The sequence below is a fragment of the uncultured Anaerovibrio sp. genome, from assembly GCA_902786545.1.
Classification (GTDB): domain Bacteria; phylum Bacillota; class Negativicutes; order Selenomonadales; family Selenomonadaceae; genus Anaerovibrio.
In genome coordinates this window covers 1-57,671 of record CADACU010000010.1, presented here as the reverse complement: position 1 = coordinate 57,671, position 57,671 = coordinate 1, and the positions used below count along the sequence as shown (strand labels likewise).

The 57,671-nt window shown below is 44.4% G+C and carries 59 protein-coding genes and 4 tRNA genes (1 of these 63 running past the window's edge); 23 read left to right on the top strand and 40 right to left on the bottom strand.

What is annotated here, in order from left to right; translation table 11 throughout:
• The 3 genes in view from QZV24_RS03350 to QZV24_RS03340 are tightly spaced (at most 51 nt apart) and all read right to left on the bottom strand, a layout consistent with a single transcriptional unit that may run on beyond the window.
• Positions 1 to 627, bottom strand: the start of a protein-coding gene (locus QZV24_RS03350) for an efflux RND transporter permease subunit (protein ID WP_294520113.1). The gene continues 2,532 nt to the left of window position 1, outside the view; only the first 627 of its 3,159 coding nucleotides appear in the window; it begins with the start codon at positions 625 to 627; its stop codon lies beyond the left edge, outside the window.
• A gap of 12 nt (positions 628 to 639) precedes the next feature.
• On the bottom strand, positions 640 to 1,785 hold the full coding sequence (locus QZV24_RS03345) for an efflux RND transporter periplasmic adaptor subunit (RefSeq protein WP_294520110.1): 1,146 nt from the start codon (positions 1,783 to 1,785) through the stop codon (positions 640 to 642).
• 51 nt (positions 1,786 to 1,836) lie between these two features.
• On the bottom strand, positions 1,837 to 3,183 hold the full coding sequence (locus tag QZV24_RS03340) for a TolC family protein (protein ID WP_294520107.1): 1,347 nt from the start codon (positions 3,181 to 3,183) through the stop codon (positions 1,837 to 1,839).
• A 283-nt stretch (positions 3,184 to 3,466) separates the two neighbouring features.
• Here QZV24_RS03340 and QZV24_RS03335 point away from each other — a divergent pair, with 283 nt between their 5' ends.
• The 5 genes from QZV24_RS03335 to QZV24_RS03315 all read left to right on the top strand — a co-directional run bounded on the left by QZV24_RS03335 (position 3,467) and on the right by QZV24_RS03315 (position 7,588).
• Positions 3,467 to 3,916 (top strand): hypothetical protein, encoded by a 450-nt coding sequence (locus QZV24_RS03335; protein ID WP_294520104.1) that lies wholly within the window; start codon positions 3,467 to 3,469, stop codon positions 3,914 to 3,916.
• A gap of 121 nt (positions 3,917 to 4,037) precedes the next feature.
• Entirely contained in the window at positions 4,038 to 4,817 is a 780-nt protein-coding gene (locus QZV24_RS03330; RefSeq protein WP_294520101.1) for an enoyl-CoA hydratase/isomerase family protein, read from the top strand.
• A gap of 397 nt (positions 4,818 to 5,214) precedes the next feature.
• Positions 5,215 to 6,036 (top strand): acetolactate decarboxylase, encoded by an 822-nt coding sequence (gene budA / locus QZV24_RS03325; protein ID WP_294520098.1) that lies wholly within the window; start codon positions 5,215 to 5,217, stop codon positions 6,034 to 6,036.
• A gap of 39 nt (positions 6,037 to 6,075) precedes the next feature.
• A complete protein-coding gene (gene scpB, locus QZV24_RS03320; RefSeq protein ID WP_290656984.1) occupies positions 6,076 to 6,876 on the top strand; it encodes a methylmalonyl-CoA decarboxylase in 801 nt (266 codons plus the stop codon).
• A gap of 250 nt (positions 6,877 to 7,126) precedes the next feature.
• The gene (locus tag QZV24_RS03315; RefSeq protein WP_294520095.1) at positions 7,127 to 7,588 is read left to right on the top strand and encodes an Hsp20/alpha crystallin family protein; all 462 of its coding nucleotides are present in this window, start codon (positions 7,127 to 7,129) and stop codon (positions 7,586 to 7,588) included.
• 143 nt (positions 7,589 to 7,731) lie between these two features.
• Here QZV24_RS03315 and QZV24_RS03310 read toward each other — a convergent pair.
• Positions 7,732 to 7,807, bottom strand: a tRNA-Ala gene (locus QZV24_RS03310).
• 211 nt (positions 7,808 to 8,018) lie between these two features.
• On the opposite strand from QZV24_RS03310, the gene QZV24_RS03305 reads away from it, so the two are divergent.
• Entirely contained in the window at positions 8,019 to 8,843 is an 825-nt protein-coding gene (locus QZV24_RS03305) for a hypothetical protein (RefSeq protein WP_294520092.1), read from the top strand.
• A 46-nt stretch (positions 8,844 to 8,889) separates the two neighbouring features.
• Here the strand turns inward: QZV24_RS03305 and QZV24_RS03300 are convergent, their stop codons facing one another.
• Both QZV24_RS03300 and QZV24_RS03295 read right to left on the bottom strand, forming a co-directional pair.
• Positions 8,890 to 9,477 carry a uridine kinase gene (locus tag QZV24_RS03300; RefSeq protein WP_294520089.1) on the bottom strand — a complete coding sequence of 196 codons (588 nt, stop codon included), beginning with the start codon at positions 9,475 to 9,477 and terminating at the stop codon, positions 8,890 to 8,892.
• 77 nt (positions 9,478 to 9,554) lie between these two features.
• Positions 9,555 to 9,743, bottom strand: coding sequence for a hypothetical protein (locus tag QZV24_RS03295; RefSeq protein WP_294520086.1), 189 nt, complete (start codon positions 9,741 to 9,743; stop codon positions 9,555 to 9,557).
• A 165-nt stretch (positions 9,744 to 9,908) separates the two neighbouring features.
• On the opposite strand from QZV24_RS03295, the gene QZV24_RS03290 reads away from it, so the two are divergent.
• The 4 genes from QZV24_RS03290 (at position 9,909) to QZV24_RS03275 (ending at position 12,407) form a co-directional block, all read left to right on the top strand.
• Positions 9,909 to 10,118, top strand: coding sequence for a hypothetical protein (locus tag QZV24_RS03290; RefSeq protein WP_294520083.1), 210 nt, complete (start codon positions 9,909 to 9,911; stop codon positions 10,116 to 10,118).
• Positions 10,119 to 10,327: 209 nt separating this feature from the next.
• Positions 10,328 to 10,416 (top strand) — tRNA-Ser (locus tag QZV24_RS03285).
• Between the two features lie 237 nt (positions 10,417 to 10,653).
• Entirely contained in the window at positions 10,654 to 12,123 is a 1,470-nt protein-coding gene (gltX, locus tag QZV24_RS03280) for a glutamate--tRNA ligase (RefSeq protein WP_294520081.1), read from the top strand.
• A gap of 209 nt (positions 12,124 to 12,332) precedes the next feature.
• Positions 12,333 to 12,407 (top strand) — tRNA-Glu (locus QZV24_RS03275).
• 55 nt (positions 12,408 to 12,462) lie between these two features.
• Here the strand turns inward: QZV24_RS03275 and QZV24_RS03270 are convergent.
• From QZV24_RS03270 to QZV24_RS03200, 15 genes are all read right to left on the bottom strand, one after another.
• A complete protein-coding gene (locus tag QZV24_RS03270; protein ID WP_294520078.1) occupies positions 12,463 to 14,484 on the bottom strand; it encodes a methyl-accepting chemotaxis protein in 2,022 nt (673 codons plus the stop codon).
• A gap of 182 nt (positions 14,485 to 14,666) precedes the next feature.
• The gene (locus tag QZV24_RS03265; RefSeq protein ID WP_294520075.1) at positions 14,667 to 15,668 is read right to left on the bottom strand and encodes a GGGtGRT protein; all 1,002 of its coding nucleotides are present in this window, start codon (positions 15,666 to 15,668) and stop codon (positions 14,667 to 14,669) included.
• A gap of 33 nt (positions 15,669 to 15,701) precedes the next feature.
• On the bottom strand, positions 15,702 to 16,367 hold the full coding sequence (locus QZV24_RS03260; protein ID WP_363137831.1) for a hypothetical protein: 666 nt from the start codon (positions 16,365 to 16,367) through the stop codon (positions 15,702 to 15,704).
• Between the two features lie 124 nt (positions 16,368 to 16,491).
• Entirely contained in the window at positions 16,492 to 18,024 is a 1,533-nt protein-coding gene (gpmI, locus tag QZV24_RS03255; protein WP_294520071.1) for a 2,3-bisphosphoglycerate-independent phosphoglycerate mutase, read from the bottom strand.
• Positions 18,025 to 18,041: 17 nt separating this feature from the next.
• Entirely contained in the window at positions 18,042 to 18,794 is a 753-nt protein-coding gene (tpiA, locus tag QZV24_RS03250; RefSeq protein WP_290656973.1) for a triose-phosphate isomerase, read from the bottom strand.
• Positions 18,795 to 19,261: 467 nt separating this feature from the next.
• On the bottom strand, positions 19,262 to 20,455 hold the full coding sequence (locus tag QZV24_RS03245) for a phosphoglycerate kinase (protein ID WP_294520173.1): 1,194 nt from the start codon (positions 20,453 to 20,455) through the stop codon (positions 19,262 to 19,264).
• Between the two features lie 103 nt (positions 20,456 to 20,558).
• Entirely contained in the window at positions 20,559 to 21,572 is a 1,014-nt protein-coding gene (gene gap / locus QZV24_RS03240; protein WP_290656972.1) for a type I glyceraldehyde-3-phosphate dehydrogenase, read from the bottom strand.
• 248 nt (positions 21,573 to 21,820) lie between these two features.
• The gene (scfB, locus tag QZV24_RS03235) at positions 21,821 to 23,221 is read right to left on the bottom strand and encodes a thioether cross-link-forming SCIFF peptide maturase (RefSeq protein ID WP_294520170.1); all 1,401 of its coding nucleotides are present in this window, start codon (positions 23,219 to 23,221) and stop codon (positions 21,821 to 21,823) included.
• A gap of 81 nt (positions 23,222 to 23,302) precedes the next feature.
• Positions 23,303 to 23,446 (bottom strand): six-cysteine ranthipeptide SCIFF, encoded by a 144-nt coding sequence (scfA, locus tag QZV24_RS03230; RefSeq protein WP_173440576.1) that lies wholly within the window; start codon positions 23,444 to 23,446, stop codon positions 23,303 to 23,305.
• A 108-nt stretch (positions 23,447 to 23,554) separates the two neighbouring features.
• Positions 23,555 to 24,367, bottom strand: coding sequence for a polysaccharide deacetylase family protein (locus QZV24_RS03225; RefSeq protein WP_294520063.1), 813 nt, complete (start codon positions 24,365 to 24,367; stop codon positions 23,555 to 23,557).
• Positions 24,342 to 25,310 carry a DNA-binding protein WhiA gene (gene whiA / locus QZV24_RS03220; protein ID WP_294520060.1) on the bottom strand — a complete coding sequence of 323 codons (969 nt, stop codon included), beginning with the start codon at positions 25,308 to 25,310 and terminating at the stop codon, positions 24,342 to 24,344. Before whiA ends, QZV24_RS03225 begins: the two co-directional genes overlap by 26 nt.
• A gap of 17 nt (positions 25,311 to 25,327) precedes the next feature.
• Positions 25,328 to 26,641, bottom strand: coding sequence for a YvcK family protein (locus QZV24_RS03215; RefSeq protein ID WP_294520057.1), 1,314 nt, complete (start codon positions 26,639 to 26,641; stop codon positions 25,328 to 25,330).
• Between the two features lie 12 nt (positions 26,642 to 26,653).
• The gene (rapZ, locus tag QZV24_RS03210; protein WP_290656967.1) at positions 26,654 to 27,556 is read right to left on the bottom strand and encodes an RNase adapter RapZ; all 903 of its coding nucleotides are present in this window, start codon (positions 27,554 to 27,556) and stop codon (positions 26,654 to 26,656) included.
• 42 nt (positions 27,557 to 27,598) lie between these two features.
• Positions 27,599 to 28,393, bottom strand: a complete 795-nt coding sequence (locus tag QZV24_RS03205) for a Cof-type HAD-IIB family hydrolase (RefSeq protein ID WP_294520053.1) — start codon at positions 28,391 to 28,393, stop codon at positions 27,599 to 27,601.
• Between the two features lie 27 nt (positions 28,394 to 28,420).
• Complete coding sequence (locus tag QZV24_RS03200) at positions 28,421 to 30,394, bottom strand: penicillin-binding protein (protein ID WP_294520050.1); 1,974 nt, start codon at positions 30,392 to 30,394, stop codon at positions 28,421 to 28,423.
• 192 nt (positions 30,395 to 30,586) lie between these two features.
• Between QZV24_RS03200 and QZV24_RS03195 the strand changes: the two genes are divergently transcribed.
• Positions 30,587 to 31,033: an Lrp/AsnC family transcriptional regulator gene (locus QZV24_RS03195; RefSeq protein ID WP_290656964.1), complete on the top strand. Its 447-nt coding sequence runs from the start codon at positions 30,587 to 30,589 to the stop codon at positions 31,031 to 31,033.
• A gap of 79 nt (positions 31,034 to 31,112) precedes the next feature.
• On the opposite strand, the gene rlmH is transcribed toward QZV24_RS03195, so the two are convergent.
• From rlmH to QZV24_RS03180, 3 genes are read right to left on the bottom strand one after another with little or no spacing between them, the layout of a single operon-like run.
• Positions 31,113 to 31,592 carry a 23S rRNA (pseudouridine(1915)-N(3))-methyltransferase RlmH gene (rlmH, locus tag QZV24_RS03190; protein ID WP_294520046.1) on the bottom strand — a complete coding sequence of 160 codons (480 nt, stop codon included), beginning with the start codon at positions 31,590 to 31,592 and terminating at the stop codon, positions 31,113 to 31,115.
• A 6-nt stretch (positions 31,593 to 31,598) separates the two neighbouring features.
• Positions 31,599 to 32,684, bottom strand: coding sequence for a S1C family serine protease (locus tag QZV24_RS03185; RefSeq protein WP_294520043.1), 1,086 nt, complete (start codon positions 32,682 to 32,684; stop codon positions 31,599 to 31,601).
• 39 nt (positions 32,685 to 32,723) lie between these two features.
• Entirely contained in the window at positions 32,724 to 33,485 is a 762-nt protein-coding gene (locus tag QZV24_RS03180; RefSeq protein ID WP_294520040.1) for an MBL fold metallo-hydrolase, read from the bottom strand.
• 291 nt (positions 33,486 to 33,776) lie between these two features.
• Here QZV24_RS03180 and QZV24_RS03175 point away from each other — a divergent pair, with 291 nt between their 5' ends.
• Both QZV24_RS03175 and QZV24_RS03170 read left to right on the top strand, forming a co-directional pair.
• Complete coding sequence (locus tag QZV24_RS03175; protein WP_294520037.1) at positions 33,777 to 35,969, top strand: Tex family protein; 2,193 nt, start codon at positions 33,777 to 33,779, stop codon at positions 35,967 to 35,969.
• The gene (locus tag QZV24_RS03170; RefSeq protein WP_294520034.1) at positions 35,969 to 37,927 is read left to right on the top strand and encodes a nicotinate-nucleotide--dimethylbenzimidazole phosphoribosyltransferase; all 1,959 of its coding nucleotides are present in this window, start codon (positions 35,969 to 35,971) and stop codon (positions 37,925 to 37,927) included. The genes QZV24_RS03175 and QZV24_RS03170 overlap by 1 nt, the downstream gene beginning before the upstream one ends.
• Before the next feature lie 73 nt (positions 37,928 to 38,000).
• On the opposite strand, the gene QZV24_RS03165 is transcribed toward QZV24_RS03170, so the two are convergent.
• From QZV24_RS03165 to QZV24_RS03135, 7 genes are all read right to left on the bottom strand, one after another.
• Positions 38,001 to 39,704 (bottom strand): methyl-accepting chemotaxis protein, encoded by a 1,704-nt coding sequence (locus tag QZV24_RS03165; RefSeq protein ID WP_294520031.1) that lies wholly within the window; start codon positions 39,702 to 39,704, stop codon positions 38,001 to 38,003.
• Positions 39,705 to 39,751: 47 nt separating this feature from the next.
• Positions 39,752 to 40,714, bottom strand: coding sequence for a 6-phosphofructokinase (gene pfkA, locus QZV24_RS03160; RefSeq protein ID WP_290656957.1), 963 nt, complete (start codon positions 40,712 to 40,714; stop codon positions 39,752 to 39,754).
• A gap of 70 nt (positions 40,715 to 40,784) precedes the next feature.
• The gene (gene smpB, locus QZV24_RS03155) at positions 40,785 to 41,252 is read right to left on the bottom strand and encodes an SsrA-binding protein SmpB (protein WP_294520027.1); all 468 of its coding nucleotides are present in this window, start codon (positions 41,250 to 41,252) and stop codon (positions 40,785 to 40,787) included.
• Between the two features lie 16 nt (positions 41,253 to 41,268).
• The gene (gene rnr, locus QZV24_RS03150; RefSeq protein WP_294520024.1) at positions 41,269 to 43,542 is read right to left on the bottom strand and encodes a ribonuclease R; all 2,274 of its coding nucleotides are present in this window, start codon (positions 43,540 to 43,542) and stop codon (positions 41,269 to 41,271) included.
• A gap of 3 nt (positions 43,543 to 43,545) precedes the next feature.
• On the bottom strand, positions 43,546 to 44,295 hold the full coding sequence (locus QZV24_RS03145; protein WP_294520021.1) for a carboxylesterase: 750 nt from the start codon (positions 44,293 to 44,295) through the stop codon (positions 43,546 to 43,548).
• Between the two features lie 78 nt (positions 44,296 to 44,373).
• Positions 44,374 to 44,583, bottom strand: a complete 210-nt coding sequence (secG, locus tag QZV24_RS03140; RefSeq protein WP_290657026.1) for a preprotein translocase subunit SecG — start codon at positions 44,581 to 44,583, stop codon at positions 44,374 to 44,376.
• 194 nt (positions 44,584 to 44,777) lie between these two features.
• The gene (locus QZV24_RS03135) at positions 44,778 to 45,542 is read right to left on the bottom strand and encodes a PrsW family glutamic-type intramembrane protease (RefSeq protein WP_294520018.1); all 765 of its coding nucleotides are present in this window, start codon (positions 45,540 to 45,542) and stop codon (positions 44,778 to 44,780) included.
• A gap of 254 nt (positions 45,543 to 45,796) precedes the next feature.
• Between QZV24_RS03135 and QZV24_RS03130 the strand changes: the two genes are divergently transcribed.
• The 3 genes from QZV24_RS03130 to thiT all read left to right on the top strand — a co-directional run bounded on the left by QZV24_RS03130 (position 45,797) and on the right by thiT (position 48,057).
• Positions 45,797 to 46,237, top strand: a complete 441-nt coding sequence (locus QZV24_RS03130) for a Fur family transcriptional regulator (protein WP_294520016.1) — start codon at positions 45,797 to 45,799, stop codon at positions 46,235 to 46,237.
• Positions 46,238 to 46,360: 123 nt separating this feature from the next.
• A complete protein-coding gene (locus QZV24_RS03125) occupies positions 46,361 to 47,275 on the top strand; it encodes a metal ABC transporter substrate-binding protein (protein WP_294520014.1) in 915 nt (304 codons plus the stop codon).
• A gap of 218 nt (positions 47,276 to 47,493) precedes the next feature.
• Positions 47,494 to 48,057 carry an energy-coupled thiamine transporter ThiT gene (thiT, locus tag QZV24_RS03120; protein ID WP_290656949.1) on the top strand — a complete coding sequence of 188 codons (564 nt, stop codon included), beginning with the start codon at positions 47,494 to 47,496 and terminating at the stop codon, positions 48,055 to 48,057.
• Between the two features lie 140 nt (positions 48,058 to 48,197).
• Here thiT and QZV24_RS03115 read toward each other — a convergent pair whose 3' ends face one another.
• Positions 48,198 to 49,007, bottom strand: coding sequence for a class I SAM-dependent methyltransferase (locus QZV24_RS03115; protein ID WP_294520011.1), 810 nt, complete (start codon positions 49,005 to 49,007; stop codon positions 48,198 to 48,200).
• A gap of 223 nt (positions 49,008 to 49,230) precedes the next feature.
• Between QZV24_RS03115 and QZV24_RS03110 the strand changes: the two genes are divergently transcribed.
• The 3 genes from QZV24_RS03110 (at position 49,231) to QZV24_RS03100 (ending at position 50,504) form a co-directional block, all read left to right on the top strand.
• The gene (locus QZV24_RS03110; RefSeq protein ID WP_294520008.1) at positions 49,231 to 49,587 is read left to right on the top strand and encodes a cupin domain-containing protein; all 357 of its coding nucleotides are present in this window, start codon (positions 49,231 to 49,233) and stop codon (positions 49,585 to 49,587) included.
• A gap of 71 nt (positions 49,588 to 49,658) precedes the next feature.
• Positions 49,659 to 50,090, top strand: coding sequence for an Rrf2 family transcriptional regulator (locus QZV24_RS03105; protein ID WP_294520005.1), 432 nt, complete (start codon positions 49,659 to 49,661; stop codon positions 50,088 to 50,090).
• 30 nt (positions 50,091 to 50,120) lie between these two features.
• Positions 50,121 to 50,504, top strand: coding sequence for a VOC family protein (locus QZV24_RS03100; RefSeq protein ID WP_294520002.1), 384 nt, complete (start codon positions 50,121 to 50,123; stop codon positions 50,502 to 50,504).
• 141 nt (positions 50,505 to 50,645) lie between these two features.
• On the opposite strand, the gene QZV24_RS03095 is transcribed toward QZV24_RS03100, so the two are convergent.
• The 5 genes from QZV24_RS03095 to QZV24_RS03075 all read right to left on the bottom strand — a co-directional run bounded on the left by QZV24_RS03095 (position 50,646) and on the right by QZV24_RS03075 (position 53,368).
• Positions 50,646 to 51,368 (bottom strand): DUF169 domain-containing protein, encoded by a 723-nt coding sequence (locus QZV24_RS03095; protein ID WP_294520000.1) that lies wholly within the window; start codon positions 51,366 to 51,368, stop codon positions 50,646 to 50,648.
• A 423-nt stretch (positions 51,369 to 51,791) separates the two neighbouring features.
• Positions 51,792 to 52,082, bottom strand: a complete 291-nt coding sequence (locus QZV24_RS03090) for a helix-turn-helix transcriptional regulator (protein WP_294519998.1) — start codon at positions 52,080 to 52,082, stop codon at positions 51,792 to 51,794.
• 12 nt (positions 52,083 to 52,094) lie between these two features.
• Entirely contained in the window at positions 52,095 to 52,421 is a 327-nt protein-coding gene (locus QZV24_RS03085; RefSeq protein WP_294519995.1) for a type II toxin-antitoxin system RelE/ParE family toxin, read from the bottom strand.
• 32 nt (positions 52,422 to 52,453) lie between these two features.
• The gene (locus QZV24_RS03080) at positions 52,454 to 52,594 is read right to left on the bottom strand and encodes a hypothetical protein (RefSeq protein ID WP_294519992.1); all 141 of its coding nucleotides are present in this window, start codon (positions 52,592 to 52,594) and stop codon (positions 52,454 to 52,456) included.
• 360 nt (positions 52,595 to 52,954) lie between these two features.
• Positions 52,955 to 53,368, bottom strand: coding sequence for a hypothetical protein (locus tag QZV24_RS03075; protein WP_294519989.1), 414 nt, complete (start codon positions 53,366 to 53,368; stop codon positions 52,955 to 52,957).
• A gap of 620 nt (positions 53,369 to 53,988) precedes the next feature.
• On the opposite strand from QZV24_RS03075, the gene QZV24_RS03070 reads away from it, so the two are divergent.
• Genes QZV24_RS03070 through QZV24_RS03060 form a run of 3 tightly spaced genes read left to right on the top strand, consistent with a single transcriptional unit; the run spans position 53,989 to position 55,303 of the window.
• Positions 53,989 to 54,294 (top strand): type II toxin-antitoxin system RelB/DinJ family antitoxin, encoded by a 306-nt coding sequence (locus QZV24_RS03070; RefSeq protein WP_290656942.1) that lies wholly within the window; start codon positions 53,989 to 53,991, stop codon positions 54,292 to 54,294.
• Positions 54,291 to 54,620, top strand: a complete 330-nt coding sequence (locus QZV24_RS03065; RefSeq protein WP_294519985.1) for a type II toxin-antitoxin system RelE/ParE family toxin — start codon at positions 54,291 to 54,293, stop codon at positions 54,618 to 54,620. The genes QZV24_RS03070 and QZV24_RS03065 overlap by 4 nt, the downstream gene beginning before the upstream one ends.
• Before the next feature lie 23 nt (positions 54,621 to 54,643).
• Positions 54,644 to 55,303 (top strand): sigma-70 family RNA polymerase sigma factor, encoded by a 660-nt coding sequence (locus tag QZV24_RS03060; protein WP_294519982.1) that lies wholly within the window; start codon positions 54,644 to 54,646, stop codon positions 55,301 to 55,303.
• Between the two features lie 311 nt (positions 55,304 to 55,614).
• Here the strand turns inward: QZV24_RS03060 and QZV24_RS03055 are convergent, their stop codons facing one another.
• Together QZV24_RS03055 and QZV24_RS03050 are read right to left on the bottom strand one after the other, a co-directional pair.
• Positions 55,615 to 55,878, bottom strand: coding sequence for a Txe/YoeB family addiction module toxin (locus QZV24_RS03055; RefSeq protein ID WP_294519979.1), 264 nt, complete (start codon positions 55,876 to 55,878; stop codon positions 55,615 to 55,617).
• A complete protein-coding gene (locus QZV24_RS03050) occupies positions 55,871 to 56,128 on the bottom strand; it encodes a type II toxin-antitoxin system RelB/DinJ family antitoxin (protein WP_290656937.1) in 258 nt (85 codons plus the stop codon). The genes QZV24_RS03055 and QZV24_RS03050 overlap by 8 nt, the downstream gene beginning before the upstream one ends.
• An 81-nt stretch (positions 56,129 to 56,209) precedes the next feature.
• Between QZV24_RS03050 and QZV24_RS03045 the strand changes: the two genes are divergently transcribed.
• Complete coding sequence (locus QZV24_RS03045) at positions 56,210 to 56,911, top strand: recombinase family protein (protein ID WP_294519975.1); 702 nt, start codon at positions 56,210 to 56,212, stop codon at positions 56,909 to 56,911.
• Between the two features lie 662 nt (positions 56,912 to 57,573).
• Here QZV24_RS03045 and QZV24_RS03040 read toward each other — a convergent pair.
• Positions 57,574 to 57,650, bottom strand: a tRNA-Arg gene (locus tag QZV24_RS03040).
• Positions 57,651 to 57,671: the final 21 nt, after the last annotated feature.

Here is a 57,671-nt window from a genome sequence, read left to right as displayed (position 1 = left end):
CTCCTGAATGGCAGTTTTTACCTGTGAAATAGTAATCCCCAATTCAGCCAGTCGGTCCGGATTCAGCCAAACACGCATGGCATAAGTGGAACCAAAGGAAGATACCTCGCCTACGCCTGGAATTCGCTTGAGGCTGTCCACAATATATATATCTGCATAGTTCATCAAAAAGGTGCGCTTGAAAGTACCATTTGGTGAAACCATCGCAAACATAAAAGCCATATCACTGGATGATTTTCTCGTGGTAACACCGGTATCCTGAACATCAGATGGCAGGCTGGCAGTGGCAATAGACACATTGTTCTGTACCAATACCGAGTCCATATTACCGTCGGTGCCCAAGGTGAACCTCACATCCAGGCTATAACTACCACTATCATCCGAAGTGGAAGACATATAATCCATACCCTGAGTACCATTTACCTGTTCCTCAATAACCTGAGCCACCGTCTGATTTATAACCCTGGCATTAGCACCAATATAGGTGGTGGTTACATTGATAGTTGGCTGGCTAATCTGCGGGTATTGGGCAATTGGCAGATTGAATCCTGCCAAAACACCAACAATAACGATAATAATGGCTATAACGATGGCGAAAATCGGACGATGTATAAAAAATCGAGCCATAATCCCGCCTCCTTATGACTTGTTTACAACTTCAGTAGATTCTTTCAGGGAGAAACCCATATCTTCAGCTGTTACCATGGTGACATCAAGGTCCTTGCCTGACTGAAGATTTGTAAGGCCATCCACTATAACGGTATCATTGACTGTCAGACCACTCTTGACAATATAATAGCTGCCTACCTTTTCACCCAAAACAACATTTCTGGAGACAGATTTACCGTCCGGACCTACCACCAACACAAAGGATTCCTCCAAAAGCTGCTGTACAGCCCGTTGCGGAACCAAGATGGCATTCTTGGCTGTAACACCTACAAAGCGCACCCGGGCAAACATTCCTGGCAACAAGACGCCCCGCGGATTACGCAATATAGCATTTACGGTCAGGGAAGCCGACTTGTCCTTAAAGGACCGATCCACCGCCGTAACATCACCTTCCAATGGGTATTCATCACCATTGGACAATATAATCTTTATTTTTGGCACATAATTATCGGCTTCGTCCCAGGTTCCTTTTTTATAAGCTTCGGACAGAATATTCAGATACTCAGCTTCACTGATACTGAACTGGGCATAAATCGGATCAACAGAACCAATGGAAACCAGCTTGGTGCTGCCAGCTGTGGCGTAGGTACCAACAGCTACATCATCCACGGAAAGTCTCCCACTCATTGGTGCATAAACAATCGTATCATTCAAATTTTCCCGAGCTTTTTGTACAGCTGCCCGCTGGGATTCTACCGTAGCCTGATTTGCTACTACCTCTTCCCGTTGATTGACCAAGGACTGTTCGGAAATGGCTTTTTCCGAAAACAGCATTTCATCTCTGGCCAATTCGTCCTGAGCAGACCTGAGGGCGGCCTCTGCCTTGTGCAGATTGGCCTCTGCCTCTATAATAGCCGATTCATATTGCCGAGAATCAATTCTATACAAAGGAGTCCCAACACTAACCTCATCACCAGTTTTAAAATACTTTTCCATAATACTGCCAGAAACCCGGGAATGAACTTCAACATCATCCGTCCCCTTCAGGTGTCCCGGATAGCTATAGGTAAGCGGTGCATCCTGCTGAATAACCTTCATGGCCTTCACAGGAACCTTTTGAGCCGTCTCCTGGGGTTCACTGCCACAACCAGCCAACATAATACTAGTGGCTAACACAAGGGCGCTCACTAAAGCTCCCATTTTTTTCCCATAAAATCCTGTCACCGGTTATTCCCCCTTTTTCCCGTTGCTGTCAACAAATTGACGATAAGGAGTTATATCCAAATCCACTGGCACTCCCATAGCAGTATCCAGGCTGGCCTTGCTGGTATTATATTTATACAGTGCTGAAATATATTTACCTTTGGCCGATACCAATTTATCCTGCGCATCCATAACTTCAAGGTTTGTCCCAACGCCAGCTTCATAACGAACCATTTCAATGCGGTAATCCTCCTGAGCTTTAGTCAAAGCTTCCTGCATTGTGCCGATATTTTCCTCGGCAGCCCGCATATTTAAATAAGCAGTATGTACCTCCAGCTTTACACTGTTCACCTTATCCTTCAATTCCGCCTCAGCACGGTGCACCGCTGATTTCTTCCTATTCACCTGAGCTGTAGTCACTCCACTGTCAAAAACATTCCATTTTAGTGATAGACCGGCGCTCCAGCTATCCGATGTGATATTGTCATTCTTAAAAGGCGAACTGCCACCTATATTCCGACTAACTGCCGCATCTACCTTCGGCCGCATACCAGACTTTGCCACATCCATTTCGGCCTTTTTCTGGTGCAGGTTAAATTGCTTTTGAAACAGATCCGGCCGATGCAGTCTGGCATAGTCATCACATTCAGGCAAGGTGGCGGTGTACTGTTCATAGGCCAACTGTTCCCGTGGTACAGTTTCTGTTTCCATTGGCAAGCCCACATCCTTGTTAAAGGTTGCCACCGCCACATGCAAATCATTGACGGCGGTTACCAGCTGTTGTTTACCCTGTGCCAGAGAAACCTCCGAGCTAAGCACATCCTTTTGTGCCACTACACCAGCCCGAAATTTGGCATCTACATTGTCCAAATGCGCTTTCAAATTGTTGACGGATTCCTGATATACTTCCACTTCACTGCGACACTTCAGTATATTGTAGTAATCCGTTGATACCGTGTTACGAATATTTTGCTTGGTCCGCTCCAGCTCCAGTTCGGCCCCGGAAAGCCCCATTTCAGCTGCTTTGATATTGTTTTCTACCATCCCGCCGGAATAAACTGGCATGGACAGGGAGAACTGATTCGCGTACAAGCCATCATGTGGCCATCCTTCATAGGCTTTGCCGCCTACTTTATAAGCACTGCTGGACCAGCTTGCTTTGGGGCCGGCATTTCGCCGTGCTTCTCTTAACCCCCAATAAGCACTGTCCAAATCGCTGGCACTCGCTTCAATTGAATAATTGCGTTCCAAGGCCAGACGAATCCCCTCGTCCAGCGTTATATCCAATTTTTCAGCTGAAGCAACACTTCCGACCATGGACAACATAAGTGCCATTACGACTGCCCCGACTTTTTTGCGGCGTAATTTCATATTCTATCTCCTCCTTTGTATAAGGATAATATCCGTAGCTATGGCAACAAAATAACCACCATACCGCCCAATTAACCGACCAAAATCGTTATATATTTCGCATATTCGCCACTATAAACAAAAATTCCTTCCAAAGAGATATTTTTTTAACCACTGTTCCCAAAGACGAAATTGTACATCATCACTTTATAATTTTGTTACACTTAATCATCTTTTTTCCATATTGCTAATTTAAAATGTAAACAATGATAGGCCTATAACAACAATTACTAGGAGGTAATGTATGATGAAAAAATTTATAACTATGCTTTCCGCTTGTGCGCTTATTATTTTAAGCAGTGTAGCTTTTGCTGCGACACCACCAAAGGATGTTACCACCGAGACTAAACCAACGGCAGTAGCTGATGAAGCTACGCCACCAACCGCTTCCGGTGAGGCAAAAACATCGATGGGTACTGACTGGAGTACAGAGTACTCATCAGAAATTCCCCAACCGGTACTGGATGCCTATAAAATAGCTACCAAGGGTCTTGTCGGGGTAGGTTATAAGCCAATGGCTTTCCTTGGTCAATCGGCAGACAACACAAAATATTGCATACTTTGTCAAGCAAAAGTGGTTGTGCCAAATGCAAAACCGTACTATGCGTTGATGTTCATAACCAAGGATTCGCAGGGGAATGCATCCATTGGCAATATCATAAAAATTGATTTGGCCGAATTAGCCGGTAAATAAGAAACAGGGTTGGCATATTGCTAAAAATCAATCTGCCAACCCTATTTTTGTGCTTGATATTTTATTGTATAATTTCATCAGAAAATACATTTAATAATCATAATATTGGGAGTGTGATATTGTGGCCGAAGAAGTTATTAAGTACGAAAAGGAAGACCGGATTGCCATTTTGACACTTAATAGACCCAAGAGCTTAAATTCTATGAGTCTGGATCTTATCAATGGCTGGATAGAAAAATTACATCAGGCAGAGCACGACCCGGAGGTACGGGTTGTCATCCTGACCGGAGCTGGACGGGGCTTTTGTGCCGGCGGAGATTTAGCCTCTCTGGATAAGCTAAACACCACGGAGGAACGACGGCAATTTGTTGCCCAGGCCGGTATGATAGTCAAGCTCATTCACTGTATGTCCAAGCCGGTTATTGCCATGGTAAATGGCGTAGCCGCCGGAGCCGGCTTTAACATTGCCATTGCCTGCGACCTTTGTTACGCCGCCCAAGGAGTAAAATTCATCCAGAGCTTTGCCAACATAGGCCTGGCCCCCGACTGTGGTGGATATTATTTTCTGGCCAAAACCGTGGGGTTGGCCAAGGCCAAAGAATTGATGTTTACTGCAAGGCCGCTAGAAGCCGAGGAAGCCCATACTCTTGGACTGGTAAATGATGTATTCCCAGCAGACGCATTACGGGAAAAAACCTTGGCTGTGGCCAGAAAAATCGCGGGAGCAGCCCCATTGGCACTGGCTATGATGAAAAAGGAAATCAATAATTATGGTGCATCCCTGGAGGATACTTTGACCTATGAATCCATGGCCATGGCTATGTTGCTGGGGACAGAAGATTTTCAGGAGGGTATAAAAGCCTTTGCGGAAAAGCGCTCACCAATATTTAACGGAAAATAAAATATACTAAGCTTAATAAACGAGGCACCTTACTTTTAAGGTGCCTTTTCAGCTCTTATCCACTCTGCATTGAATACAAAAAATACAATATTGCTCCCAGCACAGCCAAAGCAGCGGCTTTTAAGTATCTGTGCTTATTTTCCCACCGAGTGATTTCTGACAATTCTTCCTGACTTTCCACTTTCCCTTATAACTACTTTATGCGTAAATTATATAATTTCCAAAATATAATGTCATCAAATAATGTTTAGGGAATATAATATTTACAACCATAATTCTGAATGATAATATACAGATAATAAAACTTAGCCATTGATATTGCCATCGAATGAAGATGGTCATTGGGCTTATCTTGCGGATTTAATATTTTCTACAGTTTATAGGAGGAGTATTAAAAATGTTAATATCCAAAAAACTAATTGCATCAATTCTGGCTGGCTTGCTGATTGGCAGCACCGGATATGCGGCAACTGCTGACAGGGAAAATCTTGCCCAGGTAGCCCTGCTGCAATCTTTGGCTCAGGGGTATTTCGGCGGTACGGTCACTGTCAAGGACCTGCGTGCTATGGGTGACACCGGTATCGGCACCTTTGAAGGGCTGAACGGGGAAATGATTGTACTGGATGGCACAGTTTATCAGGCGTTGGGTGATGGCAGAGTTGTTGTAGCCCCTGATACGGAAATCATTCCTTTTGCCAATGTCACTTATTTTGACAATGATATTTCTATCAAGCTGTCCAACATTGCAGATAAGGCCTCCTTGGAAAAAATCTTAAACCAGGCCGTGAAGGAGCAGGGTGAGAACAGCTTTTATATGGTGAAGCTGCACACTAAATTCCCTTCCATTCTGTTCCGCAGTGAATATGGCAGCAGCAAGCCTTATCCGACCCTGGTAGAAGCCCTCAAAGGCAAGCAAACCGAATTCACTCATAAGAATATAAAGGGTACACTGGTGGGATTGTACTGTCCTAATTACATGGGTGAGCTGAACTCTGTCGGGTGGCATTTCCACTTTATTTCTGATGACCGTAAACACGGTGGCCACATTCTGGAGCTTGCTATCAAGGATGGTGAAATCCAGTTGGACAAAACCGATAAATTTTCAATGACATTGCATAAAGACAAGCATTTCCATGAAATAAATCTGGCCAAGGATATGTCCGCCGACATTCGCAGTGCTGAACAAGACACCCAAAGTGCTATGAACAACGCCCAATAAACCAAATTTATTTAGAAAACTACAGGAGGCCTACAATGTATGTTAGTCAATACTGAAATAAAAGACAGAATTGCTTATATAAAAATGCAAAACGGCAAACATTTTAATTGTCTCAGCGAGGAAATGTGCCTTGATCTCATTACAGCCATAAAGGAAGCCTATGCACAGGAATGTGTAGGAATTGTTCTGCGGGCTGAGGTGAACCGTCAGGTTTGGAGTGCCGGTCATGATATTCGTGAGCTGCCGTTGGATGGCAGCGACCCATTAGCGTTTAATGTCCCTATGGAGGAGCTATTACGGGAGGTACAGGATGTGCCTATACCGGTTATTGCCTGTGTAGATGGTACGGTTTGGGGTGGTGCCTGTGACCTGTGCCTGTCCTGCGATATGATTGTCAGCTCCAAGAATGCCACCTTTGCCATTACTCCGGCCAAAATTGGCATTCCTTATAACGCTTCCGGCCTGCTCCACTTCATCAATCAGCTAGGCATCAATAAAGCAAGAGAAATGTTTTTTCTGGGCACCCCAATAGAGGCAGAAGATGCTTTGAATGTAGGGCTCATAAATCATGTAGCAGAGGATAACGAAGCTCTGGAAAAGCTGTTGGAGGAGCATTTTTTGGCACCGCTTCGCCGGAACAGTATTCTGTCAGTCAGTGCAATTAAACGCCAATTCCGCATTCTTTCCCGGGCATCCACGGTTATCAGTGCCGAGAGCTTTGAACGCATCAATGCGTATCGTCAAAAAGTATATGGCGGTGATGATTACAAGGAGGGCATCAATTCCTTCCTGGAAAAACGGGCACCAAACTATAAAGGCAAAGCTTCGGATTTAGACTGAAGTTCCTATATCGGTATTTACGGTAAATACGGTGACTTTTGGGAAAAGTACCCTCATTATTGGGCAGACCAGTAAAGAGGGTACTTTTTTAATTTTAAAAAAAATATAAAAATTGTTGTTTTGACTTATTGACTTTTTGACTATTCTGACTATAATAATAATTGAGGCAAGGGAAAGAGTTCCGGAACAGAGATGTTCAGCAACGCGCCTCACCAAACAACAAAATATACAATGAAAGGGGATCGTTATTATGTTTGGCATTATTCCATTTGATATGAGAAATGATTTAGCAGCACGGGAAGACGGTTTCGATCGCCTGTTCAACTGGATGAATCGTCCAATTTCCAGCTTCTTTAATGATGCTGGTTTTAGCGGAAAAGCCTTTAATGTTGATGTGAAGGATACCGGCAACAGCTATGAGCTGAAAGCCGAGCTTCCAGGTGTATCCAAGGACGATATAAACCTTTCCTATAAGGACAACTATCTTACCATCTCCACCCAGCAGGAAAAATCTCAGGAAGAAAAAGATGAGGATGGCTGCTACATTCGTCGGGAGCGTTACAGTGGTAGCATGAGTCGCTCCTTCTACATTGACAATGTGGATGAAAATAACTGTCAGGCGGATTTTAAGGATGGTATTCTTACTGTTACCTTACCTAAGGCTGCTGAACGGGTTGATACACCAAAGCAGATACCTATTCACTCCGCATAATAAGCAAGCGTCATAGGCGCACCGTAATTCAAAAGGTCGGCAGATTGCTCTGCCGGCCTTTTTGCATATAACGACTAAAAGAAATATGAAAAAACAAAACCCCGAAGCCTTTATCTCTAAAGGTTTCGAGGTTATTTTTCATATGGTGGAGACGAGGGGGCTTGAACCCCTGACCCCATGCCTGCCAGGCATGTGCTCTCCCAGCTGAGCTACGCCCCCATGAGTTTCAAGTCTTTTTATCAACCGTGTTAGATTATACATCAAGAAAAGAATTTACACAACCCTATTTTTAAATCTATTGTTTTTTCTGAGAAATATCCTGAAAAATAGTGCCATCATCCTATATGAACAGCAAAGGATTTTCCCCACCAATATAGTATATTACAGGTAATAAAATATAATTTGGGTTAATCGGGGGGAGGCATCCACAATGAAAAAAATTCTTCATCTGGCAATGTTGGTAATGTTTGTTTTGACCGGCACGGTATTAGTGTCTGCCAATCCCAACGGCGGAGTTCCCAAAGGTTATACCTTCCCCACTGGAATGACTCCGGTCCAAACCATAAATTACTTCCATCATAAAATTGTGGATGGTGATTATGGGTTGGCCCATGATGTGCTGACAGAGGATTATAAAAACTTCTTTCAGAGTTACGACGATTTCAAAAAGGGATATTCCACCACTTTGACCAGTAAGCCCGAAAATTATCGTATGAGTGAGCAAACAGACCACAGGGCAACATTAACATATATTGTAAAATCACGGGATATGCTGGCTAATCATCACATAGTTGAACAGACCTTTGAATGCACAACTGTGCTGAAAAAAATAGACGGCAACTGGCTGATAGACAGTGGCACCGGCGAACTGTTGGAGCGAACTGAGCTGAATTCATATCAGTCAGCAGCTGCAGTGCTAAGAAGCTATCACGAATGTATCACCAATAGGGAACTGCGGGCGGCCTGGAACATGCTGGATGACACCTATAAGCCTTCCTTTGGCGATTTTTCTACATTTTGCAGTGGCTTCACTACCACTGTAAGCAGTGATGTCAGCAATATCGTCCCTGTTGCCGACAGCTTCAACGAACTTGCCTTGGAATATACGCTAACAGCAAAGGATTCGACGAATGAAACCAATGTAGTACAGGTATTTGATGGTATGGCCCAAATGATATTAACCCCAGATAAAGGTTGGCGGATTTTGTCGGCAGAAAATCATCTAAAGGAACAATTCTTCCCGCCGAAATGGTAATTTTACACTAAAAACAGAAGCCGGTGTTCCACCGGCTTCTGTACATTTATTTTGTACTGGTATCTATCGAACAGGTACATTTTCCCTCAACATCACACTTGGCAAAATACTGTTCTTCCAGTGGTATCCAGCGTGTTTTAAACATGCGGGCCGCTGTCGGCCCATTTCGCTGAATAATCCGCTCCATTTGTTCCTTAGGAGACACTGTCATAAAAATGCGATAATCATAGTATTTCTGCAAGGCCGGATGACAACTATAGGATCCCTCAACAATGCAGACCGACTTTGGTTCAATAAGAACCGGTTCCTGCAAGGACTGAGTTTTACAGTCAAAGCGCTGATAGGAGAAGTTTTTTTCCCCTGCCCGCAACGGTATCAAGACCTCTGATTCAAGCCGCTCCCGATCCACATTACCGCCTGGTGTATTCAACCGTTCGGCGGTGCGCTGCTCCGGCCGCAAAAAGAAATCATCCATATGAAATACCGTTGCCTCTATTTTATTTTGCAAAAAACTGGCCAAGGTGGTCTTTCCAGCCCCACAACGCCCGTCAATAGCTACCAGTAACCGTCCGGCAAAATTGTTTAATTTGCCTGCCAGAACGGTAATATCCCGCAATACATCATACCGGTCCATAATCAAAAAACCTCTTATAAGTTCATCGTCTCTGTTAATGCAGCACAAAATAAAGGTTAAAATGCAACCATTACATTTTAACCTTTATCATTGATTTTTCGTCTTCGTTCCAGTTCATGCCATGTTACTTCATCCACGATTCCAATTTTTCTGCTTATATTATCCAGCATACGGTCAATCTGCCGCAGCGCACCATTCATATCCTGCACTTCCAGCAGACTTCGGTGAATTTTCATGGCCAATATTTCATAATCTTTATTTTTCAAAATACTATCCTGCCTAAAAAAAAATAACTTATAGTATTATTATACCGTAGTTAACCAGGAAGTTCTACACTTAATTGGTACTTCAATCCCATAGAATTATTTAAAATTACCCTGCCGGCTTACGATATAATGGCTAGAGGGACTTTTTATGAAAGGTGGGGTATTATGTCCAGTATGTCAGCCAGTAAACAATCAAAAATCAATGGATACTATGATACTGCCCCATATGTTACCAGTGAGAAGCTTGAAGGATTATGGGGGTGGCTTATAACCAACTTTATTGATATGGAAGCCGACCTGAGAAACATAATTGACAAAATGCAGCTTTTGGAACAGGATATCCATGACCTACAAAGTGAATTGCGAAATATTTGATAATTACCACCAGCTAAAAGAACCGTTCCCGGTTCTTTTTTATATGCAGGCAGTACCCCCCTAAAACAGGTAAATAAACTATCTCTCGTTGCGATGCGAAGCTAGCCTAAAAAATGCTGAGCAGAATATTTTTTATATTATATGGAAAAATTTTAACGATTGCGTTATAATACTACTGTTACGCGGATAGAAAATCCGTGCATATCTATGGAGAGGTGTCCGAGTGGTCGAAGGTGCTTGACTCGAAATCAAGTGTGGTTAATAGCCACCGTGGGTTCGAATCCCACCCTCTCTGCCATTAACACTTAGTGACAGCAAGCTATAAGCGCAGCTGGAGCTTAGTGATAATCACTCGAAAAAGACCGTTGGATTGGTCTTTTCCCGTGCCATTAACACTTAGTGACAGCAAGCTATAAACGCAGCTGGAGCTTAGTGATAATCACTCGACAAAGGCCGTTGGATTGGTCTTTGCCCGTGCCATTAAGTATTGCCAAGAGATTGCCCCTGCAGCAATCTCTTTTTAGGAGGAATAACTTTGATAAGTCGTGTTCGTACCCGTTTTGCACCTAGCCCTACCGGCTATATGCATATTGGTAATTTGCGCACCGCTCTTTATGGGTATCTGTTTGCCAAAGCCAATAATGGTGATTTTCTGCTCCGTATAGAGGATACTGACCAGAAGCGCTATGTGGCTGATGCAGTAGAATTTATTCAAAACACCCTGAAAGCCGCCAATATCATTCCCAATGAAGGCCCTGATATAGGTGGTAACTGTGGTCCATATATTCAGAGTCAGCGTCTGGACATTTATAAAAAATATGCAGAAGAGCTTATTGAAAAAGGACATGCCTATCGCTGCTTCTGTAACGATTGCAGTGAAGAACAGCATGCAGCCCAGGAAGCCGGTGATGCAAAAAGCTTTGGCGGTTATAATCGGGCCTGCCGGGATTTGGATCAGTCTGTTATTGACCAATATCTGGCGGAAGGCCGTCCTTATGTTATCCGCCAGAAAATGCCACTGACAGGGGAAGTTACCTTCCATGATGTGGTACACGGCAATATAACTATCGCCTGTGACACTTTGGAGGATCAGGTCATCCTGAAACGGGATGGTATGCCAACCTACAATTTTGCCAATGTTATTGACGACCATCTTATGGATATCAGTCATATTTTCCGCGGGACAGAATTCATCACTTCCACACCAAAGCATGTACTCCTATATCAGTATCTTGGCTGGGAGCCACCTGTATTCATCCATCTGCCGCCTGTAATGGGGAAAAATGAGGATGGATCCGTTTCCAAGCTCTCCAAACGCCATGGTGCTACCGGCTTTAGCCAGCTGGTTGATATGGGTTACCTGCCGGAAGCCATCACCAACTATGTGGCGCTATTAGGTTGGAGTCCAAAATCCGAACAAGAAATTTTTACCATGGAAGAGCTTATCAATAAGTTCTCTCTGGAAGGCCTCAGCAAATCCCCAGCTGTGTTCGACTATAACAAGCTGGATTGGGTAAATGGGGAATATTTCAAGGCAATGAGTGACTCAGAGTTTGCTAAACACTCCAGTGCCTTTGGCGGAATTATTGCTGAATCCCTGCATGATAAATGGGAATATCTGGCTGCACTTCTTCGTACCCGGGTAAACCGTTATAATGAAATCCCGGAACAGATTGGGTTCTTCAAGGAATTGCCGGAATATGATATCGATCTGTTCAATAACAAGCGGAACAAGGTCACTCCGGAAAAGGCAGCGGAAATCATCCCACAGGCAATTGATATTCTAAACACAGTTGCTGAATGGACCCCTGAGGGTATTGACGACAAGCTCCAACCGGCCATTGCCGACAGCGGAATCAAGATGGGTACATTTATGTGGCCTGTAAGAATTGCCCTGTCTGGACAAAAGGTAACTCCAGGCGGTGTTACCGAGCTGCTCTACCTTTTGGGAAGAGATGAATCATTGAAACGACTGAACTTCGGTCTTAGCAAGATTCAAGGATAATATAACGAGCTTTAAGATTTCCCCCACCTCTTTAGGTGGGGGAAAACACCAGCTCGTTGCGACGCGAAGCTAGTCCTTTAGGGAAACGCTAATTGGAAGATTTTTCTTCTAAAGAAGAAAAATTTGAACAATGGCGTTATAATTTTTAAAAATCTAAAAAAAATATTTGACAACCTACCTCAAAATGAGGTATCATATTTGTTGTCAACGGCGCGTTGGTCAAGTGGTTAAGACTCCGCCCTCTCACGGCGGCTTCAGGGGTTCGAATCCCCTACGCGTCACCATAAAAAATTCAGCTCAGGACTTTGTCCTGAGCTTTTTTGTATTTTCGATTCCAGATTACTTGAAAAATTCCATGTCTTTGGAAAGCTTCTCCGCTACCTGTCTTAATCCACCAGCTGATTCGGCAAGGCTCAAAACTGTAGCCGACAGTTCATGCATAGAGGCACTGGTTTCTTCCGCGCTGGCTGCATTTTCTTCTGAAATAGCGCTGAGTGATGTTATCACATTCGATACCTTATCCTTGGAAGTCTCACATTGCTTTGCCCCATCAGAAATTTCATATACGCCGTTTACGGTCTCGTTTATATCACCAATCATGCCGTTTATGGACTGTATTGTTTCGCCAAGAGATGTCTGCTGCTCAGTATTTGCCGTCTTAACTTCATTAGCAGCTGCTACTGCGCCACCAGCTCTGCTGATCAATATATCCATCTCCTGCTTAATTTCATCAGCCAAGGATTTGGACTCGCCGGCCAGTTTACCAATTTCCTCCGCAACAACAGAGAAGCCTCGTCCAGCCTCACCGGCTCTGGCTGCTTCTATGCTGGCATTAAGCGACAACAGCGTGGTCTGGCTGGCAATGCTATTGATGCCATCAACCTTTTCATGAATATTGCTGACTGCGTTTTGGGTTTCCTGTATAGCTTCGGATATATCAGTAATCTTGATGGTCATATCCTCTGCTGATTTCTGAAGGTTCTCCAAAGACTTGGTCGAGGCCGTTGATGCTTCTTTCATGGTATTTGATAATGACTCAAGCCGTTCAGCACTTGACTGTACTGACATAACCGCTTCGCTTATAGTCACCACATTCTCTGAAGCGGTCTGAATTTCATTGGCTTGCTGGGTCGCACCGGTAGCAACCTCCTGAATAGCCTTGGTAACATCATCCGTAGTCCGGGAAATCTGATCCAATGTCCCTGACAAATTATCGGAGGAGTTTGCCACACTTTTGGCTCCATTTTTAATATTTCCCACAATCTGGGTAAGCTTTTTGACCAGGGAATTGGCTGAATTGACCATTACACCAAATTCATCTTTTCTGTCACGGTCATCAACTATTTCCACAAACTTGCCTTCTGACATTTCTTTAAGGGCATTGGTTATATTCTTGACCGGCTTATAGAATCCTCTGGCTGTGAGCACGGCAAAAAAGGCCGCTATGCCCACCATTATAAGGGCAACAATTACAACTATAATCGCTGATTTTTTAGCTGCACCCAAGATTTTTGTCGAATCTGTTGCTACAACAACCCTGAAAGCAGAATATGGCTCTTTAACATAGGCAATATGGGCGGAATATCCCTTGCCTGTGTCTGTAATGTAGAATCCCTTATCCTTTCCGCTGGTCATAGGCACAGATTTTGATCTGTCTTCCTCTTCGTGATCCTTGCCAATAACATACTGGGAATGAGCGGCAACAAATCCGGTTCTGTCCAATATAAATGCATCCTCAAAGGCCCCAGCCAACAGGTCGTGGAAATCCTCCATGTCGTAATTTCGCTGAACACTGCCAATTACCTTGCCTGTTTCATCAAAAACCGGAACTATCATGCATATCTGGCGTATGCCTGTGGCCTTGGATACCATTACATCCGATACATAAATCGGGGTTCCTTTCATGGCCTGCTTGTAATACTCTCGGTCAGAAATATTTACACATTTGCCGACGGTTCTCAATAGCTGATTGCCATCTGTTCCGGTGAGGGTCGTACCATTACCGTCATCCATGTAGGCATCAATGCCTTTCATCTGAGCAAACACATCATTACCCAAGGCAGCATTTCCGCTTGGGTCTTTTAAATATACTATAGTTGAAGGTGTAGTGGCCAATACTTTCAAGGCAGACACATTTTTTTCGATGACCTTGGCGAAAAGATCTTCCATATAGCTTGCCTGCCACTGCAGACGCTCCTGGGCATCTTCCTCAGCCTTATCGGTGGAAGATACATAGCTTATAACAGTGGACAATACCATAGGAACAAACACCAGCAGCAGCATTATGCCAATCAGTCTGGTTCGAAAGGAATCCCTGGTTGATACCAGTTTCGAATAACCATCATCGTTTTCGTTGTACATCCCAAAATCACCTCTCACCTTTTTATATTTTTATTAGATTATTCTCCATACTCGTGATTTTTCCTGCTTTGTAAAACCACTATTAAATTTATTTGTTACTATGTGGGAATATCTGCAATAAAAAATGGGCTGTAAGATGAATTATCATCATACAGCCCGTTTTTACTGAACTAATTTATCTATTATTTGTTCATTGCCTCAGCAACTGCTACAGCAACTGCTACGGACATACCAACCATTGGGTTGTTGCCGGCACCGATAAGCCCCATCATATCTACATGGGCAGGTACGGAAGAAGAACCAGCAAACTGTGCATCAGAATGCATACGGCCGAGAGTATCGGTCATACCATAGGAAGCAGGACCTGCTGCCATATTATCTGGATGCAGAGTACGACCAGTACCACCACCGGAAGCAACGGAGAAGTACTTCTTGCCAAGCTCAATGCACTCCTTCTTGTAGGTACCAGCTACTGGATGCTGGAAGCGGGTAGGATTAGTTGAGTTACCAGTAATGGAGATATCAACCTTCTCCAAATGCATGATGGCAACGCCCTCTGGAACAGAGTCAGCACCATAGCACTTAACCTTGGAGCGAGGACCATCAGAGTAGGAAACCTCTTTTACAACATTAACCTTACCAGCCTTGTAATCATATTGAGTCTGAACATAGGTAAAGCCGTTGATACGGGAAATAATCTGAGCAGCGTCCTTACCAAGACCATTGAGGATTACCCGGAGAGGATTTTTACGAACCTTATTTGCAGTCTGAGCGATACCAATAGCACCCTCAGCAGCCGCAAAGGACTCATGACCAGCCAGGAATGCGAAGCACTCAGCATCCTCAGTGAGGAGCATAGCAGCCAGATTACCATGGCCAAGACCAACCTTACGGTGGTCAGCTACAGAACCAGGTACGCAGAATGCCTGAATACCTTCGCCGATAGCCCTGGCAGCATCTGCTGCAGTCTTTACACCCTTCTTGATAGCAATAGCTGCACCAAGAGTGTAGGCCCACTTTGCATTCTCGAAGCAGATTGGCTGCAAATCAGAAACGATAGCAGCTGGGTCAAAGCCCTTTTCCTTACAAATATCAGCGGCAGCTTCAATGGAAGCAATACCATATTTCTTGCAAACCTCATTTATACCGTCAATGCGGCGCTCATAGCCTTCAAATAATGCCATTTCTTTTTCAGTCCTTCCTGTCGTTATCTCAAATTATTCCTTACGAGGATCGATGTAACGGGCAGCATCTGCATAACGGCCCTTGGTGGAGGTGTTCTTCTTGATTGCTTCGTTGGCATCAACGCCAGCAGCAATAGCTTCCATAGCCTTGCCAAGATGAACAACTTCATAACCGATAACACGGTCTTCTTTGTCAACAGCCATCTTAGTAACATAACCTTCGGCTAATTCGAGGTAACGAGGACCCTTCAGCTTGGTGGAGTACAGAGTACCTACCTGGCTGCGGAGGCCCTTGCCCAGGTCATCCAGACCTGCGCCAATTGGCAGACCATCATCAGAGAATGCAGTCTGAGTACGGCCATATACAATCTGCAGGAAGAGCTCGCGCATTGCAGTGTTGATAGCATCGCAAACCAAGTCAGTGTTCAAAGCCTCCAGGATAGTCTTGCCTGGGAGGATTTCAGAAGCCATAGCAGCAGAGTGAGTCATACCGGAGCAACCGATAGTCTCTACCAAAGCCTCTTCAATAATACCGTCCTTAACATTCAGGGTAAGCTTGCAGCCGCCCTGCTGAGGTGCACACCAGCCGATACCGTGAGTAAGACCGCTAATGTCCTTAATTTCCTTGGACTGTACCCATTTGCCCTCTTCTGGAATTGGAGCTGGACCATGGTTTACTTCTTTTGCAATGCATGTCATATCTTCAACATGCTTATCATAATGAATCATTTCGTATTCCTCTCTTCACTATATAATAATACACCATGGCTGGCAGCTCTGATATATCAGAGCCACCAGTCACTAACATTAAACAATGAGAAAATTACTTGAGCTTAACCAACGGAGTGCCGGTCATTTCTGCCGGAATTTCCATACCAGCCAAAGTAAGCAGGGTTGGAGCAATATCACAGAGTGCGCCATCACTGGCAATCCAGCCTACATTGTCAGCTACCACAATAAACGGTACCGGATTCGTGGTATGGGCCGTAAATGGTGCCCCCGTCTCCGGATCTACCATCTGATCAGCATTACCGTGATCAGCTGTGATGCAAACAACACCACCAACCTCACGGATAGCATCAACAAACCGTCCTACACAGGTATCCACTGTTTCAACGGCCTTGACAGCCGCCTCAATAACACCGGTGTGACCAACCATGTCACCGTTAGCATAGTTCAGGATAATGAAATCATACTTGCCTGACTTAATAGCCTCAACCACCTTGTCGGTAACCTCAATGGCACTCATCTCAGGCTGCAAATCGTAGGTAGCAACCTTTGGTGATGGTACCAATATCCGATCCTCACCCTTGTACGGTTCCTCAACGCCACCGTTGAAGAAGAAGGTAACATGCGCATACTTCTCAGTTTCAGCAATACGAAGCTGGGTCATACCATTCTGGGAAATAACTGCTCCCAAGGTGTTATCAATGGACTCAGGCGGATAAGCCACCTGAACATTGAGGCCTTCCTCGTACCGAGTCATGGTTGCAAAGGAAAGCTTCAATTCCTTGCGCTGGAAACCATCAAACTCAGCATCAGTAAAGGCATGGGTCAATTCACGGGCCCGATCTGGACGGAAGTTGAAGAAGATAACTCCATCACCATCCTTCATACCTTTGTAATCACCAACTACTACCGGAAGCACAAATTCGTCGGTAACCTCATCTGCATAGGATGCCTTAATAGCCTCCACAGCATCAGCGCCCTCAACACCCTTGCCGCTGGCAATAGCATCATAAGCCTTCTGAACACGATCCCAGCGCTTATCACGGTCCATTGCATAATAGCGGCCAGCAACGGTTGCAACCTTGCCACAACCAATTTCAGCAATTTTTGCTTCCAGATCCGCAACATACTCGGCTGCCGAAGATGGGTCAACATCACGACCATCCAGGAATGCATGAACATATACATCCTTTATGCCCTGCTTTTTAGCAAACTCCAGCAATCCGTAGAGATGCTCGCTATGGCTGTGAACACCGCCAGGGGAAACGAGCCCCATAAGATGAAGTGCCCCACCGTTATCCTTGGCTGCCTTGGCAACGCTCAGCAGTGCTTTGTTTTCAAAAAACTCTCCGTCCTTGATTGCCTTGGTAATACGGGTAAGGGCCTGATAAACAATCCGGCCGGCGCCAATATTGGTGTGACCAACCTCAGAGTTACCCATCTGCCCATCAGGCAGGCCTACAAACTCGCCTGATGCCTGAATGTGGGTGGTGGGAAAATTCTGCTTTAAACCATCAATAACCGGAGTCTTAGCAATCTGAATTGCATTGTTCGGGTCATTGGTCTTTCCGTTACCATAACCATCCATAATAATCAATGCAACAGGTGCGTTTTTTAATTTTGCCATTATTGTATCAACCTCAATTAGAATTTTACAATAGCGGAGAAGTCAGCAGCCTTCAAGGATGCACCGCCAACCAAAGCACCATCAACATTTGGCTGAGCCATAAGATCCTTAATGGTAGCTGGCTTTACTGAGCCGCCATACTGAATACGGATTGCATCTGCTGCAGTCTGACCAAATACTTCTGCAACAGCCTCACGGATAGCCTTGCAAACTTCCTCAGCCTGCTCGAAGGTAGCAGTCTTACCAGTACCAATAGCCCAGATTGGCTCATAAGCGATAACCAGCTTGCCAACCTCGTCAGCAGTGAAGCCGTCGAGAGCAGCCTTAATCTGCTTTACAACATGTGCAATGTAGGTACCAGCCTCACGGATTTCCAGAGACTCACCACAGCAAATAATAGGAGTAAGACCTGCAGCAAAAGCAGCACGAGCGCGCTTGTTTACGCCCTCATCAGTTTCACCGAAGTAATCACGACGCTCGGAATGGCCGAGAATAACATACTCTACGCCAATCTCCTTGAGCATACCGGTGGAAATCTCACCAGTGTATGCGCCTTTTGGCTCCCAATGAACATTCTGTGCACCGATATGAATCTTGGAGCCCTTTGCAGCCTCAGTAACAGCAGCCAATGCAGTTGCAGTAGGGCAAGCTACTACATCAACATCCTCTACATCTGCTACCAATGGAGCCAAAGCCTTAATCAGCTCTACGCCCTCAGCAATAGTGTTATTCATCTTCCAGTTACCAGCAATAATCGGTCTACGAGACATAATAAAAATCCTCCTTAAATTATCTATATATCTAAAAAAATGAGTAAAACCTCATCTGCCCAACAGGCACCGACGCAAGTCTAGTACCATCGGGTGCTTCCCCATAAGGGAAGGCATACTCTCTATGCGCAGTTTTTTCACCACAACGCTAAACAGTGAAACAACGGTACATCGAGGAATATTTACAAGGCTTGGAACGCTACGCAACGATAAGGTTCTATGCGCAGGATTTTCGCTGCATAGCTAGGAAAACCGCCGTAAATATCCGCAGTTGTACTTATAATGGTACATCGAGGAATATTTACAAGGTTTAGAACGCTACGCAACGATAAGGTTCTATGCGCAGGATTTTCGCTGTATAGCTAGGAAAACCGCCGTAAATATCCGCAGTTGTACTTATAATGGTACATCGAGGAATATTTACAAGGTTTGACAACGCTAGGCAGCGAAAAGACAAGCATATAGGATTACTTGTCAGCAATAGCTGCAATACCAGGCAGTTCCTTGCCCTCAAGGAATTCGAGAGTAGCGCCGCCACCGGTAGAAATATGGGAAATCTTGTCAGAAAGACCAGTCTTCTTCAGGGCTGCGATGGAGTCACCACCACCAACGATGGAGGTTGCGCCATTTTCAGTAGCCTTGGCAACTGCCTCAGCAACAGCCAGAGTACCCTTGGCAAAAGCGTCAAATTCGAATACACCCATTGGACCATTCCAGATAACAGTCTTAGCACCCTCGAGTGCCTTGACATACTCATCACAGGTCTTAGGACCGGAATCGAGAGCTTCCCAGCCCTCAGGAACTTTGTCAACATCTACGATATTGGTCTTGGCATCAGCTGCGAACTTATCAGCAATGGTAAGGTCTACCGGTAAAACAACCTTTACGCCCTTTTCCTTGGCTTTCTTCAACTGACCGAGAGCCTCCTCGAACTTATCCTTTTCGCAGATGGAATTACCGATTGGCAAGCCCTGTGCTGCATCGAAGGTATGTGCCATACCGCCACCGATGATAATGGTATCAACCTTATCAATCATATTGGAGATGACGCCAATCTTATCAGATACCTTTGCACCACCAATGATAGCTACGAATGGACGCTTAGGAGCTTCCAGGGTCTGGCCGATAAACTTGATTTCCTTTTCCATCAGGAAGCCGGCTACGGACTCCAGATACTGAGCTATACCTACATTGGCAGCATGTGCACGGTGGGAAACACCAAATGCATCATTTACAGCAATGTCGGCCAAGGATGCCAACTGCTTTGCAAAGCCTGGATCGTTCTTTTTCTCTTCCTTGTGATAACGGAGGTTCTCTAAGAGGAGAATCTCACCTGGCTTCAAATCAGCAGCTGCCTTTTCAGCCTCAGGTCCAACGCAATCAGAAACCCACTTAACATCTACACCCATAACCTCGGATACGCGCTTAACAATGTGCTTAGTGGAGAACTTGTCCTCACGCTCTTCGGTAGGACGACCGATATGGCAAGCCAGGATAACTGCTGCGCCCTGCTCCAGCATGTACTTAACAGTTTCCTTGGTAGCCTGAATACGAGTATCATTGGTGATATTCATATTCTCATCAAATGGAACATTATAATCCACGCGGCAAAATACTTTCTTACCCTTAAGATCTACATCTTTAATGGTTTTCTTATTCATACCCATGTTAATACAAAACCTCCGCTTAATAAAATAGGTCCGGCCCAAACAAAGGCCGGACCTCAATGGATCTTTTTTTGCTATTGTGTTTTGATGACGATTATCAGCCTAACTCAGCAAAGTACTTAATGGTACGAACCATCTGGCTGGTGTAGGAGTTCTCGTTATCATACCAGGAAACAACCTGAACCTGAGTGGTACCGTTGCCTACTGGGCTAACCATAGTCTGGGTAGCATCGAAGAGGGAACCGTAGCTCATACCAACGATATCGCTGGAAACGATCTCGTCCTCGTTATAACCGAAGGACTCAGTAGCCTGCTTCTTCATAGCAGCATTTACCTGATCTACAGTAACTTCACCCTCAACTACAGCGTAGAGCAGAGTGGTGGAACCAGTAGGGGTAGGAACGCGCTGTGCAGCACCGATGAGCTTGCCGTCCAACTCAGGAATTACAAGGCCGATAGCCTTTGCAGCACCAGTGGAGTTAGGAACGATGTTAACAGCTGCAGCACGGGAACGACGGAGATCGCCCTTGCGCTGTGGGCCGTCCAAAGTCATCTGGTCACCAGTGTAAGCATGGATAGTAGCCATGATACCGGACTTGATTGGAGCCAAGTCGTTCAGAGCCTTAGCCATTGGAGCCAAGCAGTTAGTGGTGCAGGATGCAGCGGAGATAACCTTATCTTCCTTGGTGAGGATCTTGTGGTTTACATTGTAAACAACGGTAGGGAGATCCTTGCCAGCTGGAGCGGAAATAACAACCTTCTTAGCACCTGCAGTCAGATGTGCAGAAGCCTTTTCCTTGGAAGTGTAGAAACCGGTGCACTCGAGAACTACATCAACATCATGCTGAGCCCAAGGAATTTCTGCAGCGTTAGCCTTTGCATAAATCTTGATTTCCTTGCCGTTAACGGTGATGGAATCTTCACCAGCGGTTACCTTATCAGCGTACTTGTACTTACCCTGGGAAGAGTCATACTTTAAAAGATGAGCCAACATCTTAGGGCTGGTCAAATCGTTGATTGCAACAACCTCATAACCCTCAGCGTCGAACATCTGACGGAATGCCAAACGACCAATACGACCAAAACCGTTAATAGCTACTTTTACTGCCATTTGTAAAATACCCCCTAAAAAATATATAGATAATTTAATTTGAGAACACACCGGGAAATGTCAAATGCCGGAAAAAAACAGACATAAGATACATCTTTGGTCCCAGTGCACCTTATCCCTTAATCAACACTATAGTACACCAAATTCCGCCATATTGTCAACGCAAAATCCATAACCTCTAATAACTATAGCATAAATAATATATATCGTATCAAAGCAATTCTCAATTAAGAAAGAGTAATAATATTTTAACAATTCACACTAGCCGGATTAAATTCTTTCGTTTGAATTTTCTCCAACGCCAAAGTGGCCTGAACCGCCAAAGCACACTCCAGACGCTTCTTCTGGATGGCACAGCCGGTTTCATACGGTATACGGATATCTCCATTGAACAAATCCGCATTGGCATGACAGCCACCACTACAGAAAAACTTGGCCCAGCAGTCCCGACACTTTTCCTTGTTCAGCACATGAGACTCCCGGAAATAGCTGGTGATTTCTTCGGCTCCATCATCCAGGTCGTTAAACACATCACCCAGCTTGTATTTCTTCCGCCCAACAAACTGGTGGCACGGATACAAATCTCCATTGGCCGCCACAGCATAATATTCATGTCCGGAGCCACAGCCCGCCAACCGCTTGGCCACACACGGACCGTTGGACAAATCCATATTGAAATGAAAGAAGAAAAAGCCCTTACCTTCCCGATGCCGTTTCAAATAAAACTCGGTGAGCCGATCGTACTCGGCAAAAATTTCCGGCAGCATATCGTCAGTAAGCGCATATGGAGAGTCCTTCAACACCACCGGCTCCATGGACAGGATATCAAACCCGGCATCCGCCATCGCCTTGACATCCTCCGTAAAATCCAAATTTTCTGCGGTATAGGTCCCCCGCATATAGTAATTCTCCCCATTACGGGCATCCACACACTTGCGGAAATTCTTCATGATCTTGTCATAGGTCGGCTGGCCACCACAGTCTGGTCTCATATTATCATGGGTTTCCTTCCGGCCATCAGTGCTAAGTACCAGACTAATGTTATTGTCATTCAGCCACTTAATATTGTCATCGTTTAAAGCCAGACCGTTGGTGGTCAGAGTCAGTTTGAATTCCTTGCCGGTTTCCTTTTCCCGCTTTCTGACATATTCGGTTACGGCCTTGACCAGCGGCATATTGATAAGTGGTTCGCCGCCGAAGAAATCGATTTCACAATGCTTCCTCAATCCACTGTGTGAAATAATATAGTCTACCGCTGCCCGACCTACTTCCTCACTCATCATCTGCCGCTCACCGCCATACTCACCGGTGTCACCAAAGCAATACTTGCAACGCATATTACAGTCGTGGGCTGTCATCAGGCACAAGGATTTAACTAAGCCCTTGGCCTTAAAGGTTGGGGGCACATCAATATCCGGTGCAAAAAGCTGATTAAGGTCCATCAGGGCATGCAGCTCTGACAAGGCCTCCTTCATATCTTCCTCAGAATATTTATCAGCCAAGGCAGTCAGGACCTCGCTGTCATTTTCACCATCAAAATAATCCATGATGTCATAAATCATTTCATCAATCACATGGACGGCCCCGCTGTTAATATCCAACAATATATACATACCGTTTTGAACAAATTTGTGGATTTTTGTCCGCATCTCTTTATTCATCATAATCTCCTAAACAACACATCAACGCTAAAAGAGCTCCCCTAGGGGGAGCCCTTCTATCACAAAAAATTATTTCTTGCTTTCACAAACCTGATTGCCAACAGTGCAAGAAGTCTTGCATGCGGACTGGCAGGATGCCTGGCACTCACCACAGCCACCGCTGTTCTTGGTTGCCTGCAAAGTAGGTGCATTTACAGTCTGAATGTGCTTCATATTAAGTAACCTCCTCGCCACAAATAAATTCCTAAGCTATTTTACCCTTTTTTGGCGGTATATGCAAGACCCACTGTAAAGTTAGCCTCAATCAACACAGCCAATAACCTATTCCTTATGCTGGGCTATTCCCAACTGAGCAAAGATACGCCCCTTAAGAAGGCGCCACTTAAACTCCGTCAACCCAAAGGTAGGATGCGGAATATTTATCCGCTGCAACAAATACGGATTGGTTTCAAAGGTATTCAGGCCGGCATCCCCGGTCACTGCAGCCAGATACTCCTCTTCCTTTAAAACCTCCAACAACTCACTGGTATATTTTCCATTGGGATAAGACAATGTATAAATGGTATCCATACCGTTCCATTCCATCAATAGCTTGGACAACTTTACTTCATCCCGGGCCGTATTCAGGTCCATTTCGGTCAGTGGCAAGTGATTGGCCGTATGACTGCCTATTTCCACGCCCCGATGCTGGATATCCTTCAGCTGATCCCAGCTCATATAATTTTCCCGGCCTATGTCATTACCTACCATAAATATAGTAGCCTTCAGGCCACGCTGCTCCAATATGGGCAACAGCTCCGTATAGTTGGTTTCATAGCCGTCATCAAAGGTAAGGATTATCGGCTTATCCGGCAGCTGCTGCAAGCCCTTTTTCGCCCGCAGAAAATCCCGGATAGAAATCGTAGTATAGCCAGCTTCCTTTAAATAATCCAGCTGCTCCTCAAAATCCCGGGGAGGAACATTGTATTCGTAGGCCTTGTCAGGATTATGCTCCTGTACCATGTGATATTCCAATATCGGGAACCCCTCCGGCTCCGGCTGAGCCAATAAGTACTGTATCCCTGCCCAAATGATAACTAGCGCAGCTACTATCAGCCCAAAAGCAATTTTAATGATTTTTTTCAATAGGTTCACCTGTCTCCTTCTGTTTTTCCTTTAATTCCTCTGCCAATGACACCAGCTTCCTCAGCCGATGATTAACACATGATTTGCTGACCAGCAAAATTTCTGCCAATTCCGCCAATGTCGCGTCGGGGTTTTCCTGCCGGCAGATGGCAGTTTTATTCAAAGCAGCGGACAAAGCATTAAGTACACCGCTATCCTTCAATAGTTTTATACATGCATTTTGATAATGAGCTGCATCCACTGTTTTCTGCAGATTGGCTGTCTCGCAATTTACCAGGCGATTAACCTGATTGCGGACCTCCTTCAAATTTCGGCCACTTTCAAACTCATCCAATGATTTTGTGGCTCCAATGATGGAGAGAAAGTCCATTATGGCCTCTCCGTCCTTTATATATATAAGATAATGATTTTTCCGGTCAGTAAATCCAGCCGGAAACCCCATTCGTCTTAATACGCCCACTATGGTATCAGCAAAGCCATAATTGTCAGTTATCATTTCCAAATGACATTCGGCCTCCGGGCGGTTTATACTACCGCCCCCCATAAAGGCCCCCCGTAAATAAGCCCGGCGACAGCACTGTTTCTTCAAAAGTGCTTTATCCCGCCCCATAGAGCCTTCCGTATCGCCCAGCATACCCAATTGTTCCATCAGGGGTCTGACATTGGGGGATGGCACCACCCGCAGGGAGTAGCGGTTATTTTTCTTCAAACGCTGACTGCGGCTTACCGTGACCTCGGTCTGAACATCCCCGGCACTCTTCAAAAGAGTCAGGGTTTTACGGGCAACTGCCGCATTTTCAGTCACGAAGCTAAGCCCCAGCATCAAATTTGTCCCAAGGGTTATGGACGCTCCCATACGCAAAAGTGCTGCCAGCTCAGCCGTCTGGCAGCATATCTTTTTGTCCAGTTTATGGGCTAGCTCATTTTTTACATCAGCAGCAAATGATGGCATGATTCACCAAGCTCCCATCAATATTTCTTCAGGTCATCCAGCCCAGCCTTAATTCCGTATATTGCCCGCATTACATTGCTGGCCAGTTTTTTCGGATCATGATGAATCGCATCCTTGCTGGTAATCAAATCCGCTTTTATCAAGCCAACTCCCAGTGCATTCAAGGCTTCTTCATCCACCTTGACCGGATAAGAGCCTTTTTCAGCATACATTTCCCGAATATCCTTTGGGACCGGGGTGGAATTGACAATGACATAATCAATGGCGTGGCGTCCCGCATGGTCCAAAATAGCCTTGACATGCATGGAGGCAGTATAGCCATCTGTTTCTCCCGGCTGGGTCATAACATTGCAGACATAAATTTTAATGGCCTTGCTGCGGCAAATGGCATCACCAATGCCTTCCACCAACAAGTTTGGCATAATGCTTGTATACAGACTGCCCGGGCCCAGCACAATAGCATTGGCATCACGAATGGCATCCAAGGAGGATTGCACAGCCTCCACATGCTCCGGATATAATTTAACCCGATGAATGCGCTTTTTGGCCTCCGGTATAGCTGACTCTCCGCAAACAATACTGCCGTCCTCCATAATGGCATCCAATCGCACATGCTCTTTGCTGGCCGGCAAAACCCGGCCCTTCACGGCCAGAACCTTGGAAGACTCAATCAACGCCGTCTCCACATCACCGGTAACCTCTGCCATGGCCGCTATAAACAGATTGCCAAAGCTATGACCAGACAAAGTACTGTTTCCACCAAACCGATGCTGGAACAGTTTTTCCATCAAGGGCTCGGTATCAGCCAAAGCCACCAGGCAATTTCGCAAATCTCCCGGTGGAATTATCCCCAGTTCTTCCCGCAGCCGACCAGAAGAGCCACCATCATCGGCCACTGTGACTACTGCTGTAACATTGGTAGTCACCTGTTTGATGCCACGAAGCAAGACGGAAAGCCCGTGCCCGCCACCTACTACGGTAACAGCCGGCCCCTTGCCCAGCATCCGCTTTTCATAAATAAGATCTACCAGCTTCTCTGAGCTGGATGGATAAACCACTGAAACTACCGACTGAATAATAAATTTAGCCGCCAATACCATAATAGCAAAGCCTAAAATCACCACCACCGAGCCGATAATTCCGGTGGCCGTATAGGTGTATTCCCCGGACCACAGATATACCGTGCGGAATATGGCTTCCTCAATGCTATCTATGTATTTGTAGTTAAACATAATCGCTATGCCCAGGCTGGCCAACATAACGCCACTGGCAAACAGCAGCAGCCAGCGTTTAAACTTCATTCCTGGATACAGCCATTTTAGAAAGCTCATCTTTATTACTCCTTAACGCTCTTCCCGGACATGCTCCCACACATCGTTCTTCATCAAATCACGATGCTCCAGATTGACCTGATAGCCCATGTCCTTCAGCCTGTCAAAAATATGCTTGGCGATAAACACGGACCGGTGCATACCACCAGTACAGCCTATGGCAATCACCAGCTGCATTTTCCCTTCTTTGACATACTGCGGAATAAGAAAATCTATCATACCGTCCAAATGCTGCTCAAATTCCTTTGTCACCGGGTATTGCTCAATATACTGGGCCACCTCTGGCACTGCACCACTCTTGTGGCGCATGGATTCAACATAAAACGGGTTAGGCAGGAAACGCACATCAAATACCAAATCTGCATCCAACGGCATACCAAATTTGAAACCAAAGGACATTACATTGATGTTAATCTTTTCGCCTTCCTTGGTTGCAAACAGCTTCAGTATTTTTTCCTTCAACTCAATTTTCTTTAAATCAGATGTATCAATAATATATGTAGCCTTGTTGCGAATCGGAGCCAGTCGTTCCCGCTCCTTGGCCACCCCCTCGCTGATACGGGAGCTAGGCGCCATTGGATGCCGCCGTCTGGTCTCTTTGTAACGGCGTATAATAGCTGCATCTGATGCATCCATAAACAACATTACATATGGCTGATTATCCCGATCCATATTTTCCAAAACATGAATAAAGGTATCAAAAAATTCTCGGCTGCGGGTATCCACCACCAATACTACCTTGTTGACATGGCCGCCGGAATGACGGCACAGCTCTGCAAATTTAGGAATAAACACAGGGGGCAGGTTGTCGATAACGAAATATCCCACATCCTCCATATAACGGCAGGCCTGGGTTTTTCCTGCTCCGGACATACCTGTTACAATGATAAAATTCATTTTGTCGTCTCTATCCATAACAGCCTCCTTTTCTCCATTCAGGAAGTCTTCTCTATATGTTTAAAAGCAAAAACGCTCTATGGCTTCCGCAATACCATCATGGTCACAGTCTGCCACCTGATATTTCGCAATCCTTTTCACATCCGCGTTGGCATTACCCATAGCTACACCGTAATGAGCGGACTGCAGCATGGTTATATCATTGTTGGAATCCCCAATGGCCAATATGGCTTCTGACGGAACCTTATAAATCTCGGCCATTTTAGCAATGGCTGAGGCCTTATTGATTCCCGGCTTAATCAGCTCCACATAAATCGGTGTGGATTTTACCGCCACGATTTGCCCGGCAAACTTTGCCGCAATATCCCTGGCCGCCCGATCTGCCTCCTCAGGGTTTCTTCCGATAAGCAGCAGCTTGGGAACCTTGTCCATATATTCAACCAAAGCATCCCCCACCGGATGCCCCGTAACACCTGCCGCCGTCTGATAAAACTTCGACAGTTCATTTTCCTGGGAATAATACAATTTATCATCACTATACAATTGAATATGGATATTTTGTTCCTGGGCATAATCAACCAATAATTGGACCAGCTGCTTATCCAGATAGGAGGCAAAGACCTCATCTCCGGATGCGTATTTTATCAAAGCCCCATTATAGGTGATTACAGGCACATCGATGCCCAACTCCTGCACATACGGCAGAGTCGAAATATGCATACGCCCGGTAGCAACCGTAAATATCACCCCGGCTTTCACAGCTTTTTTAATAGCCAGCTTGACCTTGTCAGTAATTTTCCGTTGACTGTTCAACAAGGTACCATCCATATCAGTAACAAAAAGTTTTGCTTTCATTATACCATCCTTTCCCGGCCCATCAGCCTATGGAGTGAAATATACTGTAACGCTGGTTCCCGGCTCCACCACAGTATTGGCAGGTATGCTCTGTCCGGAGGACAATCCCGTCCCTTGAATGCTCAAGCCTATTCCCAGTTCCCCCAGCTTTTGGGAAACCTCCCGAATACTCAAGCCATGTAAATCAGGCATAACCTGTTTCCCTGGCGGTGCTTTCGTCACCTCATACTGTGGCAGATTCTTATTGTTCTTGTCCATATCGGCAAACGGGTCCGATGATGGTTCAATGTGCTTGTAGCGTAGCAGCTGGGAGAAAATCTCACTGGCCACCGGTGCCGCAATCTGACCACCATAAAATTCCCCGGAGGTCGGATCATCAATAATAACCAATACTACCAGTTCAGGATTTTCCACAGGGGCAAAACCACAGAACGAAGCAATATAGCGCCCCTCCATATATCCGGCAGTATCCTTGTTAATTTTTTGGGCCGTACCGGTTTTGCCGGCCACTCGATAGCCCTTTACCTGGGCTTTTTGTCCACCACCTGTAGCAACAACCTGCTCCAACAGCCCCATCAGGGTCTTATCCGTGGCTGAGCTCAAAACCCGGCGCACCTCTTCCCGGCCATTTTCTTTGTATACCGAGCCATCAGCATTGGTTATTTCCTTAACAATATGTGGCTTTAGCAATACACCATCATTGGCAATGGCCGACATAGCCGTTACCAGCTGCAATGGCGTCACCGCAATACTCTGGCCAATGGACATGGTAGCCACATCTGAGTCCAGCATTTCACTGGATTCAAAGAGCATCCCCGGTTCCTCTCCCGGCAGTTCTATGCCAGTAATTTCACCAAAACCGAAATTTCTGGCATACTCGTTCAGCCGCTTACCCGTAAGTATCTGCCCAATCATGGCAAAACAGGTGTTAATTGAATTTTTAACAATATCAGTAAAGGTAACAGTACCAAAGCTTTCGCCGTTCCAGTTTTGAATATGTTTTTCTGATACAGTAATCCGGCCCGGGTCATAGAAGGTCTGATCCGGCGTTACTACACCATCCTCCAGGGCCGCACCGGCTACAATAGATTTAAATGTGGAACCAGGCTCATAAATATCCGATACCGCAATATTTCGCATGGCATCCATAGAATAATCGCCAAATTTATTTGGATTATAGCTTGGACGGGAAGCCATAGCCAGGACCTCGCCAGTCTTTGGGTCCATAACAATCGCTGTAACTGATTTTGGATTGTTATCCAGCATGGCCTTATCCAATGTCTGCTCCACAATAAACTGCATGGAGGCATCAATGGTCAGCGTAACGGTTTTGCAGTTATCCCCCTGATAACGATGCTGGGACAGAGAGAAAATGGAATCAAAAATAGTCTGCCCCTTCATATCGGTGATAACATTGTCCTCCTGCACATCCCCCTTGACCACACTGTCCAAGGAATACTCCAATCCGGCCAGGCCTTTGTCCTCCATACCGATAAAGCCGATGACATTGGCTGCCAGCATATCATTTGGATAACAGCGCTTGACCTCATCATCCATCCAAATACACTCATAACCCTTGTCCTTTTTCAGCTGGTTAATAGCCGCTTCCTCGTCACTTTCCAGACCATGCTTCACTGCATAATAAGTGCCGCCTTCCCGGATATTGTTGGCAATTTCCTCCGCCTTTATCCCCACAATAGGGCTCAGCTCCGCAGCCAACACCTGTATATCTTCCTCACTGCCCACCCGGTCAGGACGAACTACCAAAAGCTTGGCTATACGGCTTATAGCCAACTCCCGACCATTACGGTCCAATATTTTCCCTCGGGGTGACTGCCTGACCACATTATCCTGAGCGGCAGCCAAAGCCCTTTCAGTCATTTCCTGGTGCTGAAAAATCTGTAAAATACCGAAGCGGACTATAAGCACCAAGAAAAGAAGGGTCATTCCCATGTACAGAAAAAAAATCCTTGCGTTTAAATTTACCTGTTTTTTCGCCATATTATTACTCCAAATTACACTTTTCTAACTTTATATTTTACACTATTATTAAACAAATGCCAAAATTTAACGCTCGCAAAATAAAATTTGATAAAATGTGGAAAAAAAATTATTTTTTTGCTATTTTAAAGATAAAAGTTTACTTTTTTATCTTTTCATTGGTATAATGTAGGCAGAATGGTGGTGTTAAAAATGGATGATATTGATAAGAAAATTCTTAAACGACTGCAAGAAAATGCCCGTGTGACGATTTCTGTCCTTAGTTCCGAGATTTCTCTGTCCATGCCAGCAATCAGCGAACGCTTACGCAAGCTGGAGGCCGCCGGAGTAATAAAGCAATATACGGCCATTTTGGACCCTGCCCTCGTGGACAAACAGCTGATGGCCATAATTTTCCTCAGCATTGACAGTCCAAGTCATGGTGAAAGCTTTACTAAATTTGTTGTTGATGAGCCGGATATCAAGGAATGTTTTTATATTACCGGCGATTTCGATTATTCATTAAAGATTATTACCCAAAATACCAGTTCCCTTGAAGCTCTGTTAAACCGCATCAAAGAGCAGCCAGGTGTGGTTAAGACACAAACTATTGTGGTGCTGTCCTCCATTGTGGACAGGCCGTCTGTTACGGTGGAATAATTTTACCTCGAAAGACTGAATATGAAATTAAAATGCTGATTTCCAGCTTTGGGAAATCAGCATTTTTTATTGGATATATCTACCAGTGATATTTTTCTCCCCGGTTTATCTTAAAGGCCCGGTAAATTTGCTCCACCAACAGAAGCCGTACCATCTGGTGGGTAAAGGTCATATTAGAAAAGCTCAACAGCAAATCGGCTGCCTGACGCACCTCCTGAGAAAGTCCAAAAGCCCCACCGATAAGGAAGGTGATATGGCTTTTGCCATTGAGAGCCAGGCTGTCAATTTTGGCCGCCAATTCCTCGGAAGAAAGATTTTTTCCATAAACATCCAGGACAATCAGATAACTGCCCTCCGGCACCTGCTTTAGCAGACGCTGGCCCTCTTGGGCCAGTACCTGCTGTTTTTCTGCCTCGGATGGATTATCCTTCATCTTTTCTTCATTTATTTCAATGATATTAACATTGGCAAAGGGAGTCAGTCGTTTTAAAAACTCCTTTATACCCTCCGTCAAATATTTTTCCTTGAGCTTCCCTGCGGCAACTATGCTTATTTTCATTGGGAATTAGTCCTCTTTTGGCATAGCATCCAGTTTAACGCTGACAGTGTAGGTTGAACCGTTGGAACTGTACTTCACATCCACGGTCTCACCAACCTTGTGGGCGATAATAGCAGCCCGTAGCTCACCTACAGTATTTACTTCAGTACCGCCTACAGCCAAAATAATATCCCCACGACGAATGCCAGCCCGTCCAGCCGGGCCATCCAAAGTTACCCGTTCTACATATACACCGGATTTAATATTCAGTATATAGCCCTGGCGTGCCGCACTTTCCTTGTCGAACACCCCAACACCCAGATATGGCCGAATAACCTGACCATGCGTCATAAGGTCTTCCACTACACTTCTAACGGTATTGATTGGAATGGCAAATCCCATGCCTTCAACTGCGTTGGTCACAATCTTCTGGGAATTGATACCGATTACCTTGCCATCTGCATTTACCAATGCTCCACCGGAGTTGCCAGGGTTAATCGCCGCATCAGTCTGGATAAGCTTCATATTGCTTTCGCCCTTATTCAGTATACGGTTTACGGCACTGATTACACCAGTGGTAACACTACCCTGGAATTCCAATCCCATTGGGTTACCAATAGCAATGGCTGGTTCTCCCACCATAACATCATCGGAATCACCGAATTCAGCAGCCGGCAAATCATCAGCGTCCACCTTTACTACGGCCAGATCGGTAATTTCGTCTGCACCAATCAGCTTGCCGGTAAGGCTACGGCCATCGGACAGGGACACGATAATTTCCTTGGCACCTTCAATAACATGATTGTTAGTAACAATGTAGCCATCCTTGCGGAATATTACGCCGGAACCATAGCCCTCTACATCCCTTGGCATATTGAAGAAATCCCTGGCAATGGCTTTATTGGTAATACCAACCACAGCTGGACCTACAGCCTTGGCAGCCTGCACTACCGGAGTATTTCTTGCAGAAGAAATGGATGTGTTTGGAGCCGGAGCCGGAATCCCCTCGGCCGCCTTGCTGTTACCACAGCCACCTAACATTATGGAGCCTGCCACCAATAAGCTCATTACTACCGGCATGCAGGATTGAACGAAACCTTTCTTCTTAATCATTTTTCTTCCCCCTATCATTATCTTTTGGGGTTAATCCCCCTAAAAGTCCACACTAACGCATCTGTCCTGATTCGTCAAAATCAATTCCAAATTCTTTACACCCTGTTGGTCCAGAATTTGCTGTACTGTATTTATGGCCAAATCCGGCAGGTTATTGGACTGACTCAGATGAGCCAAAAAAACCGTTTGGGGCCGCTGCTTTAAATTCACCAGAGCCCATGCCGTATCTGTATTGGATAAATGTCCCCGGTTGCTCAATATCCGCTGTTTAAGCGGCCAAGGATAATCACCATTTCTCAACATATCTACATCATGATTTGCCTCCAAGACCATAACCCGGGCTGCTTCCAACTCTTTCCTGAGCTTGCTGTCCACAAAACCAATATCCGTTGCCACCACACACTTGATGCTGCCTATTATGGAGTATCCCACCGGATCAGCCGCATCGTGTGGAATGGAAAACGCCCTGACAGTCAGCTTATCCAGCCGTACCTGATCAATAATCGGATTGATGCATTCCACTGGCAGCTCATTGTAGCAGCTCATAGCCCGAAAGGTATCCGGGCGGCTATACAACGGAATACGATATTTCTTGGTAAGCGTAGCCAAGCCCTTTATATGGTCAATATGCTCATGGGTAATAAAAATCCCATCCAAATCCTCAATGGAGTGACCAATATTGCCCAGCTCCTGTTTTATCCTTCTTGCACTTATACCAGCATCCACCAAAAGGCAGCTCCCCTCCATCTCAATAAAGGAACAATTCCCTTTGCTTCCACTGGCCAAAACCGAAAATTTCATCCGGAGTCCTTCACCCCTGCTTATCATCCTCCTTACACCCATAGTATAAGCAGGCCTACTGAAAAAATTCTGTAAAGATTATTAGTTTTTGGTTAAAACCCAAAAACACTATATAACATACCAAAATTTGCCCCAATCGTCAAAAAGAATACAGGCGTCCCCATTGAAGGGTGCTATGCCTCAAAGTGCAATAAATACTTTAGGCAATAGCTCATACAGGATGGCTTAAGTTTGTATGCCATACTTTTTATGGTATAATTATTTGGTTACAAAATTGAGGAGGATATCAATATGAAACAGGAAAATATCGGCGAAATAATTGCCGCTGAACTTAAAATCAAGCCTTTTCAGACCAAGGCTGTAATAGAACTTTTAGACGATGGCAACACCATCCCATTTATTTCCCGCTATAGAAAGGAACAGACCGGCGAGCTGGACGAAGAAAAGGTACGAATAATTTCCGAGCGGCTAACATATCTGAGAAACTTTGTGAAACGCCAGGAAGAAATCATCAACAAAATCGAGGAACAAGGCAAGCTCACTGATGAGCTTTTGGCAGCCATTGAAAAAACCACCAAACTGCAGGAGTTGGAGGACATCTACCTTCCTTACAAGCAAAAGAAACGGACCAGGGCGCAAAAAGCCAAAGAAAAAGGGTTGGAGCCTTTGGCCAATACCATCATGCTACAGCAGCTCAACAGTGGTAATCCGGAAGATATTGCCACTGAATACATCAATCCGGAGCTGGAAGTGGAAACCTCCGCAGATGCTTTGGCTGGTGCCAAGGATATTATTGCCGAAACCATTTCCGAGGATGCCCAGCTGCGCCAGGAACTGCGTAAATATTTGTGGAACAATTCCTTTATTTCCACCACCCTGGACGAAGAAAAGGAAACTACCGAGGAGGGCAAGGTATTCCTTATGTACAAGGAGTACCGGGAACTGGTGCGTACCTTGCCGTCCCACCGTATTTTGGCCATAAATCGGGGAGAAAAGCTGGAATGCCTGAAGGTAAAGCTGGAATCAGATGATGAAAAAATAAATAGTCTAATCCAAAAACGATTTATCACCAATGACTCTATTTTTACAGAATTACTGACAGAAACCATTGCTGACAGCTGGAAACGCCTTATCCAGCCTTCTCTGGAACGGGAAATACGCAACCAGCTCACTGAAACTGCTGAAAAACAGGCTATTACCATTTTTGGCACCAATCTGCGACAGTTGCTCATGCAGGCTCCATTATCCGGGTTTACTGTAATGGGTCTTGACCCTGGTTACCGCACGGGCTGTAAGATGGCTATAGTAGACGCCACAGGCCATGTATTGGACCACGGGGTACTTTACATCACCCACGGAGACAAGGGTGCCGCCGAGTCTGCCAAAAAAGCTCTGTCCCTTATCAAAAAATATAATGTAACCCTTATTTCGATTGGTAACGGTACCGCTTCCTTTGAAACCGAAGAATTTGCTGCCAAGCTAATCAAGGACAATAACCTTGATACACGCTATATCGTGACCAGCGAAGCCGGAGCTTCTGTATACTCTGCCTCCCCATTGGCCAAGGAAGAGCTGCCTGAATACGATGTAACCATCCGGGGCGCCGTATCCATTGCCCGTCGGGTTCAGGATCCATTGGCAGAACTGGTTAAAATCGATCCGAAAGCGATTGGCGTAGGGCAATACCAGCATGATGTAAACCAAAAGGAGCTGGCCAACACCCTGGACCAGACCATTGAGTCTGCGGTAAACCATGTAGGCGTTGAGCTAAACACCGCCTCACCGGCCCTGTTAAAGCATGTGGCCGGCATAAACGCCACCATTGCCAAAAATATTGTGGCCTTCCGAAACGAGAACGGACCATTCAGCTCCCGCAAGGAGTTGTTGAAGGTAGCCCGGTTGGGCAATGCCGCTTATACCCAATGTGCCGGTTTTTTGCGGATTAACGGTGGCAATATGCCGCTGGACAACACACCTGTTCACCCAGAATCCTATGAATTGGCTAAAAACATTCTGGCAAAACTCGGTGCTGATATAGATATCCTTACTGACAAAAAACAGCTGGAGTTTTTACAGGCAAAAATAAAACTGATAGATCCGGAAAAATTAGCCAAAGATTTGAATGCCGGAGTACCAACAGTGAAGGATATTTTGGATGCTTTGGCCAAACCAGGCCGAGATCCCCGGGAAGAGCTCCCTGCACCATTGACCCGCAAGGCTATCGTCAAGCTCTCTGACATTCAGGTTGGTACCATTATGCGGGGTACAGTTCGCAATGTAACTGACTTCGGTGCCTTTGTAGATATTGGCATTAAAACCGCCGGACTGATTCATATTTCCGAACTGAGCAACAAGCGGGTAAAACACCCATTGGATGTGCTAAGCGTGGGAGATATCATCACGGTAATAGTCATAAGTGTAGATGAAGCCAGGGGCCGCATTGGTCTCAGCTTGAAACAGGTTCCCAAGGAGGCTCTGGCATAATGGAGAAATTAACAGCTGTCAGCGAAGACACTTTGCTGCAGCTTATACAGGACATCCCCAAAGCTGATGCCAAATATGCCGAAACCGTTGAAACAGCCCTGTCAAAATCATTTATTCCTATTGAGGCCTTTGGCGCCATAAAATATTTATTAAAAAAATACGCTGCCGCCATTGGTACCGCAACCTTTCCTGCTACCCCGATAAAGGCTGTAGCTATTTGCTGCGCAGATCATGGGGTGGCTAAAGAAAATGTGAGTGCATATCCTCCGGAAACCACCCTGCATATGGTAGCCAATTATCTTATATCCAGAGGGGCAGCGGCCAACTCCTTTGCTGATTTTATCGGAGCCCATCTTTCCGTGGCAGATTTAGGCATCAACAAGCCAATTGACGACCTGCCTGGTCTGATTGATTTCCACATTGCCTCCGGTACCAACAACTCGGCACAGGGCGCAGCCATGACCCGAGAACAGGCTGTTCAGGCCATTTATTACGGAATAAACCTGGCCCAGCAGCTGCACCAGCAACAAGGCGTAACAGTATTCCTGCCTGGTGAAATGGGGATTTCCAACACCACAGCCAGTGCAGCCATTACAGCGGCGCTGCTGGAGGAACCGGCGGAAAACACCACCGGTCGGGGAACCAACATTTCCGATAGCCGTTATAAAACCAAGCTAGCTACTGTGAAAAAGATACTGACAACCAATAAGCCAAATCCAGCTGACCCCATCGATGTACTGGCCAAGGTCGGAGGATTTGAGCTGGGGGCCATTGCCGGCCTAATTCTGGGAGCTGCCACCTCTCATTCCATCACCATCTTGGATGGCTTTAATTCCAGTGCTGCCGCCCTTATAGCGGCCCGCCTTAATCCAGTGGTTACCGATTATCTGTTGCCATCTCATCTGGCCGGCGAACAGGGACATCCCCTTATTTTACAAGAATTAGGGCTAACACCTTTTATGACCCTTAACATTAAGCTGGGAGAAGCCATTGGCTCATCCCTATTGGCTGATATACTTGATATGTCCATAAAAGCCTATAATAATCTTGCCGATGATGTGGAAGCAAAATTATTGATGCGCAACAAAATACAACGGGAAATTATTCCACCTGCCTCCATATCCCTTACCCATAAAACCTTTGATTATTACACAAAAACCATGCCAAGTCTGGCTAAGGACAGCATGGAACAATGCCAGCTGCGCCTGGATAATCTGGCCAAGCCAATTTATAGTCTGGGAGTTATTGAACAGATAGCGGCCCAGTTAAGTGGCATACTTTGTGATGATTTGCCTCACCCTGAGGAAATATCCCAACATCTTCTCTGCTTTGGCCTGAATGATAAGGAACTGGTGACGGACCAGTTGGCCTGTCTACACAGCTTTTCTCATCAGGCCCAAGAAGGTCCACCACTCACTACATTGGCGCTTTTGACCCAAAACCGCAGTCAAATGGATGCTTTTGAATTCGGCCGGCTACAAGGGGAAAATCTGTCCATGTATCATCATGTCATTGGAATATCCCTCCTGGATGAAGATATCGCCCTGGCTGATGAACTGGCTGATATGCTTTGCCACCCGGACGGAACCCTAAAATGGGATAAAACAGATTTTCTCAGCCATCTACCCAAAGATAAACAACTTTTGGCCTCTGCTATAATGGGCGCTTTAATTGCCGCCAGCCACAACCGTTCCATGGTAATTTTAGGTGACCGGGGCGTCATAGCCATTGCCAGCTACGCCGCTCAACTTGTCCCGGAAGTAGAGCCATTTTTATTGCCAATGGAACCGCAGCTGTATCAGCTGAACATTAAAATACCAGGCATTACCGCCTGGCTGGGTATGCGGTTGGTACAGGCTGCCATATATATGCTAAACACCATGAAGACCTTCGCCGAAGCCAAGGTCGCTGTAGCCAACGACGGTCCCGGTGCCGGAAGACAGGAACTGGTTCACTAAATAAATACATTCTTTAACACAAAAGACTACCGCTAAAAAGCGATAGTCTTTTTATGTGCAATACTGCTTTTAGTTAGAACTTAAACCTTCTCAAAACAGACTGTACATCCTGAGCCAGCTTGGCCAAAGCATCAGATGCTGAAGCAATTTCTTCCGCGGAAGCTGACTGCTCCTCAGTAGCAGCCGAAACAGACTGCATTTCGTCAGCAACCTTTCTGGCCCCATTGTCAATCCGACCCATTTCATTAGTAACTCCCTCAGCCTGCTGAGCAACCTCCAAGACACTCTTGGACATATGGTTGACCTTGTCTGATACCTGATTAACAATATCGGCGATTTCCTCAAATACCCTGCTAAGGCCTTCAACCGACTTGGTTCCTTCCACAACAGCATCATTACCCTTGTTCATGGCATCAACAGCCTTGCTGGTATCGTTTTGAATACCACTGATGAGCTGGGCGATCTGCTGAGCTGCATCACCGGACTGCTCAGCCAGTTTTCTGACCTCCTCAGCTACAACAGCAAAGCCACGGCCCTGTTCACCAGCCCGGGCAGCCTCGATAGCTGCATTCAGGGCCAGCAGATTAGTCTGTCCAGCCAAATTAGAAATTGTATCAACGATGGCACCGATTTCATTGGACCGGGCCCCAAGCTTATCTACCAAATCAGATGCATATTGAGAGCTTTCCTTTACAGTGTAAATCTGCTGTACGGACCGGTTAACCTCATTGGTTCCTTCCGTAGCCCGACTGGCAGCCTGTGCAGAGCTGGAAGCAACTGCTTCGGCCTCATGGCTGATATTTTCAACAGACTGGGTAATCTTCTTCACTTCAACATTACCCTTGTCTACCGCGGTCTGCTGGCCGGCAACTACATCAGCAGCGCCAGTCACCGACTGGGCAACCGATACAGCTGCATCAGCGGACTGCATAGAGCTGGCAGTCAACTCCTCAGAGGCTGACGCAATCTGCTCTGCACTCTTGGAAACCTCATTAAGGAACCCATTTACCGACTTGGCCATATCAGCCAAAGCCCGTTCCACATCACCAAATTCGTCGCCACGCTGAGACACCTGCCCATTAGCCACAAAATTACCACTCTTCAGGCGGTAACAGGTATCAATCATTTCACTCAACGGGGTCTTGATGGCCCGGACAATAACATAGCTTACCAATAAAAGCAAAACTACGCTGGCTACAATACAAATTATCATGCTGGTTATTGCCGACTGGCTACCTTCTTTATTGGCTTCATTGACCGCTGCTGCCTCGGCTACAGATTCATCACTAAGGCTTCTTAACTGGTCACGCAGTACCACGGTATCATTCTTGCCAGCCCGGTTGTACTCAGCGGTACCAGCCGCCGAACCTTCAGCTTTTACAGCCTTGATAACTGCCGGCAGGGAAACCTTAAACTTATCCCAGCTCTTTCTTAACTCATTTACTTTGGCAACCTTTTCCGGCTTATCCTTGATTTTCCCCTCATAGGAGTCCAAAACCTCATCAAAGGCCTTGATATCCTTCGCCTGAGTTTTCATTACCTCATCAGCCCGAGCAGGATCAGCGATAGCCTGCATAGAACGAACCTGAATAGTTCGCATGGTCTCAGTAGCCTGACCAAGATAATTTACACATTGAAGCTCCCGTTCATAAAGGAAGTTCAGCTCTTCAGCCGCTGCATTGATGGAAGAATATCCCCTATAACCTACAAACAGCAAGCCAATTGCACTGATTGCAACAAGAATTAAAATCTTGAATGTTACCTTTAAATCATTCACTACAACTGCCCCCTAAGTACCATTCCATATAGTATATATTTTTTTATTTATGCCAAAACCTTGGCAAGCCGGATAAATTCGGTATCCAAGGTCTTTTTATTATTGGTAGCTTCATCAATTGGAATCTCCACCACTTCACCGGTATCAAAGCCAACAACAATATCCTTTTTGCCCTCTGCCATAGCCAGGACTGCTTTCTCCCCTAACAGGCTGGCATTGATTCTATCCTGTACCGTTGGTGAGCCCCCCCGCTGAATATGGCCCAGAATAGTTACTCTGGTATCTATTTCCGTCTTTTCCTGAATTTGTTTGCCCAGTTCTGTAGCTGAAGCGGCGCCTTCGGCTACCACCAACAGGCTGTAGCGTTTCCCGGCAGCATAATCCTGACGGATTTCTTCGCAAATCTGATCAATATTAAACTTGGTTTCCGGCACCAAAACATATTCGGCACCGCCGGCGATACCGGCCGTCATAGCCAACCACCCGGATGTCTTGCCCATAACCTCGATGAGTACAATACGCCGATGAGCGCTGGCAGTATCCCGCAGCTTGTTAATGGCATCCACCACGGTATTGGCCGCCGTATCCGAGCCAATAGTATAATCCGTACCCCAAACATCATTCTCAATGGTCCCCGGTATTCCAATAACCGGCATACCAAATTCCTGGCTCATAGTGGCCGCTCCCTTAATGCTGCCACTACCACCGATAACAATCAGACCTTCTATGCCGTGCTTCACCAGATTGTCATAGCCCTGTTTACGGCCCTCTTCCTCAAAAAATTCCCCGCTGCGGGCTATCCCCAGAAAAGTGCCGCCCCGCTGTATCATATCACCTACACTGCGGGTATTCAATTCTTCAATCTCATCAGCCAGTAGGCCACGATAACCGTTATGAACCCCCCAAATATGCATGCCATTATGAATAGCGGTCCGAACCACCGCCCGCAGGCAGGCATTCATACCGGGACAATCATTGCCACTGGTCAGTACTGCTATTTTTTTTATCATCACTATACCCCCCTATGGTAATTAAGCATACAGAAGCCCTAATCCGTAATTCACAATTCAAAAATCCCCACTACAGCTTTCCCCGCAAGTCCCGCTCAACATCACGGCGAACAGCCTTTTCCTTCAAATCCTGGCGCTTGTCGTAGTTGTGTTTACCACTGGCCAGCGCAATTTCTACTTTTGCTTTACCCTTAACGAAGTATATCTTCAACGGAACGATGGTAAAACCCTTTTCTTTTGTCTTGCTAAATAATTTTATTATTTCCGATTTATGCATCAACAGCTTACGGGGCCTGCGTTCGTCGTGATTAAAAATATTTCCGTGATCATAGGGACTAATGTGCATATTCACGATAAATATTTCTCCATTTTTTATTTCACCATAACTATCCTTTAAATTGGCCCGGCCTTCCCGTAGGGATTTTACCTCCGTTCCCTGGAGCACCAGTCCGGCCTCAAAGGTATCATGGATAAAATAGTCATGACGGGCCTTGCGGTTCTCGCAAACTATTTTTATACCTTCATTTTTTCTTCCCATATCCAATGTAACCTTTCTAAATCTCCGCTATTATGTCTTTTTTCTTGATTCCCTTGGCGGATTTATGGTCGTGTTTGTTTTTCTTATTTTTCTTGGTTTTCTTTGTCTTTTGGGGAACAGTCGACTTTGTACCAGTTTTATCACGACGACTAACCTTGGCTTTGGCCTTGGCAACTTTCCCCTTGCCGGATTTCTTTCCCTTGACTGACGGTTTATTTTCTGAACCCTTGGCCATATTTAGCGCCCGTAAATCACAATTATCCTTGGCGACAAAATCCAATGCTTTTTCTTCCACACTAGCCCGGACCAGTACTACTTCCACCTTGTCACCCAGCTGATACACCCGGTGATGATGAGTCCCTTCCAAAGCATAGCGGGATTCAATATAATCGTAATAGTCATCCTTTAGGGTGGTCAAATGCACCAGCCCCTCAACACCGTTATCCAGCTCCACAAAGAATCCAAATCCAGTAACGCTGCTGATAATACCTTCAAAGGTATCCCCAACAAACTGCTGCATATATTCAACTTTTTTCAAGTCAGTGGTATCCCGCTCGGCTGCCACTGCAATCCGTTCCCGTTTGGAAGCCTGTTCTGCCATTTCTGGCAGTTTTTCCAACAGCTTATCCCGGCGATTTTTAGGAATGGACCCCGTAGGAAAGCTTTCTCTTAGCAACCTATGTACAATCAAGTCAGGATAGCGCCGAATTGGGGATGTAAAATGGGTGTAATACTCTGCAGCCAAGCCAAAGTGGCCCAAGTTTTCCGCTGCATAGCGGGCCTGCTGCATGGAGCGCAGGGAAACAGTGCTGAGGATTTTTTCCTCCGGCCGGCCCTCAATTTTTTCCAAAGCTATCTGCAGCTCCTTTGGCCGTACTTTTCCCTCAGGTGAAGTGCGTATATGGAGGCCAAAGGTATTCATCAGCTTATTCAGTGCCTCAATTTTTGCCGGCTCCGGCTGCTCATGTACCCGGTACATAAACGGCTGCTTGCGACGGCACATATGCTCTGCCACAGTTTCATTGGCTGCCAGCATACATTGCTCTACAATGGACTCACCCAGATTGCTTATCCGTTTTTTCAAGCCAACAGCTTTGCCATTTTCATCCAGTGTTACTTTAATTTCCGGAATTTCAAAATTGATGGAACCACGACGATGACGATGCTTGTACATGGCATTGCGAACTTCTTCCAGATTATATAACAACGGCAAAATATCCTCGTTGTCCCGGCAGAAATCAGCATCCCGTTCCACCAAAATTTTATTGACCAAAGTATAAGTCAGACGGCGATACACATGAACCATCACCGGCAAAATCCTGTACTTTTTTATTACACCATCAGGACTTACTTCCATTTCACAGGCCATAGACAGACGATCTACGCCGGCATTAAGGCTGCAAATCCCATTGGAAAGCTCTCGCGGCAGCATCGGTACAACCCTGTCCACCAAATACACACTGGTGCCCCGGGCCTGAGCCTCAACATCCAGAGGCTCGTTTTCCCGCACATACCAGCTGACATCAGCGATATAAACCCCGAGGAAAAAACTGCCATCTGACCGTTTTTCCACATACACACCATCGTCCAAATCTTTGGCATCTTCACCGTCGATGGTAACAATTTTTAAATTGCGGCGGTCCTCCCGACCATTTTTCCCAATATGGTCTTCGGCCCGGATAGTCTGCTCCACAGCATTAGCAGCCTCCTGCACCACCGCAGGAAAATTCTCTGCCAAGTCATATTGGCGCATGATAGACAGTATATCCACCCCTGGCGCGCCAGATTTACCTAGCACTTCTACCACATTGCCTTCTGCCTTCAGGCCATTTTCCGGCCACTGGGTAATCTCGACTACCACCTTGTCCCCGGTCTTTGCCCCCAGGAAACTGCCAGATGGAATATAAATATCCTCTTTAATTCGGGTATCATCCGGCGACACAAAGCCAAACTTGCGACTGGCGGCAAAAATCCCGACAATCTTGCTATTGGCCCGATCGATTATCTTGGTAATGGTACCTTCCCGGGCACGCCCAGGAGTGACCTGCTCCTGAGGAAACAAACGCACTTCCACAGTGTCACCGTGCATAGCGGTATTCAAACCAGATTTTAAAATAAATATATCATTTTCATTCTTCTGCAAGCCCTCCGGCACCACAAAGCCGAAGCCCCGATTGGACAACGACAATACACCGGTAACCAATTCTTCCTTTACCGGCTTGCCTTTCAGTTTGCTATGCTGATTTCTAGGTTTTCCCCTGCGGGGTGTCTGTATTTTACTTTTTCTCATACTTCATTCCTTAACTATATTCTTTAAAAAATCTGCCACTATTTGAAATACCTTTTCCCGTTCACAGCCAATAGTAATCAGATGACCCGACTCTTCCAGCCACACCAGCTTCTTTTCATAGCTTCCCGCCCGATCATAAATATGCTGGGCACTTCTGTCCCGCACGGTATGGTCATTGTGGCTTTGTATCACTAATAAAGGGCATTTTATTCGTGGCAGCTCCTGTTTGCCCTTTTCAATAAGATTTAACAGCTCATGTATGGACATCATTGGATATTCACCATAAGAAGCATTGCATTCCGCCGGAATATCATCATACATACGCCGTTTCTTCGGCCAAAATTTGTTATTGCACAGCTCCTTTGGTGGCAACCGGTATAGCTGTTTATCCTCGTGAATATATATAGGCGCCGCCAAGGAGCAACAGGCCTCCACCTTGGTATTGGCCGCAAAAATAAGTCCCAAAAGGGCTCCCATGGACTGTCCTACCACGGAAATCTTCTCACAGCATCCTGACAAAATAGAATATCCATCACAAACCGAGGAATACCAATCCTCCCCCGACATACGGGCCATATCCATTGGGGTAGTTCCATGGCCGGCCAATCGCATACAAAGAACGGTATATCCCTGCTGATGAAGAAATTGCCCTAATAACAACATTTCTCCGGGAACACCGGTAAATCCATGTATTAAAAGTACACCGTGGCTACCGCCCTGCATAAAGAACGACTCACCGCCGTGAATTATCATAAGGATTATCCCCCTAAATGAAAAAAGCGTTCACTACCTCGAACAAAACGCACGGATAGAGAACGCCTCAAATTCTGATTACATAGTCATCTTTGCAATAAAAAGCGTAACAATCGCAAAAAGAATAGCAAAGACTACGGTTACACGGGCTAACAATGCATCCATACCACGGGCACTGCTACTGAACACTGTATCACTGCCACCGCCAAGACCCATACCGGCCGACTTCGGCGACTGAGCCAACACCGAACCAATCAAAACTATCGCCACCAAAGCGTCTATTACCATCAAAACCGTAAGCACTATACGGACCTCCTATCCCATTTCTAAAGTAAATTATACCGCAATTGTTCAAATTTTGCCACAAGCAAAATATTACATATAGTATTTCATAAATGGTAAAATACCTCGTCACATAATATCACAAAAACTTATTAAATACAAGATTATACAAAAATATACCCCCAGCAGCGTTCAACAGCTTACTCTTGCCCTGCAATAGCGTCCTGCATTTCCCCATTCTTGCTCCAACGGGCAATTTTCTTGAAGGACAGTACGAGCAACACAAAACAAATTACTATAGTGACAATTGCCGCCACTGCCATTGGCTCAAGATATTCAGCATATGGCAGTGACATAATTTCTTCATCAGTAAGATTTGCATAAGTATCTTCATCGCCCATAATATTTTTCAGGCCAATTAGCCACATATCAAAAACGGTATGAATCATAACCGGTATGCCAATAGACATTATATGGTATTTAAACCGGCCGGTCAGCTTCGCCTTGCCATAATAATATCCCATGATGGCCCCAAAAAGGAAATGCATTGGGAAAAAGGCCCGAATAACTGTGGAAAAATTGCCAAAAGCGGCATAAATAAAATTTTCAAACAAATCAAAGCCCATGGCCACCAAGGCTGCTACCAGAATCACATCCAGCCAGGAACGGACTTCCCTATTATTTCGTATAGCCCAACGAAATGCCACATATTTGAATAATTCTTCCGTCAGCCCGGCACCAAACAAAGCCAATACGAAACCATCGATTACCGGATTAACAACAACAGTACCTATGTCCTTATCAATAAACACCCCAAACAAAAGATTGATCAGCGTAATAAAAATTCCGATAAAAATTATCTTGGCCCCGCCCATGCGAGAAAACTTGTCACCCGTCTTTTTATTCAAAAGCCATTTAATTATGAGCATATCTACAACAATTGTAATTAACGCAACACTTATCATAAACCATCACCTCACTTGTCTGTCTGGACAATAACACCATCCTGATATGTTATTTTTTCACAAACATTTTCCCATTTTACTGAGTCAGCTTTAATATAGCACGGTTGCCTTATTATGTGAATATTTAAATGTATTTATTTCCCACCATTAAGTTTGATACAACCAAGTCATATCGTCATTGACATAAAAAATGTATTGTAATAGTATAACTTACGATGATTTAAAAGTTTTAGGGTTTATGAGGTGATTGATCTATGACACCAAAGCAACTGCCGCTGGATCTGCTCAAGGCCAAGGGCTACAAAATAACACCGCAACGGCGCGCTGTTCTGCAGGCTCTGGCAGTCTGTCCGCCTTTCATTACTGCACAGCAAATTTGCGATGAGGTGCGGAAGCAACAGCCTGATGTCTCTTTGGACACCATATATAGAAACCTTTCCCTACTCACCAAGCTGGATATAGTACATGAAATATTCCGTAGTTCCGGCAATGTCTATGAACTTGTTAACGCAGAGCACCATCACCATCATCTGGTATGTACAGAATGTGGCCATACGGAATGCATCAACATCTGTCCAATGATTGACTCTTATCAGCAGGAAGCATCCAAAAAAGGCTTTAAAATTACCGGCCATATTTTCGAACTGTATGGTCTGTGCAACAAATGCCAAAAGAAAAAATCCCAAAAACAATAACCTTAAAAGACAAATGTGATAATGACTACAGTATTACTCACTCTTGTCTTTTTTGTTTATCGTGATATAATCGTAAATAAGAATATTACTATTTACGGTTTTTCTTTGCAGGAGGTAATTATTTTGAGTATTAAATCGATATTGTTATGCCTTATCACAGCTACATGTCTTGCACTGACTGGTTGTGGTTCCAACACAGCCAATACTTCAGCCGATAATGCCGGCAAAAAGGATGGCTCTGTACGAATTGTCACCACCTTTTATCCCATGTACATAGATGCCATTAACATTGCCAAAGGGATTGATGGCGTTTCTGTAACAAATATGACCAAGCCTCAGACCGGGTGTCTTCACGACTACCAGCTGACTACAGAAGATATGAAAACGCTGGAAAAGGCTGATATTTTAATCGCTAATGGTGCCGGAATGGAGAGCTTTCTGGACAAAGTCATAAAGGGACAGAAAAAACTCACAATAATCGACGCTTCCCAAAATATGGAATTACTGGAAACTGATGGTGAAAAGAATCCCCATCTTTGGCTTAGCGTAACTGCCAACATACAGCAGGTCAAAAACATCACTGAGCAACTGAAAAAAGCCGATCCAAAGCATGCTGATGCTTATCAGGCCAATGCAGATATCTATATCCAAAAGCTGGAAGCCCTGAAAAAGGAAATGCACAATACTCTTGATAAGGTTCCACACAAGGACATTGTCACCTTCCATGAGGCATTTCCCTACTTTGCCAAGGAATTTGGTCTGAATATCATTGCCGTAGTGGAGCGTGAACCAGGCAGTGAACCAACACCAAATGAACTGCAGGCCGTTATCCAGCAGATAAAGCCTCTGTCATCCAAGGTTTTATTCACCGAGCCACAGTATGCTCCAAGTGCGGCCCAGACCATTGCCCGGGAAACCGGGGCCAAAATTTTCACCCTGGACCCAGTTGTAACTGGTGAATCAACTGCCGATGCCATGGACGCATATCTGGTAACCATGCGAAAAAATATGGCCACCTTAAAGGAAGCCCTTCAGTAATATTTACTAACGAAAAGGCCTGCCAGTGAACAATTTCACTGACAGGCCTTCTTCATTTCCTATAAATTTTGTCTTTTATGGAAAAATGATGGGGTTTCCACATTGCATCCGGCAAGGGTTATTCCTTTACACATATAAATACTATGGCGTATAATGAAGCATATTGCTAAAATAATAATAAAACATCGTAGTGTTGTATATATGGGATTTTGCTTATTATGCGTCTTAATATTTGTTCACGAATAGAATCATTGTTCTTTGTAAAAAAGAGGTCTATTACTTCTAAAATAATCGCTCAAACGGCTATGATAATAGCCATGACTGTAGTCCTGAGTCAAATTCGTTTTTTTGCCATGCCTCAGGGAGGCGAAATACAACTTGGCAACATGATACCACTTATATTACTGGCTGTGTGTCATGGTGGTCGGCTTTGCTTAATGGCTGGCTTTGCCTGTGGTATTATTTCTTTCATTCTGAACCCATACTTTTTCCACCCTATACAGGTATTGCTTGATTATCCCTTCCCATACATGGCCATGGCAGCAGTTGTCCTTTTCAAAAATCGGATTATTATTGGAACAATATTGGCTTATTCTTTAAAATTTATGTGTCACTTTATATCAGGCGTTGTATTTTTCGGATCCTATGCCCCGGAAGGAACCTCTCCTATAATTTATTCATTGCTTTATAATGCCAGTATAGTTATTCCGGATTTAATAATATGTTGCTTCATCATACATCTTTTACCTGTTAAGCGTATTATAACAGCGATGAACCAATAAACCTGCAATCAGATTGAGAATTTTTACAAATTTATGTAATAAGCAAAGTGTAAAAAAATGGGTTGTGTCAAAAGCACAACCCATTTTTTATGTGAGTACTAAAATCTGTAAATTGTATTGGACAAAAGAAAAGCATATTGTCAGTTGACCAGTGTTCCCCATTCAAAGGTAGCCCAGCGATCATTCATATTAGGAAACAGCCAGGCAAACAGTTTGCCCCGGATACTGTATTTCTTCATTTCCTCATTGAAGCTATGCTCCTCCATAAGCCGTATACCATCAGTTAGATCAACTATTTCCTGAGCCGTATCTGTCCCGGACATAAAATGGGCCTTAGTTTTTGACACTGTATCATGGTGCTTCTCATTCCTCTGCATCAGCTTGCTGTTTTGTTCAGCAATCAATGTGCCAGAGGAAAAGTTGTCCTTCAATACATTCAGCAATATGCGTATCTGTTCCAAGGTAAAGTACATAAACAATCCCTCTGCAATGAATACTGGCTTTGATTTTCTCCCGGCAAGCACCTTCCTGACTTCCTCACACCAGCCATCCTCCAGTACATTTCCCGGCAGCATCGTCACTCTTTCCCGCTCCGGAAAGGCCTTTTTTCTGGCTGCAATGGAATCTGGCAGGTCCAAATCAAACCACCATATCTGTCCGTTGTCCACGCGAGAAAACCGATTGTCAAAACCAGCTCCCAGGTTAACCACCACCGTATCAGGTGCCTTCTCAATTATTTCCTTTAATTGCCGATCCAACATGATAGTCCGTGCCACTACCCCCTCATGGGATAAAAACTTGTCATATTGTTTAGTGTCGATGTTGAGTACATTGATAATCTCTACAGCCTTTTCATCCTTAATACGGGCATTTTTTCGCATAGTCTCACTGGCTTTAATCACCAGCGGAATAAGTGCGGTAGTTTGCACATCCCCTAATTCTAACTCCATAATAAACGCCTCCCGTTTTTGTAATTGATAATTATTCTCATTTGTTTATGCTAATGTTATCACTTATTGGAATTGGTGTCAAATAGACTTCGTAGATAACCTGCAGCAGTTCTGAATTATAAAAAAAATTGTTGTAACTATTGACATTACAACAAAACAATGTTAGTATATCGTTGTAATCGATATTATTACAACAGTGATTCATTTTTAGGAGGAAAACAACATGAAAAATTACAACAAAATCAATGTAGCAAACGATGCACGAACCGAATTACACGACACATTACAGCTTACCGGAGCTGAAATCAGCGTAAACAACCTTCCGGCCGGCGCCAGCGTTCCTTTTGTTCACTATCACAAAAAGAATGAAGAAATCTACTTCATCACCGGCGGCAAGGGCAAGGCTGTAATAGATGGCGACGCCGTTGAGCTGACATCCGGCGACTGGCTCCGCATCTCCCCTGCTGCCCGCCGTCAGTTCTTCGCTGCTCCTGATGAAGGAATTAGCTATATTTGTATTCAGGTTAGGGAGAATTCCTTGGAAGAATATACTGCAAACGACGCAGCCATTGAAAAATAAGCTGAATTGACAATAAAGACTCATTGTAATACCATTACTTACAATGAGTCTTTTATTTTAGGAGAATGCTTATGCAGTTTTCATTTCGTATGCCAGTAGCGGTGCAAGTATTGCTGTGTATCGCCAAATTCGATGGTGTTTTTAAAACCACCTCTACCTTTCTGGCCTCCAGTGTCAATGTCAACCCGGTGATTATCCGCAAAACCCTGGGGCAGCTAAAAGCTGCCGGATTAGTTGAAGTAGCCGCCGGAGTTGGCGGGGCAAAACTGGTAAAAGAACCCTGTGATATTACTCTAAAGGAAATTTTTGGTGCTGTTGAAGACGACGAAGATTTATTTCATATACAGGAACATCCTAATCCTCAATGCCCGGTAGGACGCAATATACATAAGGTACTTGGTGATAAATTATCCGTGATAAAAAACCACATGCTGGAGGATTTTGCCAATATAACACTGGAAGATTTACTTGAGGATATACATAACGCCGAACAAAGCAGGTAACATATCATCATCCATAGGAAGGAGAACATTATGGCAAACAAGCAATCTTATCTGGAACACGCCGCCGTAACCGTAGCAGATATTGACTGGAGTATTGATTTCTTCAAAAATGTGCTGGGGATGACTGAAACCAGACGCAAGGAAAAGGACGGTAAGCTGCAACAAATATGGCTAAAAGGTGGCTTGCAGCTGGTGTCTTCCCCGGAAGATCCGAAGGCCGGGCAGGGACACCATTTAGGCATTGTAGTCCAGGATTTTGAAGCAACCATCCAGGAAATGCTCACCTATGACGGGGTCACCCATATAGAAGGCAAACCGGAAAAATGGATACAGCTTCCGGACGGTCTGGTATTGGAGCTTTTCCAGGAAAAGCCGGGAGCCATAGAGAAAAGATTAGCCATAGAAGTGAAATAAAAATTCAAAACACAAGTGCAAAAAGCAAGACCCGCCAATGGCAACTATGCCTACCGGCGGGTTATTTTATGAGAAAGCTTGTTGTAATGGAAAACATCTGATATCGTTCATCACATTACATACATTCGATTTTATGTATGTTTATTCCAAGCGCTTGCAGATGGTTTCCCAGGTCTTGGTATGGAAAAAGCTCTTATCGGCGTTTTCCTCCATTTCCAGAAAACGCTTAAAAGGAATACTGAAGGACATAACATCAGTCGGCAGGACCTTTCTGGCTGACGGGTCAGTCATACCAATAAAGCACTCCCTACTGCCACGCATTGAGGCATCCAGCACATTACCGATGGACTGGCCACATCCTGCGCCAAAATAATGCTTTACATTGTCCTGATTTTCCGTATCAAAATTGGCCAGGGTAGCCAATCCTGACAGTCTGTCCGCGTTTACCAAAAAGATTACCGCTTCCGGACTATCAGCTTCGGTTACTTCCGAAAGAGGCTTCATTACTACAAATTCCTTCTGTCCCTCCGGCACAGCCTGCCAACGCATAAATTTCAACGCCAACTCCTGGGAAGCCTTATACCGCTCCCCTTCCACCTTAAGTCCAGCACCATCGGCCAGAAACTTGTCAACAAATCCTTCTTCATATGGACCAAAGCCGCAACCAGCATGTCCACCCTGACACACAACTGTTGCATTGCTCAAGGCCACAGTCTTACCCTTGGAAGCAGCATTTATCATGGCCACCACACAGCCCCATTTGCCTTCCTTAAACATCAAAGCCCCATCCGGTTTATCATCAGTACGAATCACCGCCACAGGATAATTTTTCAGCTTAATAGCTTCGGCAATCTTACTTTTCACAGGCACACCCTCCTTACACACAGTCCTATGCCGTCTCCAGTCATAGTATATATTCGCCAATCATCCCCATTGTCCTTCGGACAAAAAGTTTCTTTTCCCCATCTGTAGTGGCAGGGGACATCTTCCACCGGGTTATCGCTGAAAAACAAAAAGCCCCAAGCCCCTTATTACAAAAGGGCTCGAGGTTATTTTCATCTGGTGCGAATGGCGCGATTCGAACGCGCGACCCCCTGCTTAGGAGATGTTTTGCTCGAAAAATATTTTGTATATTTCATATTTTAGTTATTTTTCTTCCATTATATAGACTCATTTCTTTCATATTATACATCTCTTAAACGAACAATATATTATGAAGGTTCAATGTGGTTCAAAATAGGGTTCAAACTCTAACTTCATTGAAGATGTTAGAAGATGTAAAAAAAATCAAATTTCTTTCAAGGTTAATGAGCAGCCCATAGCACTCAAATATTTGATAATGGTTTCTATGGTTCCGCCATTTCCCTTTTCCAATCGGCTAATTGCCTGCTGAGATAACCCTGAACGCTCACTGATATCTTTCTGGGTTAGAGAATAAGCTTTACGCTTGTTTATAAGCTCCTGTTTGAATTGCATTTCTGCCTGAAAGAGCTTATGCTGCCTCATAAGAGCCTCATCACTGGCGGTAAGCTCTGCTATAATTTTCTGTTCCTTTACAGGATTACTTTTTACTAACATAGTTCCACCCCTTTACAATAATCCTTCTTTTTTGGCTCTGGATAATGCTTTTTCTAAGTCTTGCTTTTCAGCTTTGCCCTTCTGTTTTTTGCAAATATGCAGAAACGCAACAGCATCCTTATTCATAATGACATACATTATGCGATTCTGAGAAAGCTTGATTTCCCAGAGCTTTCCTCTGAGCTGGCGTGTATTTAGCTTTTCAAAAGCATCCAAACCACTTTTACGAATTTCCTCACGGGTATCATAGATTTCCAACTGTTCCTGCTTGGTGAGTTTTTCCACATAGTTCAAAATAATATTTTTTCCACCAGCGGAATGATAATCGTATATTTCCACATTCAATTACCTCTTACTTTATTACAACCATTTTACAACAATATTGATGTATTATCAATAATCAAAAAAGAGTGGAGCTGCTCTGAATACGCCCCACCGTTTACAGGCATATCATAAGAACGGGCACCTTTATACCATTCCATCCATGCTATATTGCAGAATAAGATTTTCATAACTGATTCCTCCTTTGATTTATTTTTTATTTATCTTGTGAGCTAAGTATAACAAAAGCAATTTGATGTATGCAGGGGATAGAGTATCTCTCAAATATTGCAAAGCATTTTCTATAACGCTCCTCTTTTGCTAAAAAATATAGCCCACAGAATCGCCGTAGAGCTATTTCATAGGTATCAGGTATCGCTGGCGAAAAGTAGCACCCCTTAAAACGCTTCTATTTGCGTCGTCCGCTGAAAGTCTTGATTTTACTGTGGTTTCATGGATACAGAAGTCATATTATGCTACAATAGTAAAAGATTTTTTAAATTATAGGTGATTTGATAAAAAAGGAGGGCCAGTAGCCCTCCCTATTTTATTTATTTGATTTGCACAGCTGCTATGGTTTTAACTGATGTCTTATATGTACCGACTTGCATAAGCTTTTTTCCTTCTGGAATGGCAATTTCCTGGCCTTCAAACAACATTTGATTTTCTGGTGCAATGTATAACACCTCTGGCTGACCATAAAAATAACCAGTTGATAGTTTTTTCCCCTGTGCAATTTCTGCTATGCCAATATTTGAATCTAGCACTCTTCGTATTACTATGCTTTCCGTTGCAATTTCGGCCCCGACTTCACCTTCCTGCAGCATTGTGATATTCTCAGTCACATTCGTGTGGCTGCTTTGGGAAGCAAACATAAATATACTGCTGACAAATCCTATGCCAATTATCAATCCTGCGCCGACAACAAACCCAATAATAAAAGATGCCCAATTCCAGTTTTTCATTATGATTCCCGCCCTCGTTGCACTCTGTTCCATTATTTTATCATATGCAACACAATAAAATCCCAGACTTTGTTCAGCAGGAAAATTCACATTTAAAATTATCAAGCGGACTATAGCTGCACTATATCATATCAAAATTTTTTTGTCGATACTGTCCACAGTATACATTCTATTCATATTTTAATGATGTACCTACTGATGTACTAAAGCATATACCCAATAAAAATACAATTATTATCAAAATAATAAAAACCTCGAAATCAGCATAAGCACTGACTTCGAGGTTATTTTCATCTGGTGCGAATGGCGCGATTCGAACGCGCGACCCCCTGCTTAGGAGCTATATTAACCCCTTTTTTAGGGTGTTTTTTGCCCATTTAGGGCGTTTTTGTCTTTATATTTAGTACTTTATATGCGTTATGTCCACAAAATGAATACATTTTATACCCTTTTCAAAACCAATGGACCCACAAATGGACCCACAAAAAATTGAAGGCTGCATAGCGTATTTCAATCCAGCGATCTTTCCTTGGGCCGTAAATTAGGACTTATTTGTGGTTGATATAAATGCTTGCAAGAAGCTTGCTATTAGCTTACAATTATACTAAGAGGTGGTTGTTATGGCTAGAACAGCAAATGTATTTGCACGTGTCGAACCGGATTTAAAAAATCAGGCAGAAGGCATACTTAACGAGCTGGGAATTCCTATGTCCAATGCTGTTGGTATGTTTTTAAAGCAGATAGTATTACATAGAGGTATCCCCTTTGAAGTTAAGCTGCCAGAGAGGAAACCGCTTTCCTATGGAGCGCTCACTAAGGAGCAGTTCGATGCAGAAATAGCAAAAGGTATGTCTGATATAGAAGAAGGACGTACCATATCTTCTGCTGATTTGCGTGCTGAAATGGAGCGTGATTTTGGTATATGAGCTATACAGTCGAATATACCATAGAGGCGAAGCAGGATTTACATGACATTTACAAATATATCAGTAATGGATTGTTATCTCCAGAAACTGCTGTTAATCAGACAAAACGAATAATGGATGCAATTGATAAGCTGGACGAAATGCCACTTCGCAACCCGGTATGGAAGGACGAACCATGGAAAAGTCAGGGGATTAGATATTTTCCTGTCGGTAATTTTGTTGTTTTTTATCTCCCTAAGGAAAATGCGGGGAAAGTATATGTTGCCAGAATAATGTACGGCGGCCGCGATATCAGCAATCTTAGTAAGGATAGCCTAATGATATAAAGTTAAATACATAGTCATCCCTCTTGGCTGGATGTATTGGAATTTTCATGGCCATAGAGAAACATAACGAAAATGTTGCCGGTCTTTTTCCATCCTACGTAGCTATGTGGATGCGTCAAGTAATGAATCGCGATATGTCTCCATATGATTATAATATTAGAATTCCTGTTCATTTTAGTGATCGTATAGATAAAATTATTCGCAAATTATCAAGTAGTATTTATAATAACAATTATCGAGATATAGAACTAAAAGAGTTGTATGAGTTAATTCTTAGTACAAATGATTGTGATGAACAGGATGCCTGGCTTATGGCTTGTGTTCTAACGCCAGCATATAGTATTGAAGATCATATTATTAATTTGGAATTTGAGGATGACCAAAATGTAACTTGTGGTCTTTTGGTAGAATGTGATACATATGAAGATATTTATCATAAAGACTTGAGAGAAAATATTGAACTAATACTGTCATCACTTTCGGAACGAGAGGCGATGGTGATACGACTGCGAAATGGATTTGGTGATGGGGAGCCAATGACTTTAGAAGAAATAGGAGTTAGGCTTGGGGTTACAAGAGAAAGAGTACGGCAGATAGAGGCAAAAGCAATGGAAAAGCTTAGGGGGCCTAAGCGTAAAAAACAATTGTATGAGTGCTGGAGAAATTATTTTTTCATCGCTTGATCTTTGATGTCTGTTTGTCCACCGGAAAAAGGGTGTGTACGGGCTAAAAAATGGGTGATACACACACTATTTGGGCTGGACATCAGGACATTTGGACATGATTTATTGGAAATTTAATTTTATGGCGCCACCTCGCTAAAGAGGTGGCGCTATTCTATTGTAATTTGGTATCAATTTTAATGTATATATTTTTTGTATTAAAAGTTTATCGTTATAGTCTGTTTTATGGTATAATAGATGTAACAAATTTGATGTTCGTCAAAAATAATATAAAAATAGCTCCCTGCATAACACAGAGAGCTGTACCGATACTACTTATCTCGGTAATGGGAGCCACATTGGACTATTTTTATGGTCTCATTTTCAATTTTATAAACTATACGGTTAGCATCATCAATGCGCCGGCTCCAGTAGCCAGATAAGTTTTCTCCCAGAGGTTCCGGTTTCCCGATACCAGAGTAACCGTTTCTATCAATATCTTTTATGAGATTCAGAATCCGCTTTAAGGTTTTCTTGTCCTGCTTTTGCCAATAGCAGAAATCATCCCAAGCGTCATCAGTCCATGATTTAATCATCGTAATTTACCTCATGGACAGTGCCACCTGTTGCTTCCATCTGGGCAATAGATGCCTTCAAGCGTGACATATTTTCATCGGAGTAAAAAGGATCAGCGGATACCTCAAAAGGAATACGGCGTTCTCTGCATACTTTCTTTGCGAAAATAGTAAAAGCTGTAGTCATGGTCATTCCCATGTCTTTACAAACAGCTTCCATCTTTGTTTTTAATTCTTTTTCCAAGCGGAAATTTACAGCTACCTGCTCCATTTCGATTACCTCCTTTTATTCAATTATAAAGAAAAATATATACATTGTAAAGAAAATTCATTACAAAACAGGAGTGATACTATGTCAAAGATTTATGGATATGCCCGGATCAGCAGAAAAGAACAATCTATAGATCGCCAGATTCGGAATATAATAGCAGCATGTCCGGATGTACACATGGTACAAGAGGCATATACCGGACGGACAATGCAGCGTCCAGAGTGGGACAAGCTGTTTTCCAAGGTGTCCAATGGTGACACTATTATTTTCGATTCGGTGAGTCGGATGTCTAGGTCGGCAGATGAAGGTGTGACCACATATTTCCAGTTAATGGACAGGGGCGTGTCCTTGGTTTTTTTGAAGGAGCCATACATAAATACGGCAACATATATGGAGGCTTCTCAGCAGAGTATCCAATCCACTGGTAACGATATAGCGGACATATACATCGATGCGACCAATAAGGTTATTAAGCTGTTGGCAGAAAAGCAGATTATTAAGGCCTTTGAACAGGCAGAAAAAGAGGTGTCGGATCTGCGGCAGCGGACTAAAGAAGGCATTGAGACCGCGAGATTGAATGGTAAACAGATTGGACAGCAGGTTGGGCGAAAGCTAAATGTAAAGAAAAAGGCACCGGCTATGGACAAAATACGGCAGTATAGTCGAGATTTTGAAGGCAATCTTAGTGATGTAGACACCATGAAGTTGGTTGGGTTGAGCCGCAATACATATTATAAATATAAGAAGGAATTATTGGCTTATTATGTCCAAATGTCCAGATGAAAGGGTGTGTCATCATTGGATATAACTACTAAAAAGCAAATCTTATATATTTTGTAAGGGGCTTTTCTGTGGTGTCGATTAATGTGTTTGAAAGAAAAGGAAGTGTCCCGGTCATGTACGGCTTGACAATTTTGTCGAGATAGATGGAAAATGTGTCATCATCGTGCAACGACCACTTTGAGGTGCTACTCCAGAAAGAAGTTATATGTTCGTTGATTATTTCTTTGGAGATAGGTTCCTCGTATTGCTCAACAGGTTCAAAGCTACCATAAGCTAGTCTGTTGCTGGTATTGTATATCCACGTGTGGTTATGGAAAGGCTGGGGCACAGTAGTATAAAAATTACATTGGACACGTACAGCCATGTTTTGCCTGATATGCAGGAAAAGGCAGTTGAAGCTATTGGTGCTGTGCTTGACAGCTGATCATGTTATCCCAAGGTCATTTGGCCTCGGGATTTTTTTGATTATCTTAATATAATAGAAGATAAATGTTTTTGTATTAAAAATCCCATGTCTTTTTAGTACATTATATTGCTGTGGTTCACTATGTTTTTTTACTATGGACCCACAAATGGACCCACAAGGACATTTATGATAATTAATCTCAAAAACACAAAACCCCAAAACCAGCATAAATACTAGCTTTGAGGTTATTTTTAAATGGTGCGAATGGCGCGATTCGAACGCGCGACCCCCTGCTTAGGAGGCAGATGCTCTATCCAGCTGAGCTACATCCGCAACAGTGTTATTTTACACTTT

Bases quoted from the DNA above. Each gene is read 5' to 3' on its own strand.
- QZV24_RS03340 (WP_294520107.1), bottom strand. From the start codon at position 3,183: ATGAAATTACGCCGCAAAAAAGTCGGGGCAGTCGTAATGGCACTTATG.
- QZV24_RS03335 (WP_294520104.1), top strand. From the start codon at position 3,467: ATGATGAAAAAATTTATAACTATGCTTTCCGCTTGTGCGCTTATTATT.
- budA (WP_294520098.1), top strand. From the start codon at position 5,215: ATGTTAATATCCAAAAAACTAATTGCATCAATTCTGGCTGGCTTGCTG.
- scpB (WP_290656984.1), top strand. From the start codon at position 6,076: ATGTTAGTCAATACTGAAATAAAAGACAGAATTGCTTATATAAAAATG.
- QZV24_RS03315 (WP_294520095.1), top strand. From the start codon at position 7,127: ATGTTTGGCATTATTCCATTTGATATGAGAAATGATTTAGCAGCACGG.
- QZV24_RS03305 (WP_294520092.1), top strand. From the start codon at position 8,019: ATGAAAAAAATTCTTCATCTGGCAATGTTGGTAATGTTTGTTTTGACC.
- QZV24_RS03300 (WP_294520089.1), bottom strand. From the start codon at position 9,477: ATGGACCGGTATGATGTATTGCGGGATATTACCGTTCTGGCAGGCAAA.
- QZV24_RS03290 (WP_294520083.1), top strand. From the start codon at position 9,909: ATGTCCAGTATGTCAGCCAGTAAACAATCAAAAATCAATGGATACTAT.
- QZV24_RS03270 (WP_294520078.1), bottom strand. From the start codon at position 14,484: ATGTACAACGAAAACGATGATGGTTATTCGAAACTGGTATCAACCAGG.
- QZV24_RS03265 (WP_294520075.1), bottom strand. From the start codon at position 15,668: ATGGCATTATTTGAAGGCTATGAGCGCCGCATTGACGGTATAAATGAG.
- QZV24_RS03260 (WP_363137831.1), bottom strand. From the start codon at position 16,367: ATGACATGCATTGCAAAAGAAGTAAACCATGGTCCAGCTCCAATTCCA.
- gpmI (WP_294520071.1), bottom strand. From the start codon at position 18,024: ATGGCAAAATTAAAAAACGCACCTGTTGCATTGATTATTATGGATGGT.
- tpiA (WP_290656973.1), bottom strand. From the start codon at position 18,794: ATGTCTCGTAGACCGATTATTGCTGGTAACTGGAAGATGAATAACACT.
- QZV24_RS03245 (WP_294520173.1), bottom strand. From the start codon at position 20,455: ATGAATAAGAAAACCATTAAAGATGTAGATCTTAAGGGTAAGAAAGTA.
- gap (WP_290656972.1), bottom strand. From the start codon at position 21,572: ATGGCAGTAAAAGTAGCTATTAACGGTTTTGGTCGTATTGGTCGTTTG.
- scfB (WP_294520170.1), bottom strand. From the start codon at position 23,221: ATGCGGACAAAAATCCACAAATTTGTTCAAAACGGTATGTATATATTG.
- scfA (WP_173440576.1), bottom strand. From the start codon at position 23,446: ATGAAGCACATTCAGACTGTAAATGCACCTACTTTGCAGGCAACCAAG.
- whiA (WP_294520060.1), bottom strand. From the start codon at position 25,310: ATGCCATCATTTGCTGCTGATGTAAAAAATGAGCTAGCCCATAAACTG.
- QZV24_RS03215 (WP_294520057.1), bottom strand. From the start codon at position 26,641: ATGAGCTTTCTAAAATGGCTGTATCCAGGAATGAAGTTTAAACGCTGG.
- rapZ (WP_290656967.1), bottom strand. From the start codon at position 27,556: ATGGATAGAGACGACAAAATGAATTTTATCATTGTAACAGGTATGTCC.
- QZV24_RS03205 (WP_294520053.1), bottom strand. From the start codon at position 28,393: ATGAAAGCAAAACTTTTTGTTACTGATATGGATGGTACCTTGTTGAAC.
- QZV24_RS03200 (WP_294520050.1), bottom strand. From the start codon at position 30,394: ATGGCGAAAAAACAGGTAAATTTAAACGCAAGGATTTTTTTTCTGTAC.
- QZV24_RS03195 (WP_290656964.1), top strand. From the start codon at position 30,587: ATGGATGATATTGATAAGAAAATTCTTAAACGACTGCAAGAAAATGCC.
- rlmH (WP_294520046.1), bottom strand. From the start codon at position 31,592: ATGAAAATAAGCATAGTTGCCGCAGGGAAGCTCAAGGAAAAATATTTG.
- QZV24_RS03185 (WP_294520043.1), bottom strand. From the start codon at position 32,684: ATGATTAAGAAGAAAGGTTTCGTTCAATCCTGCATGCCGGTAGTAATG.
- QZV24_RS03180 (WP_294520040.1), bottom strand. From the start codon at position 33,485: ATGAAATTTTCGGTTTTGGCCAGTGGAAGCAAAGGGAATTGTTCCTTT.
- QZV24_RS03175 (WP_294520037.1), top strand. From the start codon at position 33,777: ATGAAACAGGAAAATATCGGCGAAATAATTGCCGCTGAACTTAAAATC.
- QZV24_RS03170 (WP_294520034.1), top strand. From the start codon at position 35,969: ATGGAGAAATTAACAGCTGTCAGCGAAGACACTTTGCTGCAGCTTATA.
- pfkA (WP_290656957.1), bottom strand. From the start codon at position 40,714: ATGATAAAAAAAATAGCAGTACTGACCAGTGGCAATGATTGTCCCGGT.
- smpB (WP_294520027.1), bottom strand. From the start codon at position 41,252: ATGGGAAGAAAAAATGAAGGTATAAAAATAGTTTGCGAGAACCGCAAG.
- rnr (WP_294520024.1), bottom strand. From the start codon at position 43,542: ATGAGAAAAAGTAAAATACAGACACCCCGCAGGGGAAAACCTAGAAAT.
- QZV24_RS03145 (WP_294520021.1), bottom strand. From the start codon at position 44,295: ATGATAATTCACGGCGGTGAGTCGTTCTTTATGCAGGGCGGTAGCCAC.
- secG (WP_290657026.1), bottom strand. From the start codon at position 44,583: ATGGTAATAGACGCTTTGGTGGCGATAGTTTTGATTGGTTCGGTGTTG.
- QZV24_RS03135 (WP_294520018.1), bottom strand. From the start codon at position 45,542: ATGATAAGTGTTGCGTTAATTACAATTGTTGTAGATATGCTCATAATT.
- QZV24_RS03130 (WP_294520016.1), top strand. From the start codon at position 45,797: ATGACACCAAAGCAACTGCCGCTGGATCTGCTCAAGGCCAAGGGCTAC.
- thiT (WP_290656949.1), top strand. From the start codon at position 47,494: ATGCGTCTTAATATTTGTTCACGAATAGAATCATTGTTCTTTGTAAAA.
- QZV24_RS03115 (WP_294520011.1), bottom strand. From the start codon at position 49,007: ATGGAGTTAGAATTAGGGGATGTGCAAACTACCGCACTTATTCCGCTG.
- QZV24_RS03110 (WP_294520008.1), top strand. From the start codon at position 49,231: ATGAAAAATTACAACAAAATCAATGTAGCAAACGATGCACGAACCGAA.
- QZV24_RS03105 (WP_294520005.1), top strand. From the start codon at position 49,659: ATGCAGTTTTCATTTCGTATGCCAGTAGCGGTGCAAGTATTGCTGTGT.
- QZV24_RS03100 (WP_294520002.1), top strand. From the start codon at position 50,121: ATGGCAAACAAGCAATCTTATCTGGAACACGCCGCCGTAACCGTAGCA.
- QZV24_RS03090 (WP_294519998.1), bottom strand. From the start codon at position 52,082: ATGTTAGTAAAAAGTAATCCTGTAAAGGAACAGAAAATTATAGCAGAG.
- QZV24_RS03080 (WP_294519992.1), bottom strand. From the start codon at position 52,594: ATGAAAATCTTATTCTGCAATATAGCATGGATGGAATGGTATAAAGGT.
- QZV24_RS03075 (WP_294519989.1), bottom strand. From the start codon at position 53,368: ATGAAAAACTGGAATTGGGCATCTTTTATTATTGGGTTTGTTGTCGGC.
- QZV24_RS03070 (WP_290656942.1), top strand. From the start codon at position 53,989: ATGGCTAGAACAGCAAATGTATTTGCACGTGTCGAACCGGATTTAAAA.
- QZV24_RS03065 (WP_294519985.1), top strand. From the start codon at position 54,291: ATGAGCTATACAGTCGAATATACCATAGAGGCGAAGCAGGATTTACAT.
- QZV24_RS03055 (WP_294519979.1), bottom strand. From the start codon at position 55,878: ATGATTAAATCATGGACTGATGACGCTTGGGATGATTTCTGCTATTGG.
- QZV24_RS03050 (WP_290656937.1), bottom strand. From the start codon at position 56,128: ATGGAGCAGGTAGCTGTAAATTTCCGCTTGGAAAAAGAATTAAAAACA.
- QZV24_RS03045 (WP_294519975.1), top strand. From the start codon at position 56,210: ATGTCAAAGATTTATGGATATGCCCGGATCAGCAGAAAAGAACAATCT.